The following is a 57,671-nucleotide window of genomic DNA, read 5'->3' as shown; positions in this document are numbered from 1 at the left end:
TTGCGCAGTGGCCTCATCCACCAGCCGTCCCGGCGGTAACGAGCCGCCGACGTCGTTGCTGTTGCAGGCAGGCAGAGAATACGCTTGCGCCCGATCCGCCGCACAATATCGACATCCTCCATGAGCGGATAGGAACTGAAGCCTCCCAGGTTCCGGTAAAACGCCTTGTGGATGAGGAGGCCCTGATCGCCATAAGGAAGTCCCAAAACACGGTTTCGCCATCGGGTTATCCGCTCAACCCGGCGCGCGCGCGGATCAGGATCATCGAGCGCAAACTGGAAGACTGCGGCCCGTTTCTGATTGGCAGGCTCTTGAATGAAAGCCGTGACCACCTGTTCCCAGGCATCTTCCAACAGAGTGTCTGCATGCAGAAACAACAGCCATTCACCACGTGCTTGCTCGCCACCAATCGCCAGCTGCCCGCCGCGGCTGGCAGGCGCCTCCAGAACGCGAGCGTTCAACGATGCCGCCACAGCCGTTGTCGCATCATTAGAGCCGCCGTCGACAACGATGACCTCCAGCGCGAGCGAACCTTCACCCGGCGTGTTGAGCGCCGCGATTGTCCGCCGAAGTGCGTCACCCGAGTTCAAGGTCGGGATCACAACTGAGAGAGGCGCCGTCATTCCGCTTATGCCACATAGTCATTGCGTCCTTCCGGCTTTATCCTGCGCAACACCTTTTGTCCACTCTCCGGACCTTGCTTCCTGTCACATCACCGTTAGTTTGTTCGCGATCAACCATCCTGGAAAAACATGACCGTCACAGCCCACCTTCCCGCCCTCCTCGCCAAACTCCAGGAAGTCGACGGCTTTTCAACAACGAACCTGCAGTCGCTGCGGCCACTCGAAGTTAAGGGCCTTGCCCATGATCACGTCGAGGTTGCGGACCATGGCGTTCTGCTGCGAGTCCCCAAGCAGAGCCAATTCGCGATGGCCGCATCCGACAATCTGTCATATCAGGCCGCCTGCTTTCGAAGGGTGAGCGAGTCAGGACATGCCCCGAAACTCGAGGCCGTTATCGAACCCTGTGAGAGCGTTCCCATGGGCGCGCTGCTGGTCGAAATGATCGACGGGCGACCACCGTCACTGCCGAAAGACCTGGGCGCAATGGCGGAATGCATGGCCAAGGTGCACGCCCTCGAATTGCCCGATTCTGAAAATCGGCCACCACTCGCCAATCACCGCGATCCAGTCGCCGGCGCCATGGCGGAAATCGGACAGCAGGCTGAATTCCTGGACAGTGCCGAGCTGTCGGACAAAGCCCGCCGGGAGATCGAGGAAGAACTGGCCTGGGCTCGTGATTTTGCCAGCGACTGCCGGGATCGCCTCCAGCCGCAGACCTTGGTTCTAACCGATACCCATCCCGGTAATTTTCTGATCGATAAAGAAGGCCGCGCCATCATCGTCGATCTCGAAAAAGCGCTGTACGGATCACCGGGGACCGATCTCGCCCACGCCACGATCTATTCCTCGACCACCTGGGACACGGACGTCTGGGCCGATCTCTCAATCGATGAGGTCGCCGGCTATTACCAGCGTTACCTGGAGACCATACCTGACGGGCTCGCAGAATCGCTGCGGCCCTGGATGGTCCCGTTGCGGCGGATCACCATGCTGCGCGCTATCACCTGGTGCGCCAAATGGCGGGTCCTGCAAAACCGCAGCCGGACCCACGACAAGCACAAGGCAGCTTCAACCGAAGACTGGTCGGCAGAAAACAACACAGCAGAGCTGATCGCACACGTCGCTGGACGCGTCGACGAGTATCTGCAGGCCGAAACCCTGCAGCGCATGCGTGCCGAATGGTTAGGAACACCGTCTCTTTACGATTTTCTGTAGCCCTGGCACCAAACTTCGTACAGAGTTCGCGCTCCAAAAATCAACTTCGGCCTATGGGTGGAAGTCGAACGAGAATCGGCATTAATCACAAAGAGACCGCAAAGCATGGCAACACTTCTTGCACGCAATGCGGCCCTCCTGGCCACTTTCGGTCCCGAAAACACCGAAATAAACAACGGCGGGCTTTTCATTCGAGATGGCGTCATTGAGGCGCTCGGGCCAACGGAAGATTTGCCGGAAACGGCCGACAGGGTGATCAATTTAAGCGGTCACGTCGTACTTCCGGGACTGATCAACACCCACCATCATCTATATCAGACCCTCACACGCGTAATTCCCGCTGCGCAGGATGCTTTGCTGTTCGACTGGCTCAAGGCTCTCTATCCGCTTTGGGGACGCTTGACCCCCTCCGCTGTAAAGACTGCGACGCAAACGGGAATCGCCGAGCTATTGCTGTCCGGCTGCACTGCGACCAGCGACCATCTTTACCTATTCCCCAACGGTGTACGTCTCGACGATACGATCGAGGCGGCATTGGAAACCGGTATCCGCTTTCACGCCACCCGCGGCAGTATGAGCATTGGAGAATCCAAAGGCGGCTTGCCACCGGACTTCCTGGTCGAAGAGGAAACCGACATCCTGCGTGACTGTCAGCGTGTCGTGGAGAGTTTTCACGATGCCTCCGACTACGCGCATATCCAGGTTGCGCTTGCCCCCTGCTCACCCTTTTCGGTCAGCCGGGATCTGATGCGCGAAACCGCCGTGATGGCACGCAGTTACGGTGTCAGACTACACACGCATTTGGCGGAGAACGCACAGGATATCATCTATTCCGAGGAAAATTTCGGCCAGCGACCAGGAGACTATGCCGAAGCCTTGGGCTGGGTCGGTGACGACGTCTGGCATGCCCACTGCGTTCAACTGGATGAGAGCGAAATCCAGCTCTTTGCGCGGACCGGTACGGCCATTGCGCACTGCCCCTGTTCGAACATGCGCCTCGGATCGGGAATTGCTCCGCTCCGCCGCATGCTGGATGCCGGTGTGCCGGTCGGATTAGGAGTGGACGGATCCGCCTCTAACGACGGCGCTGATCTGCTCGGTGAGGCGCGCCAGGCGATGCTTTTGCAGCGGGTACGCGAAGGGGCAGCAGGTCTAAGCGCCCGCGAGGCGCTCAAAGTCGCGACCGCGGGCGGCGCCCGTGCCCTGGGTCGTCGAGACCTGGGATATCTGGCCCCCGGCATGGCCGGTGACTTCGCGGCTTTTTCGACTGAAAGCACTGCAATGGCGGGGGCAGGCAGCGATCCACTGGCTGCGCTGGTCTTCTGCGGGCCGCATCGGGCCAGCTACACAGTGATTGGCGGTCGTGTCGTCGTCGATCAGGGTGAGATAACATCACTTCACCTGCCCAACCTGCTTCAAAAGCACCGGGCAGCCGCAGCAGATCTCCTGCGGGACGAAGCTCGTTAGGAGACGGGCTCCAGGCGCAGGACGGAACCTTCTGAATCGTCGATCAGCAAATAGAGGAAACCGTCCGGGCCCTGCCGTACATCGCGCACCCGCTCGTCTAAATCGACCAGCAGGCGTTCCTGATGCACGACCCGCGTGCCCACCAGTTCCATGCGAACCAACGCGCGGGCCGAGAGGCCGCCCGCGAAGAGATTTCCGCTCCATTTTGGGAAGGCGTCGCCATTGTAGAAGGACAAACCTGAGGGCGATATCGAGGGGACCCAATAGGTGGCAGGCTGGGTCATGCCGGCTTTTTCAGTTCCTTCGCCAATCGAAAATCCGGCATAGCTGCGGCCGTAGGTAATCACCGGCCAACCATAGTTGGCTCCCGCTTCGATCACGTTCAGTTCGTCGCCGCCGCGCGGTCCGTGCTCGACGGCCCAGATTCGGCCTGTATCCGGCTGTAAAGCCAGACCCTGTGGGTTTCGATGGCCCCAAGAATAGATCTCCGGTCTGGCCGATGCGTTACCAGTAAAAGGATTGTTTTCAGGCACTCTGCCTTCAGGCGTCACACGGATCACCTTGCCGGCGTGGTCGTTCAGGTCCTGAGCCCGGTCGGGGTCACCTCGCTCACCGGACGTGATATAGAGCAGTCCGTCGGCACCGAACAACAAGCGGGATCCAAAATGCCGCCCACCGCCTGACTTGCGCGCAACTGCGAAGATCTTTTCGACATCGACCAGCCGTTCGTTTTCCAGACGTCCGCGTACGACTACCGTGCCGGCACCACCGTCGCCCTCTCCCGAGTACGAAAGGTAAATTAGACGGTTCTCTTGGAACGCGGGATGCAGCGCAACGTCCAGTAGACCGCCTTGCCCGTCTTCGACCACATCAGGCACTCCGGGAATCACGCTCGGTGCTTCGCCCTCCTTAATAATATTCAGGCGTCCAGGCCGCTCTGTCACCAGCATCGAACCGTCAGGCAGAAAAGCCAGACCCCAAGGGTGTTCAAGTTCTTCAGCCAGCGTAACGATTCGAAAGTCGTGCTTCTCGCTTTCGATAGTGTCCGCGGCGACCGGACCATAAAAAATCGTCGCAGCCACGATGATGCCAACTGAGGCAGACGTAACAGACAGCCGTTTGGTCCCGCGCCCACCCAAAAAACCCGCTCGCATGTTCAAAAGCCCTCCAAGCATCACCTGTTTAAGCAAAACAGCAGAACTTTCGATATAGTATCAAACTGTGGAATGACCAGAGAGCCGGCTCTTTGCGGCGGATCGCATTCCGCTCAGGAAAATGCTGCGAAATTATTCCTCTGGAATGCCATCCAGACGAAACTGCCACCAGCTCAGAAGACAATCGCCATAGTCCGGGCTTACGATCCCGTCCAGAAGGAAACGCGCCTTGATCCGCGACTGAACGACGAGCAGGGGCTGATCAGAAGCCTCTACCATGTCGGCTTCAATCCAATCGCATGGGCTGAAACTCTCGTAGCGGAAAAAAGTGGCTGCCGCCGCAATCGCGAGCAGCCCAACAACAACTACGAGATACTTCATTCCCTATTGATCCCAATTCCGTTAGGCGAAACAGCGTACTTAACAGATCTACCGTTAAGAGTCTGGTCCTGAATTGAAATCCGCTGTCTACAGCAAAACCTCCATCCAGCTGTACTGCCCTTCGAAGCTTGCGATCAGGGTTGAACCCTGTTGCCTTACGGCGCTGTCAGCCTGCAAAGAACCAGATTTCATCAATCCGAGGGTTTGAAATCATAAGCAATTAGCGACTGCCATTTAATCAAGGCAGAGGCCAAACCCATATTGCGCATCTAGAACGGGAACGGTCAGTGACAGGAATTCCACATCATCATCAAACTTTTGCAACAATGCCGAGAAGCAAAACTATATCGAATGCCTGTGAACAGTAATTTTTTTGAGCAACGATTTCCTTACGCTTCCTTAGTTTCGCGAAGTACAAATTATCAACTATAAGTAAATAATAATTAATGCTGCTTTGTAGAATGTGTGCATTTTGTTATGATCGGTCCACTATTCTTTGCCATCGAGGAGATTTCCTCGCCGGGGACGATTGAGATCATGAACCTGCCAATGACTAGCTTCGACCAAGCTGAGTTACTTGCGGTTGCAAATAAAGTCCCCGCACCAATTGCCAGTCCTACTGCACACCTATGTTGCCGCATCGACACCGGGCAGCCACGCGGCTCGGTGATGCACTGGGCATCTATGCTCTGACGGGCAACATCGATGAACACAAGTGAACGGCATAACGGAGGGCGCACGAAGTCGAGCGACGAACTGCCCTCGAATCGTCCAATTACTCAATGACCGCTAACATTATGACAGTGGTTTGTGTCACGACCCCACGCGGCTGAAAAAAGTCGTTCTGCGAAAAACACATGACTCCGAATATGTGCGAAGCATTGACGCGGAAGATACAAAGTGGCGAGGAATCCGGGAGTGGAGAAGGATGACGCAACAGCGATTACTTGTCGTCGATGACGACCCGGACTTCTGCGAATACGTACGTACGGTGGCTGAGCAGAAAAACTACACTGTAGAGACGATCCAAAATCCTCTCGATTTTAAGGAACTGTTTCAATCCTTCAATCCGGCCGTGATTGTTCTGGACCTTGTGATGCCCGAAATGGACGGAATCGAGATTATTCGCTGGCTCGCATCCAAGGATCGCCCGGTCCATGTCGTGCTGGTGACCGGTTACGACCCGCGTTACGTTTTGATGGCCGACAAGCTCGCTATGGACCGTTCGGAAAACCTGAAAATAAGTCCGATCGAGAAGCCGCTCCATGTCAACACTTTAGTCCGCATTCTGCAACAGCCGAACAATTGAACACACTAAAGCATATAGGGCAGCTATGGCACTAATTCTAAAGCTGCTCCGCATGCAGGGTCTTGCTCCAAATGTAATCCTGGTTGAGCCCGGTCAGGAGCTAAAATATTCGCTGATCCGGCTTCGGCCGATGTGACATCTGTGTCATGAGCGAAGATGCTCGTCCTCACAAACTTTGGCAGGGACATATTATAAATGTCGCGAGAGCCGCCGATGGAGAACCACCCTATGTCGTCCGGTAGTATGCCCGAACTTCCACCTGCAATGCTCGAGCCTCAAACGGGTCCCGCTTGGAACCAGGGCATCTCATTTAAACTGGCACGAACGTCAATAATCATCGCATTTATGCTGGGACTTGTTCTGAGCTCGGTTCAAGTTGCACACGATTATTACAATCAAATCGGCGACCTTAACATTGTGGTTCAACGCATTCTGCGTGTAGCCAAGGCACCGGCTCGGAGGGCTGCTTACGAACTGAACGGTCGTTTAGCTCAAGAGGTGGTGGACGGCTTGCTCGAGTACGACTTTGTAGTGAACGCGGCAATCGTCGAAGTCTCGTCCGGGGTTATGGCAGAAAAGTCGCGCCCGAAAACCGAAAACGATTCGGGCTGGATGCTGTCCACTCTATTTCACGGTACTTTGGAATACTCCGAAGCATTGCTCGATGCACCTCTGCTTCAGGATAACGAGCCCACACCCATCGGCCATTTAGAATTGACCGTTGATCGATTAGTTGCGCTGGATCCGTTTTTTCATCGATCAACTCTGGTCATCATTTCTGGTGTCGTTCGCAGCATGATATTGGCGGGTCTTCTGTGGGCAGTATTCTACTTCCTGATCAGTCGGTCGCTGGTCGAACTCGTAACCAACATGAGACGCATCGACCCAGAGGCACCGAAGGAAATCAATCTTTCAACTTACACAGCGCACAAGGGAGACGAAATTGCCCTCCTGACCGAATCTTTCAATGCTTTGTTGAACATGATCGACATGCACCTGCAAAAGGTAAATATGTCGGAACGAGCACTTAAGGAAAGCGAATCGCGTTTTAGAGATGTCGCCGAAGCCGCTTCGGACTGGTTTTGGGAGACCGATCGCGATGGACGGTTTTCTTATGTATCCGACCGTTTTTTTTCGATTGTGGGAATAGAGCAGGAAGACTTTATTGGAAGGTCGCCGGCGGTACTAGAGAACCCCGAGACATCAGAGACCGGCTGGCTTGAATTCAGCCACATCGTCGTCCGGAATTGGCCGTTCCGTGATCACCGATGTCGTAAAATGGGTTCCAAAGGTCAGTCGCACTGGTTCACGATCAGTGGAAAACCGACCTTTGATGAGACCGGTGCGCTCAGCGGTTATCGGGGTACAGGCAGCGACATTACCAACGAAACCAATTCTGAAAATCGCATGCGCCAAGCACAAAAGATGGAAGCAGTCGGGCAACTCACGGGAGGAATAGCCCACGATTTTAACAATTTACTCGCCGTGATCTTGGGCAATTTGGAACTGCTGTTGGAGCAATGGCAAGGCAAGGATTCACGTCGTGACCTGATCACGCGTGCGCTTGGCGCTGTTGAACGGGGTGCGAGTTTGACTCAACGCCTCCTCGCATTCTCGAGAAAGCAGCCTCTCGATCCAAGTCCAGTCAATGCGAACAGCCTCGTTGCTGGAATGGACGACTTAATTCGGCGGACACTCGGCGAGCACATTGAGATTGAACTGGTTACTGCAGGAGGACTATGGCTTTGTGACGTCGATGGTTCTCAACTTGAGAATGCTCTGCTCAATCTGGCCATCAATGCTAGGGACGCGATGCCCGACGGAGGTAAGCTGACCATCGAGACAGGAAATGCCCGACTTGACGATGATTATGCGGATCAGGCAGTCGACCTACAGCCCGGCCAATATGTGTTGGTAGCAGTGACTGATACAGGCTGCGGGATGCCTCAAGACATTCTGGATCATATTTTCGAGCCCTTCTTCACGACAAAGGAAATTGGCAAAGGAAGCGGTCTAGGATTGAGCATGGTTTATGGCTTTGCCAAACAATCTGGAGGGCATCTCACGACCTATAGCGAGGTAGGTGAAGGCACAACATTCAAGCTCTACCTGCCACGATCTCAAGCCTCCAAAACGTTAGACCTGCGAGATGCTGCTGAAGACTTTGCCTCCTTGGTCGGTAACGAAAGAGTCCTTGTCGTCGAAGACGACGTCGAAGTTCGCCGGCTAACCACAACAATCCTGTCAAATTCAGGTTATCGAGTGACCGCGGCTTCAAATGGTCAGGAAGCGCTCAACTTGCTTGACTCGGGATTCACTCCTGAACTTCTGCTGACCGATGCCGTGCTTCCGGGTGGAATGAGCGGCGGTGAACTTGCCGGTGAAATGAAGCAGCGGATCCCCACGCTACGGATATTGTTCATGTCCGGCTATACAGAGAACTCCATCGTCCATCGCGGGCGTTTGGATCCCAATACAAATTTGCTGCAGAAACCTTTTCGAAAACGCGACCTTTTAAGAAAAATCCGGAGCGCGTTGGAACACTCAATCTAGACAATAATCATCATCTCTAAGCAAGCTAACCAAGTATGCTACGATAGCATAAACAACAAAGGTAACATCAGTGTAGCTCGCTCAATTTAAGGCGCGAGCCAGACACATTCGCAGAGCCCCTCACTCGTCAACGAACAGGGGCAGAATATAGCGAGATTGCCAGTAAAGGTGCCGCCCACATAAAGGAAAAACACAAATGATCTGGTCTTCAAGAAAGGCATTGTGGTGTGTTTGTGTGTTACTAATGTCCACGACAGCGCACGCTGAACAGTTGACGTTCACCACCGGTGACTGGCGACCCTATATTTTTGAGGAAAACGGAACCGTAGATCCGAAGATGTCGGGTTTCAGCGTCGAAATCGTCAACTCTGTCTTCGCTAATTTAGGTCACCAAGTTATCTATAAGACCGCTCCCTTTCTTCGCCAGATCCAAGAGGTCGAAAGGGGTAAATTTACGGCGTTGGTCGGTGTGTATCAGGAGGAAGCCCCCAATCTTGTTTTTCCTAAAGAACCGATTGGAATGACCCGTAATTGCTTCTACACAAAACCCGAACAAACTTGGCAATACGAAAACCTGAAAAGCCTTCCCTCTGTCAGATTCGCGACAATTAGCGGATACGTATATGGAGAAATTGACGACTACGTAGAAGCCAACGATGAAAGAGTAATCAAACTCACCGGCCGCGAATCGGAGATGATGATGCGGTTAACCGAATTGGTGGATATCGACCGAGTGGCGGCGTTTGTACAGGATGTCGCAGTGGCAGAATATTTTTTCAAGATCAAAGGATTGGAGGGCCGCTATAAAAAGGCGGGGTGCTTGCCGTTCATTGAAACCATGATTGGATTTTCTCCTAAAGATCCTCGCACTGCAGACTTTGTTCCGGAATTTGATATTCAGGTGGCAAAGCTGCGCGACTCTGGAGAAATGGAAAGGATCCTGAACAAATATGGCGTTACCGATTGGAAGTAAGGATTATTGGCTCATAAACCGGTGGGCTGACATCGCCCGCTGTCAGCCAAAAGGATAAGGAAATCTGTGGGATTGTACCCTCAGATGGCTGACGACTGACATTCGGCCAGGAAAGTTACCGGCCTTAAAAGAAGACCTTGTCGCAAACCAAAAGGCGTTGAAGGACACCCGCGGACGACGCCTCGTCCCCAATAAGTTACTTTTTCATCAGGCAAGATTAGAACCAGTAGTCTCAACTGCTCACATTATTCGCGCCTGATATCATCCACAGCCGTTATCTTTTTGTGCTTCAAGCCTATTGAGCCATCAAATTGATTCCAAATGAAAAGATCATGATCTAGACTCACCCAATGCAGGATCACGTCGGCGACATCACCGGAATAGCAATCGTTGCCGTCGCGGCACTCGCTTTTGGAATTGGTATGCGGCGGCTCGGTCAGCCGGCGGTTCTTGGTTACATCCTTGCCGGAGCCATCTTGGGACCATCAGCCGTTGGGGTCGTTGAAAACCGCGACGCAATCCGAACGCTTGCGGAGCTTGGTGTTCTGACCCTGCTTTTTGCCATTGGCATGGAGCTTTCGCTCCGCGGTATTCGCGAAGTCTGGAAAGTCGCGCTGATTACCACGCTTCTGCAGATTACCGTGGGATTGGGCGGGATGTTCGCGCTGGGCGCTTTCCTGGGGTGGTCCTACGAGTTAAGCGTCGTTATCGGCTTTGTGGTCGCCCTGTCGAGCACTGCGGTCGCGGTCAAAATGCTTGAGGAAATCGGCGAGCTGCGAACGCGTGTCGGCCAGGTCACCATAGGAATTCTGGTCGCACAGGACCTTGCGGTGGTGCCCATGATGTTGATCGTCGGATCCTTCGGCGGCGACACGGGGCTAGGGCTCGACGCCATCATCAAGGTTGTTCTGTCAATCGCGTTCCTGGCACTCCTGATCGTTTATCTCAGTCGCCGGCAGAGAATCCGCCTTCCTTTCGTCAAATCGATTGGCGGTGACGTCGACTTGACCCCTCTGGCCAGTCTGGCATTTTGTTTTGGCGCAGCCGCACTCTCGGGTCTGATGGGTCTTTCGCCGGCGTATGGCGCTTTTCTGGCTGGACTGGTGATCGGCAATTCGACCAGCCGCCGAGTCCTGCACCGCCACACTGCACCGATCCAAAGCATCCTGCTGATGGTGTTTTTTCTCTCGATAGGATTGCTGATCGACTTCAATTACTTGATCGATAACATCGGGACGGTGCTGCTGATCGTCACGTTCGTTGCGATCTTCAAGACTGCGCTAAATATCATTTTAATAGGTGTTTTGGGCGAAAACTGGCCGCGCGCATTTCTTTCAGGGGCGTTGCTGGCCCAGCTTGGAGAATTTTCCTTCATTCTGGCGGCGCTTGGCCTTCGGTCCGGCGCCTTGACCGATGAAGATCACCGCCTCATTGTCGCGGTCACGGTGGTGTCGCTGCTGGGCAGCCCTTTCTGGCTCGAATCAGCCCGCCGGCTGCATCGGATCACCCTTCTGGGGATTACCTCCGGACGCGAAACCGTGCGTCTGACCTATGGCAAGGAGCTCTTGGCCCTGTTCAAATCGACCCGCCGGGCCGAGCATGCGATGATCAATATGGCCAGCGGCGCGACTCGTTGGGTCGGCGACATCACACCACGCAGGGAACGTCCCAGGGGGGTGCGGGGCTCGGAAGACCAGGATCGGCCACCGAGAGATTGAGATCGGGACAGCAGTGAAAAGCCCGCCCCATTGACTCCAACGATCCAAAGCGAAGATTTCAACAGCGGAACAAGCCTGTGGCCGAGAACAGCATCCGGCAAGACCAACTCAATGCAGCCAAGTCATCGCATCGCAGCGGCGACCTGAAAGCTGCGCTTGCGGGTTATCGCAGTTGCTTGAAGGCGGCGCCGCAACAGCTGGAAATCTGTAACCTTGCCGCAGAAGCCGCATTCGGCTTGAAGGACTTCGAAACGGCCGCCGAATTGCTAGGACGAGTTGCCAGGGCGCAGCCGAAAAACGCCCAAGCCCAGTTCAACCACGGCATCGCCTGTAAGGAACTTGGAGACCTCACGGCGGCGATGGCGGCGCTCCAGCATGCAGTCCGGATCAAATCCGACTATGCAGCGGCGCAATTCCAACTTGGCGTAGTCAGAACCAGCCTGGGTTACCGTGATCAGGCGGTCGAAGCCTATCGCCGAGCCATTGATCTGGAACCCGGCAATGTTGAAGCCCTCTCAAACTGTGCCGTCGTCCTGAAGGACCTGCGCCGCTTCAACGATTCTCTCGCGCTGTACCGCCGTGCGATCGCACTCCAGCCCAAGCACGCCGGTCTCAATTACAACTTCGGCCTCGCGCTCGAGATGACCGATCGTATCGAGCACGCTGCGGCAGCCTTTCGAACGGCCATCGAGATCAATCCGAACCTCACTCTCGCTCACTCAAGCCTGGCACGCTGTTTGGGTCGACTGGGCCAGCATGACGACTCGATCAGAAGCTACCGCATTGCACTCGCTCAGAAGCCCACCTCGGCCGATCTGGAATCGAAACTCGGCCTGGCTCTTCAGGCGACTGCTGCTTTCGAGGAGGGCGTTGCGGCCCACCAGCGTGCGATCACACTAGCGCCGGACTCAGAAGTCTGTTTCTGCGCGCTTGGCGAGACCCTGACTGCCGCCGGACGTTACGAAGAAGCCCTCGAGGCCTTTGATCGCGCAATCACATTGAAGCCCGATTATCACGAAGCTATTTCGAAGAAAGGGCTCGCACTCGAAGAACTTGGCCGTGCTTCTGAGATCGTCGACGATCTGAAGCTGGCTTTGGAGAAGCAGCCAGATGCCGCCGATCTTGCCATGAGTCTGGCGCGTGGTCTTTTGCAAAGCGGGAATGCATCTGGCGCGATCGATGTCTGTGATCGCTGTCTGGAACACCATCCCGGATTAACGACAGCACTGGCTTATCGAGCCTTGGCGCTACACGAGGCAGGACGAGTGGAGGATAGCCGCGCTCTCGTCGATCTCGAAGGCCTCATTCTGCCGCTGGTCATTCCCAAACCGGCAGGCTTCCCAAGCATGAATGCGTTCAACACCGCCTTGACTGAACACATCCTTGCCCATCCCACATTAATGCGCGATCCACCGGGACACGCCACAAAGGCCGGCCGACACACCGGGGAGCTCTTGATTGAACCCAAAGGCCCGGTTGCCGAGTTGGAGAAGGCGATCAACAGCGCCGCGCGGCTCTATATGCAGCAGCATCCCAAGATCATCGGCCACCCGTTTCTCGAGCGCCAACCCAAACGCTGGACTCTGAATGTCTGGTCAGTCGTGCTGGAGGCACAGGGCCATCAGATCCCCCATATTCATCCCGCTGCCTGGCTCAGTGGCGTGTACTACGCCAAAATTCCCGAGATCGTGACGCGCTCGGGCAATAACCACGCCGGCTGGATCGAATTTGGCGAACCGGCCGCGAACTTAAACTGTAAAGCCCAACCCGAATTGCGTGACGTGCAGCCCGAGGAGGGTCTGATGGTGCTGTTTCCAGCCTACTTCTATCACCGGACCCTGCCATTCGAGACCGAAGGAACCCGGATCAGCATCGCCTTCGATATTCTGCCCTTCAGCGAGAGCTGAACCGCAATGCCTGATTTTTCGTTTGAACAGGAATTGGTCCGAGAACTCGGGAACAACAATGCCAAGCTACGGATCATCGGTGTAGATGAAGTCGGGCGCGGCCCCTGGGCCGGACCCGTGGTCGCTGCGGCGGCTTGGCTGGATCAGGAGACCCTGCCCCAGGACCTTGCCAACCGTCTCGATGATTCAAAGAAGCTATCCAAGCGGGCGCGCGAAGAGATCTTTGACAGAATCCACGAACTTGCGTCCTCGGGAAAGGCGATAGTCGCGCTGGGGCGGGCGGAGGTCGAAGAGATCGACAGTCTCAATATTCTCGGAGCGAGTCTTCTGGCCATGTCCCGGGCTGTCGAACAACTCCCCTTTGTCCCGCACGGCGCTTTGGTCGATGGCAACAAACTGCCCGATCTACCCTGTCCCGCACGCAGCGTGATTAAGGGTGACGGCCGCAGCTTGAGCATCGCCGCTGCCTCGATTGTCGCAAAGGTTACCCGCGATCGTCACATGGCCGAGCTTGCCCTCAACCATCCGGGATATGGCTGGGAACGCAATCAGGGTTATGGCACCGCGGAGCATCGCGCAGGTATCGCACGTCTTGGAATCACAGCTGCTCACAGACGTTCTTTTAGACCAATCCGTGAAGCAGAGTAATTAACCATTTGAGACTCAAGACTCTTGACGCCGAGTCTCTGGTGACTCAGGATGCGGTTTTTCGGACGGAGTATTGGTCGGGTGGAACTGGACGTCGTAAAAGTCGGTGACTGCGTAAAGCTCATGAATGACTTGCCGGAAGGTTCGGTCGACATGATTTTCGCAGACCCCCCCTACAACCTTCAGCTCGCTGGCGATCTGGTGCGTCCTGACAATTCGAAGGTCGATGCGGTCGACGACGACTGGGACAAGTTCGACAGCTTCAAGATCTACGACCGCTTTACCCGTGACTGGCTGCGAGCGGCGCGCCGGATCCTAAAGGATAACGGGACGCTCTGGGTGATCGGCAGCTATCACAACATCTTCCGTGTCGGCGCCAGCCTGCAGGATCTGGACTACTGGATCCTGAACGACGTCATCTGGCGCAAGTCCAACCCTATGCCGAATTTCCGCGGTCGCCGTTTCACCAACGCCCACGAGACCATGATCTGGGCCGTAAAGGACAAGGACGCTCGCTACACCTTCAACTACGAAGCCATGAAAGCCCTGAACGATGATTTGCAGATGCGCAGCGATTGGCTGATTCCGATCTGCACGGGGCATGAGCGGCTAAGGGACGAAGCCGGCGAGAAAGCCCATCCGACCCAGAAACCTGAGGCACTCCTGCACAGGGTGATCCTGTCATCGACCAAACCGGGCGAGATCATTCTGGACCCCTTTTTCGGCAGCGGGACCACCGGCGCGGTCGCGCGGCGCCTGGGCCGGCGCTTCATCGGGCTGGACCGGGACGAAAACTACGCACGGCTGGCCCGCAAGCGCGTTTCACAAGTTAAACCGGTCGACGACGTTAATCTGGTGGACACCCCCTCAAAGCGCGAACAGCCCCGCATCCCATTCGGTTGGCTGGTCGAGCGCGGTCTCCTGGAACCGGGCACTATGCTTTACGGGCCCGGCAAGCGTTTCAATGCGAAAGTGCGAGCCGACGGCACTCTGATCACCCGCGACTTCAAGGGTTCTATCCATCAGGTGGGCGCACACGTTCAAGGCGCGCCCGCGTGCAACGGCTGGCAATTTTGGAACATCAATGTCGAGGGCAAGCTCTTGCCGATCGACGTGTTGCGGCAGAAACTGCGTTCGGAGATGAACTGACCGGCGCTGGGCCGGGGCCCGGGATCGGGGCAGGACCGGGGCATGAGCCCACCCGGAAATGCAGGCCGCACCAAAGGGAAAAGCGATGCTTCAGGACAGTTCCAAAGCTGAACGAATGGAGGCTATCGCCCTTGTCACCCTGCGGCTGGGGCTAGCGTGGTTCCTCTTTGTCTGGGCAGTCAACAAGCTCCTGGCACCGGTTCAGTATCAAAAGATCTGGGGATATTTCCACGGCATCGAGATCGGCGCCACGCTGCCATACATTATGGGCACGGCCCAGATCATCATCTGTCTTGCAATCGCCATCGGCCTCTGGAGAAAGTACAGCTACGCGCTCGGCTTTGTCATGCACGCCGTCACTGTGGCCGTCATTTTGCCGGGACTGCTCGCGCCCTTCGTGATCGAGAACGGTTTTCCGACCAATCGCAACCAATCGATTGCCGTCGCCGCGCTCGCCGGCTTTGCGGCGCTTTGGTTGCTGCGCCATCGGGATCACTGGTCGCTGGATGTCTGGCTGGCTAAAAAAAACGAACATGACATCAGCCTCTCATGATAGGAACGAGAGGCTGATGATTGCGTCAAACTGGTTCAGTGAAAGATGACCTTGCTTCAGATCAGTGTTCGACGACCTTGCGGTAGAGATGCCAGGTCGAGTGCCCCAACACCGGCATGACCACGGCGAGCCCGACAAAGAACGGAATGGACCCGACAACCAATGATCCCGCAACGATCATTCCCCATACCGCCATGGTTACGGGGTTAACGGTCACCGCCTTGATCGAAGTTTGAATCGCCACGACCGCACCGACATCTCTGTCGAGCAGCATCGGGAACGAGACAACACTGATAGCCAGAACTGCGACGGCAAAGCAGAATCCCACACCGCAACCGACGACGATCAGTGTCCATCCAGCTGATGTCGTAAGCACCTGACTGATGAACTGACCCACGGACTCCGGAGCGACACCGCCAAAAGCCAGCTCATATATCGCCAACGCTGTGGCCAGCCACACAAGGAAGATAACCATCAGGAGGGCGCCGAGCGCGATGATTGATCCAATTGACGGCGAGTGGCGAATATCGAATGCATTTTTCCAGGCGACTTCAAGTCCCTTCTCCCGGCGACGGCTCAGTTCATACAAACCGATCGCTGCCAGCGGTCCAATCAAGGCAAAACCCGAAATAAGCGGGAAGACGAGAGGTAAAATATCGTAGCCGGCCGCGAGGCGGGCCGACAGGACACCAACAATAGGATAAATGAGAACGAGAAGAACAATGTGGCTAGGCTTCTCTTTGAAATCACTGAGACCTTTTGCCAAGACTTCCTTGAGATCAACCACCTGGATATTACGGACAACCGGATGGTCTGCGGCGGCCTCCCGGTCAGCAAGCGCCCCTGTTTTAGCCATATTCATCCCTCCTGAACCTTAGAGCGCGAACCTTCTTGATTAACTCAATCACGGACAGGATTCGCCCTCTAACTCATTGAACGAGAGGCTGATTCGCGTTTTTTGGTTCAAAAAACGATCAGACTCTAGGCTCAAGCGGAAGCGGCACTTGATGGAATACACGGCGCGGCCAGTTCGACCGCCGATCAGAGAGGAGCACCCAGTTAAGATGCTGATCAGAGAGGGGCGGTCAGTCCGGCCAAAGTCGAGGGCCGCTATCCGCTTATCTAAACCAACTCTATGCTGAATATTCGAATTTGTCACCTCACCTCTGATTTATCGATCACTTCAGACTATTGCGCGCAGACAGCTTGATTGCTTTGACAAATCTTAAATCCCGCGGTCCAACTCTATGATCTGGAATCTGATCGTTTTCAGAGACTTTGACGAAAAATTTCAGACTCTAGAAATTCAATGCACCATCGATTATCGCGGCAACGAGCAGCAGTCCGAGTTGTACAAAGGACGCACGAAAGTTCGCCCTGGCGGCTTTCGGACCTGGCTCACGCACCAGTTCGACGCTTTTGATGATGAAATAGCTGCCACCCGCCACAGCACCGGCGAGATACACATACCCCATCCCAAAAAACACCGGCAGCAGGGAGAATCCGGCGAGTGCGACCGTATGCGCCAGGATGATCCACGCGGCGGTCGCATCACCGACGACAACCGGCAACATCGGAACGCCGGCGCGTGCGTAGTCCTCGCGAAGCACGGTTGCCAAGCTCCAGAAGTGCGGCGGCGTCCAAAGGAATAGAACAAGAGCGAGAATAATCGAACTCGCCGCAAGATGCGGTGTCACCGCAGCCGCGCCTGCCAGAACAGCAAAGCTACCCGCCAGGCCGCCGATCACAATGTTCCAGACGCTACGTTGTTTGAGCCAGATCGTGTAAACTACTCCATAAAAAAATGCGCCCAGAAAAACATAGAGCGCGACATGAGCGTTTAGGACCCAAGCGGCAAGAGCGACCGAGAAGACTAAAATCCCAACAATGCAGGAAAGCCAAGCCCAGCCGGTCTTGAATACCCCGGTTACGAAAGGCCGATTGCGCGTCCGATGCATGCGTGCATCAAGATCACGCTCAGCATATTGATTGAAAGCGCCCGCGCTTGCCGACGAAAGAAAGACCGCGAAGGCTAGGACCGCAATCTCCTCCGGCGACAACGAAGTGCCCGGAGTCGCCGCCATACCCGCAATCGCACAGAGGGTAATAGCTACGCCGATGCGCAGCTTGAAGACATTTGAAATCCGCCTCAGCGCTGTGACCATCAGATCGACCACCACTCACCGTTCGGACCTGAATTGGCTTGATATTCCCGCCAATCGCTGTCCGTCTTTTCGTTGCATGGTAACACAAAGCGAGCGAAGGATCGACAGGACGGCGCAACGAGCGAGTCCAAACAATGATCAGCGCCCAAGATTCGAAATAACGAATTGTCTTTATTGCAAAAAAACTAATGTTCGAGTTCATCTGGACTTGATCGAATTTTGAGTGGCATGCGACCGGACAGGATCTGTGCGCCTATCCTTTGTGCTCAAAATACCTGCAAAATACTCAAAGGAATCGCACTCTGTATTTTGGAGTCGAATGATCAAATTCGTAGACTTCTATTTATCCAAAAAGTCATCAAAGATCATGATCACAATCAACCTAGAAAAATCGACTCGAAACTCAGCGCCTAGACCAATTTGAATATTTGCCCTACTATAGGACCCAGAGCCTAAAATTCAGTTCGTTGGTATTCGTGTCTTGTAACGTTGGGCGTGGGGACTTGTGCGAATGGTTGTGGCAGTCATACTGATTCTGATCGTTGTCGGTTCAGTCGTATTTCATTTCATGAGTCCCTGGTGGTGGACGCCAATTGCGTCCAACTGGGGTTACATAGACGACACGATCATCATTACCTTTTGGATTACCGGCACCGTTTTTGTCGCCGTCATCCTCTTCATGGCTTACTGTGTGCTCAAGTTCCAGCACAAGGAAGGCCGCCGTGCGACCTACGAACCGGAAAACAAGAAGCTGGAATGGTGGCTGACCGGGCTCACCGCAATTGGTGTCGCTGGCATGCTGGCCCCGGGCCTCTTCGTGTGGAATCAGTATGTTTCGGTTCCCGAAGACGCAGACGTCGTCGAAGTTTTGGGGCAGCAGTGGCAGTGGAGCTATCGCTATCCTGGAGAAGACGGCGTACTGGGCACGTCTGACGCCCGCTTGATCGATTCAGATAATCCTTTCGGCGTAAATCCGAACGACCCCAACGGCCAAGACGATATCCTTGTGGAAGGTGACGATCTGCATCTGCCGATCGACCGCCCAGTGAAGATGCTGCTCCGTTCGATCGACGTCCTGCATGATTTTTACGTGCCGCAGTTCCGCGCCAAGATGGATCTTGTGCCCGGCGCGGTAACATTTTTCTGGCTGACTCCGACACGCACCGGCGCATTCGATATCCTCTGCGCAGAACTCTGCGGGACCGGCCACCACATCATGCGTGGCACAGTCATAGTCGACAACGCGGCCGAATACGACGAATGGATGTCCGAGCAAGAAACCTTTGCTGAGCTGGCGGCTCGCGCGAAGGCTGAAGAAAAACAGCAAGCCGGACTCGGCACGCCAACCGGGGATGGCTTTGAGAAAAAGGTTAGTTTGGTTGTGAACGAGGATACCGCGAAACCCATCCAGTAAAGCCTAACAAAAACAAGCGAAGAGGGTGTTTTGATGGCCAATATCGCACCTACCGATGCTGGTTACGTGCCGCCTGCTGAAGTCGAAGATACCGAACTTCACGATCCGCAGAGCTTCATTACCAAGTACATTTGGAGCCAGGATCACAAGGTCATAGCGATCCAGTATTCTATGACGGCGCTCGCTGTCGGAATGGTGGCGCTGGTGTTGTCCTGGCTGATGCGCTTGCAGCTGGGTTTCCCGGAAACCTTTTCCTTCATCGATGAGGCAGATTACTACCAGTTCATCACCATGCATGGGATGATCATGGTGATTTACCTGCTGACCGCGCTCTTCCTCGGCGGATTCGGCAACTACCTCATACCGCTGATGGTCGGCGCGCGGGACATGGTTTTCCCCTATCTCAATATGTTGAGTTTCTGGGTCTACCTGCTGGCCGTTCTGGTGTTGATGGCGAGCTTCTTCGTGCCGGGAGGACCCACCGGTGCCGGGTGGACCCTCTATCCACCCCAAGCCATTCTCTCGGGTACGCCTGGCCAAGAATACGGCATCGTCCTGATGCTGGCATCGCTGGTGATCTTCATCGTCGCCTTCACAATGGGCGGGCTGAATTACGTAACCACCGCACTGCAGGGTCGGACACGTGGCATGACCCTGATGCGCCTGCCTTTAACGGTCTGGGGTATCGTTACTGCATCAATCCTCGGTCTACTGGCTTTTCCCGCCCTCTTCGTCGGCGGCGTCATGATGCTGCTCGACAAGGTACTGGGCACAAGCTTTTTCATGCCGACCATTGTCGAGCTGGGTGAGCAACTCGAATACGGCGGCGGAAGCCCGCTGCTGTTTCAGCACCTTTTCTGGTTCTTTGGTCACCCGGAAGTCTACATCGTTGCCCTGCCGGCTTTCGGGATTGTCTCCGATCTGCTCGCGACCCATGCCAGGAAAAGCATCTTCGGGTACCGCATGATGGTCTGGGCGATACTCGCGATCGGCGGACTGAGCTTCGTCGTCTGGGCTCACCACATGTTCGTCAGCGGTATGAACCCTTACTTTGGATTCTTCTTTGCCACGACGACGCTGATCATCGCGGTGCCCACGGCCATCAAAGTCTACAACTGGGTACTCACGCTGTGGCAAGCCGACATACATTTGACACTGCCGATGCTGTTTTCGATCGGCTTTATCGTCACCTTCGTGAATGGCGGTATCACCGGATTGTTCCTGGGTAATGTCGTTGTCGATGTTCCGCTATCGGATACCATGTTCGTCGTCGCGCACTTTCACATGGTGATGGGCGTGGCCCCGATCCTAGTGATCTTCGGTGCGATTTATCATTGGTATCCGCTGATGACCGGGCGCATGCTGAACGAGGGGATGGGCCAGTTCCATTTCTGGGTGACCTTCCTGGGCGCCTATCTCATCTATTTTCCGATGCACTATCTGGGTTTCATCGGTGTTCCGCGCCGATACTACGAACTCGGCGACACCACCTTCATTCCAGAATCGGCAGAAACCCTGAACGCCTTTATCACCGTGGCCGCATTGGTTGTTGGCTTCGCACAACTGGTATTTCTGTACAACATGATTCACAGCTTCATGAAAGGCAGGAAATCGTCACAGAACCCGTGGAGTTCGGCCAGCCTGGAATGGCAGACACCTCAAAAACCGCCCGTGCACGGCAACTGGGGGCCAAGTCTTCCAATCGTCTACCGCTGGGCCTACGACTACAGTGTGCCGGGTGCCGGGCGTGATTACGTGCCGCAAAACCTGCCACCTGACCAGGTCGGCGACACCGACGATCCACAGCCTATCGGCGGAGGGCCCGTCCCAGCCGGACAGGCAGCTGGCGTGATGGAAGCGAACAAGTGACGATCTTTCACCAGATTGTTGACAAACCCTGGCTCCCGCTATCGGATCAGGTTGAGCAACTTCACAGCGGCAGATCCTTTCATCTGCCGCAGAAGAAGCTTGCTCTCCGGTTCTTCTTTGCGGTCGGCACGGTCATATTCTCGCTGCTGACGGTGTCTTATGCCGAGCGCATGGCTTACGAGGTCTGGCGGCCGCTGCCCGAGACCTGGTTGCTGTGGTCAAACGCGGCGGTCCTGCTGTTCAGTTCAGTCGCCTTTCAAAGGGCGACCGTTTGTGCGCGGCGCGGCGAGACACCCAGCGTTCAAAAAGCGCTCTACGCCGGTGGGTTTTTCACCCTTCTGTTTCTTGCCGGCCAACTGCTGTCCTGGCACCAGCTGCAGACGGGAAATGCGCTCGACCCAAGAAACCCGGCCAACGAATTTTTCATTCTGATCACCGGTCTGCACGGACTTCATCTACTGGGCGGGCTTGTGGTCTGGGGCCGGACCGTCCTCAAGCTGCGGCGTGGATCCAATCCGGCCGTCATCTGCCGAAGTGTAGAGCTCTGCACCGCGTACTGGCATTTTCTGTTCATTATCTGGCTGGCTCTGTTCGGCCTGTTGTTTTTCCCGGGGGGATCTTTACCGATCATTTGCCGGGCATTTTAAGCCTAACCCGCTGTCGCTGGTCTAAAGAGGATTAGAGCATATGGCACAGTCTGCGTCATCGAACACCGGAGCCGGCCTCACGCTTGAGGAAGGCTGGCAGGGCGCGGTCTCCGATTGGTCTTCGGATCAACGCGCCTTTAAGAAAGTTCCATGGGGCAAGGCGCTGATGTGGATCTTCCTGCTCAGCGACACCTTCGTCTTCAGTTGCTTCCTTATCGGCTATATGACCGTGCGCAATTCGACGACGGTGGCCTGGCCCAACCCGAGCGAGGTTTTTGCCCTTCACGTCGGCGGCGTCGAGGTTCCCCTGCTTCTGATCGCGATCATGACCTTCATCCTGATCAGCAGCAGCGGCACCATGGCCATGGCGGTGAATTTCGGTTATCGCCAAAATCGCAAGGTAACCTTTTACCTAATGTTCGCGACCGCATTGTTGGGATTGTCCTTCGTCGGTATGCAGGCTTTTGAGTGGACCAAGCTGATTGTCGAGGAAGGTGTGCGGCCCTGGGGCAATCCCTTCGGCGCCGCCCAATTCGGCTCAACCTTCTTCATGATCACGGGCTTTCACGGCCTGCATGTTTCGGGCGGCGTGATCTACCTGTTTTACATAGCCTTCAAGGTCCTGCGGGGCGACTGCGACAGGAAAGGCAACTACGAGATCGTCGAGATTGCCGGACTCTACTGGCACTTCGTAGACCTGGTCTGGGTCTTCATCTTCGCATTCTTCTATCTTTGGTAGGAAAGACACGTCATGGCCCACGCAGATGCTAAGCCGCAGGGAACGGCAACGACGGAAGGCCAACAGCATCCGATCGGCATATACTTCAAGATCTGGGGATTGTTGTTCGTCCTGAGCGCCTTGTCCTACATGGTCGATTACATGCAGTTCGAAGGCTATCTTAGGTGGTTCCTCATCCTCGTCTTCATGCTGCTGAAGGCCGGACTCATAATTGCCGTCTTTATGCATATGATTTGGGAACGTTTGGCGATCGTCTATGCGATCCTGGTGCCGCCTTCGGTCTTGCTTGTGTTCGTTGCGCTTATGACATTGGAATCCGACCATACCTGGTTTACGCGGATCACCTTCTTTGCACAGGGATCATAGCGAAGCACCGGTTACGCCGTCTGCTTCAAGGCCAGCTTGATGATCTTGCGCATGACGCTGGGCAGTGCCTCGTTTGCCAAACCTTCGAGCGGCACCCATTTGCTTTCGGGCAATGCCTCGGTATCACGGGCAACCTGACCGGCCCAGACGTCGATCTCGAAATGGAAATGTGTGAAGGTGTGCCGCACCATACCAGGCAGTTCGCGCCATTCTGCGGCGTAGGGTGAGTGACTCATGGCCTCGCCCTCGCTCCAGGTGTCTTCCCTCCAGGGAGTCGAGGGGATCTCCATCATTCCACCCAGCAATCCTTCGGGTGCACGACGCCGCAGAAGGATACTCCCGTCCGGCCGCTGAGCCCAGAAAGCCACAGCCCGACGGGTTGGGCGTTCGGGCTTTGGCGCCTTGCGCGGCAAGGTCTCTGCAATTCCTTCGGTCCGCGCCTGACAAGGCTCGGATAGCGGACAGAGCATGCACTTCGGCGATCTGGGCACACAGATCGTCGCGCCGAGATCCATCATAGCCTGGGCAAAATCACCCGGCCGTTCCTGCGGTGTCAGCGATGCCGCGCGACGCTTCATCTCCGGCTTTACGGCAGGCAATGGGTCGGCCAGAGCAAAGAGCCGCGAAATGACGCGCTCCACATTGCCGTCTACGACCGTGGCAGGCCGGTCAAACGCGATCGCCGCAATTGCCGCGGCCGTGTAGGGTCCGACACCAGGCAGCTTGAGCAGCCCGTCCTCGGTATCCGGGAAGCGTCCACCCAAGTCGTTCCTGATAAATCGGGCACACTTATGGAGATTACGAGCTCTGGCGTAGTAGCCGAGGCCGGCCCAGGCAGTCAAAACATCGTCGAGCGACGCAACCGCCAAATCCTCCACCCTAGGCCAACGCTCGGTGAAATTCCTGAAATAGGGCTCGACCGCAGCAACCGTGGTCTGCTGAAGCATAATTTCGCTGAGCCAGACTTTATAAGGGTCGGCCAGCTGGTTGTTCTGGCCGGGTTCGCCTTTGCGGGTGCCGGCGGCCTTACAGGGTGGAATGCGCCAAGGCAGCTCCCGTGCGTGAACGTCGTACCACCGCAAAAGCTTCGGCGCGAACATGGCGCCGTCTTGCCCTGCAGTCTTACGGAGCTTAATGGGCGTGGGTCCGGAATTGCTATCGCGTGTGGTGTTTGTCATACCCGGCACTATACTAACAAGAGACTTGTAGAAAACAGCCGTGCTGACCGCGCCACCTGCAACCGCTTAACTCAAAGAATCCTTACCCAAGAAAAGCCAAATGAACAGCAATCACAAGCAGGAAAGCGGCAAGGCAGGCGCGAAGCGGGCTGTTATGAAGGCCAAACGTCGTGGCGGCGCCCCCAAAGCCCTCGCTCAAGCTCTTCCCGCAATAACAAAAAAGATCCTCGGTAAGCGCGGGTTTGCTGAAGGCAGCCTTATCAATGATTGGAGCTCGATCGTCGGTGAGGATATCGCCCGCCGCTGCATTCCTAAGCATCTAGCCTTCAAGCGCAGCAGTGAGCGGCGCGAGGGAACGCTGACCTTACGGGTGGAAAGCGGCTTCGCAACCGAACTGGTTTACCTCGAACAGCAGCTCCTGGAGCGTATCAACGCGCATTTTGGCTATCGGGCTGTCGCCAGGTTCAAGTTGCAGCAAGGCCCCGTGCTCGACGGTGGGAAACAGCCCGGCCAAAGGGCCAAAATCCTGAGCGATACGGACAAATCTGCGCTGGAGGTGAAAGTCTCGGACATTGAGGACGAGGATCTGCGCAAGGCTCTTGCTGACCTCGGTGCAGCCGTTTTCGGCCGACCCCAAAAGTAACTTGAAGCCTCTAAATTTCATCGCCAAGACCATCGCGATCTAAGAGTCTTCAAACTTGGCAATTCGGACCCATTTCCAATTAAGTGACGCGGACTCGCAGATCTCTGCTGGACAGATGGCATGTGAACGCCCAAATACCGCCATATTGTCACGTTCGACTACGGCGGGGATCGTCCAAAACAGGACGCTTGTCGAATCGGATTGGCGTCACTAGCATACACAACATATGGTGGGTGGATGATGAATAGACGGAAGATACTGACGACGACGGCGGCCGTTTCTGCGCTTGCGGTGGGGAGTTCCTTTGGATTGCGGGTCTCTTCTGCCCGTGCAGAGGATGTTACGCTTTACGAAGACGACCGCATTATCGGCCAGGCGGATGCGCCGATTACGATCGTCGAATATGCATCTCTGACCTGCCCGCATTGTGCAGCCTTTCACGCCAACACCTATCCGGAGATCAAGAAGCAGTGGATTGACACCGGCAAAGCCAAGTTGGTGTTCCGCCACTTCCCACTCGACGGCCTTGGTTTGCGTGCCGCCGCCGTCAGTAACTGCCTCGAAGGCGACCGTCATTTCGGCTTTATCGAAATCCTGATGAAGTCCATGCAGCAATGGGCGCGATCTTCGGATCCGGTCAAGGCATTGGCGCAGATCTCGGCGCTTGCGGGCATCAATCAGGAACAGTTCGATAAGTGTTTCAACGATGAAGCTGAAATGAACAAGATTCTCGAGCGCCGGCAGGACGCAGCCAACACTTATAACGTCAATTCCACACCAAGTTTCTTGATCAATGGCCAACTCCAGAGCGGCGCGTTGGACTACAAGCGTTTTGACGAGCTTTTACAGAACGAGGCCTGATACTTAGGGTCTGAAAGGGTGCGGGCGGACAAACCGGTCCGCTTCGCACCAGCGAGTTCGGGGGAATAATCCGGGCGTGGTGCAATTTAAGAAGCTCCACCTGAGCGGTTTTAAATCGTTTGTCGATCCGACCGATCTGTTGATCGAGCGCGGAATGACGGGAGTCGTGGGCCCGAACGGCTGCGGCAAGTCGAATCTTGTCGAAGCCTTGCGCTGGGTCATGGGCGAGACCTCAGCCAAGAAAATGCGCGGCAGCGAGATGGACGATGTCATCTTTGCCGGCTCTGCAACACGCCCTGCCCGCAATGTCGCCGAAGTTTGTCTGTCGCTGAACAACCAGGACCGTAAAGCTCCAGCGATGTTCAATGACTCCGACGAATTGGAAGTCATCCGGCGCATCACCCGAGGTGGCGGCTCAAACTACAAAGTTAACGGCAAAGACGTTCGCGCCCGTGACGTCCAATTGCTCTTTGCCGATGCCGCCAGCGGCGCACACTCTACGGCGCTGGTCAGTCAGGGCCGGGTTGGCGAGATCATCAATGCCAAGCCAACCAACCGCCGGGCAATCCTGGAGGAAGCTGCAGGCATTACCGGGCTGCACTCGCGGCGGCACGAAGCGGAATTGCGCCTAAAGGCCGCTGAAACCAATCTCGAACGCCTTGACGATGTCATCGTTACGCTGGAAGCCCAGCTTGCCAGCCTAAAAAAGCAAGCGCGCCAAGCCTCACGTTATCGCAACATTGCCGATCACATAAGGCGGAACGAAGCGATTCTCTTCCATCTGGATGCAAAGTCCGCACGCCAGGAAGTCGAAGATAGTAAAACCAAACTTCGAGCCTGCGAGCTTGCGGTCGGCCATGCCACCCAAAAAACAGCAGCCCTTTCAAGTGCTCAGGTCGATGTCGTTGCCGCAATGCCAAAATTGCGCCAGGATGAAGCAGAGGCCGCGGCCGCTCTCCAACGTCTCCTGGTCGATCGTGAGAATCTTGACCGCGAGGTGAACCAGGCGAAGAACGCCAAGGCCGAAGCCGAACAACGGCTACAGCAACTGGAAGCGGACCGGGAGCGGGCAGCGTCCCTGGATCGCGATGCCGCCGCCGCACAAGATCGTCTGGAGCAGGAGCGCAGTGAACTGCTTGCTGCCGCCGAAGGCGAGAAAGACGCGCACAAGAACGCCGAGAAACAGCGCAATGCGACCGCTGAACAGGTAGCGGCAAGCGAACAGGTCCTGGGTGACCTTTCTCAACGGGTCGCCGGCGACGAGGCCAACGCGACGGCGCTAAAGCGGACCATCGCCGATCTGACCAGCCGCTACGAACGCGTTAAACAGCAGGCCGAAAGCATCGCAAAGCAACGCGATAGCCTGCAGGTGGCTCGTGAAGCCGATAATGAACTCAGTATCGCCGAAGCAACCCTGGCTGAAGCTGAAGAGCTGATGAAAAGTTGCCGCGCCGATGCTGAGGCGTGCGAACAGCGGCTCGCAGCAGCCAGATCTGCCGAATCGACGGCGCGGGAAGCCTACCAAGGCAAAGAAAATCTGCGCACCAAGCTGGATGCCGAGATGGCAGCCCTGTCGGCCGTGCTTTCGGTCGATGGCGACGAAGGCCGCGTGCCTGTCGTCGACAAAATTTCAGTGGCAACAGGTTACGAGAAGGCTTTTGGCGCCTCTTTGGGCGATGACCTATCCGCCTCGACCGATCAGGATGCGGCCGTGCATTGGGCTGAGCTGCCGCCTCTGAGCGAGCCCCCCAAACTGCCTCAAGGCGTCGAACCTCTGCTCTCCAAAGTTACCAATCCTGGGCCCCTGGCGCGCCGTCTCACCCAAATTGGCGTGGTCGAAAATGCCGCGGACGGCGAAAAACGTCAGCGGAACCTTGCCGTGGGCCAACGCCTGGTCACCGCTGAAGGCGATCTCTGGCGCTGGGATGGCCTGATCATCAAAGCGGACGCCCCAAGCGCAGCTGCGATCCGTCTGGAACAGCGTAACCGGCTCAAGGTACTCAAGTCCGGCTATGACGAAGCGGTGCAGGCCAGCGAAGCAGCAAAGCTCCAACACCGTGATACCCGTGAGGTCCTGGAGCGAGAACAGACAGGCGAGCGCGAGGCCCGCAAGGCGTTAAACGCCTCCTTCAACAGCGTCAATCTTGCCCGGACCCGCCAGGCGGATCTGGCTAAGAAATCGGCGACGGTTACTTCGCGGCTTGCAGCGTTGGATGAGTCGGCTGGCCGTATAGAGGGCGACCTTAAGGACGCCACTGATGCTCTCGCGTCCGCACAAAGCGACCAGAAAGCCCTGCCGGACCTCGAAACCGAGCGCTCAAAACTGTCGGAACTGCGTGCGGATCTGGCGGAAAAGCGCGCGCGCCTGGCCGAGCAGCATTCCCTGGTCGAGCGCTTACTGCGTGAGGCGGAAGCCCGCGCCCAGCGGCTGCTTTCAATCGAGAACGAGAAGAAAACCTGGATTCGCAGGGCTGAAGAATCAGGTGTGCATATCGCCGACCTCGCACAACGACACCAGCGCGCGCAGCAGGAGATCGAAGTCTGGGCGGCCAAGCCGGTTGAGCTTGAAGGCAAGCGCGACGCCCTAGTCAACTTGATCGAAAAGGCGGAGGAAAAACGCAAAGCGGCGGCGGACATCCTCGCCAAAGGCGAAACCCGTCAGGCAGAGGCTGACAGGATCCTTAAAGAAGCTGAGCAGTCCCTGGCCGGCGCCAGAGAGGACCGGGTACGGGCCGAATCGGCAGTCGCGCAAGCCAATCTCGGGTTGGAAACAATCATCGAACGGACCCGCGAACGCCTTGGCTGCGGTCTGGATGAAGTTCTGGAGATTGCGGAACTCGATCCCAGCCAGGACCTGCCGGCACGTGACGACATCGAAAACAAGCTGAGCCGTTTGAGCCGGGAACGCGAAAACATAGGTCCAGTGAACCTGCGCGCCGAAGCAGAAGCCCGTGAATTGGACGAGCAGATCGTTGGGATGCAGAACGAGCGCAACGATCTGATTGCCGCCATTGCGCGCCTGCGACAGGGCATCGCGAGCCTCAACAAAGAAGGCCGCGAACGCCTTCTGGCGGCCTTTGAGGTCGTCGACGCCCACTTTTCCGAACTCTTCGTACGCCTGTTCGGCGGTGGCCGGGCACATCTGAAGCTGACCGAAGCCGATGACCCGCTTCAGGCCGGCCTCGAGATCATGGCCAGCCCGCCCGGCAAGCGTCTTCAGATCATGTCTCTGCTTTCCGGCGGGGAACAGGCATTGACCGCATTATCTCTTCTTTTTGCGGTCTTTTTGACGAATCCCGCCCCAATCTGTGTCCTCGATGAGGTCGATGCCCCGCTGGACGATGCCAACGTCGACCGCTTTTGTTCGCTGGTTGAGGAACTTACCCAGAACTCCTCTACACGTTTCCTGGTCATTTCCCACCACCGGATGACCATGGCCCGAGTCGACCGTCTATTCGGCGTTACGATGAGTGAGCGTGGAATCAGTCAACTGGTTTCCGTCGATCTCGAAGCCGCCGAAGGCTTTCGAGAGACTGCTTAATCAGCCCCACACAGGCCAACAATATCATTATAATTCAACATGTTATCCCCTCAGGGATTCATCCTTGACAGCCCCCAAGAGCAAACCGTATGTTTCGCGCGCCTTTCGGGGTGCAGCACAGGCTGGCGATGGCGGTTTACAAGGCGCCTGCGAATGACAGAGCCCGACGATCGATCGTCATTGAAGCAACTGGATGAGCGACTCAAGGCCGCGCGTTCACGTCACGACCGGAGCCGGGGAAACGATAGTACCGGCAAGGGCGCGACGAGCAACATAGGCGTTGGTTTCAGGATCGCGGTCGAGTTGATTGCAGCCCTGGCAGTTGGTGTCGGAATCGGGATCGCTCTCGATAGCTGGCTGGGTACGAAACCTTGGATGTTGATCACCTTCTTCATCCTGGGTTGTGGCGCGGGTTTTACGAATTTGATTCGTGTCGCGCGGGAACTTGATAGGAAAACGCGTCTTGCCAAACAGTCCAAGGACCTCGGCAAGGGGCATGAGGGGTAGAGGGGAGCAGTCGTGGCGGCAGGCGAAAAGCACAGCCCGGTCGATCAGTTTAAAGTCACGTCGCTGAGCGGAGAACCGACCAGCTTCGGTGGCATTGACGTTTCTTTCACAAACTCTTCCGCAGCAATGCTGGTCACAGTATTGACCATCACTTTGTTCCTGGTCTTCTCCATGCGCGGCCGCGCGCTGATCCCAGGTCGCTGGCAGAGCTGCGCCGAAATCTGCTACGAAATTGTCGCCAATATGCTGCGCGACAACGTTGGATCCGAAGGACGGAAGTACTTCCCCTTCGTGTTCACAATTTTCATGTTCGTCCTGTTCGGCAACTTTATCGGTCTGATTCCAGGATCCTTCACCTTCACCAGCCATATCATTGTGACCTTCATCATGGCGGCGGTGATTTTCGTTGGAGTTACCGTCATCGGCTTTGCGCGCCACGGACTCGGCTACTTCCGGATGTTCTTTCCGCATGGCGCACCGGCCTGGACGGCTGTTATTTTGGTGCCGATCGAGCTGGTTTCCTATCTTTCGCGCCCGGTCAGCCTGTCTGTCCGGTTGTTCGCGAACATGGTTGTCGGCCATGTGCTCTTAAAGGTTATCGCCGGTTTCGTTATCGCGCTCGGTTTCTTCGGCATCGTGCCGCTGGCTTTCCTGGTCGGCATCACTGCTCTGGAGTTCCTGGTGGCTGCGCTGCAAGCCTATATCTTCACTATCCTCACCTGTATCTACCTGCACGACGCCATTCATATGCACTAGGCGCGGCTGGTAGATCTCACAAGTCGTCACGGTTAATTCAAACCAATTTAATCCAACCTCATTCAGCGTTTAAGGGAGCTGGAACATGGAAGCGGAAGCTGCAAAACTAATCGGTGCCGGTCTGGCCACCATGGGTATGATCGGTGCCGGTGTCGGTGTCGGTAACGTCTGGGCCAACTACTTCTCGGCCATTGCCCGTAACCCAGCCGCCAAGGACGAAATCGGCGCCAGCATCTGGATCGGCTTTGCCGTGACAGAAGCTATCGCTCTGTTCTCGCTTCTTGTCGCACTTATGGTGCTGTTCGGTTAAGGCGAATTGGGGCTCGTCGGACGCTTCCTCCGGGAAGCTTCCAACGCCCCTGGCGCCCGTAACTTGAGGCGCATTCGTTTTATCCATCACCAGGTAGTCAGGGCGCGTTGATCCATGCCCCAATTTGATCCGTCTTCATTTTCAAGCCAGGCTTTCTGGCTGATTGTGATGTTCGTCGTTCTTTACCTGCTTATGTCCAAAATCGCCTTACCGCGTATCGCTGAGGTGTTGGAGGAACGGCAGGACAAGATCGACGACGACTTGGCCAAAGCCGAAAAGCTCAAAACCGAAGCGGAGCAGGTTCTGGCCGAGTACGAGAAGGCAATCGCCGATGCGCGGTCTTCTGCTACCGCTGCTTTGAAGGAAGCCGCCGCTGAAATGGCGGCCGAAGCTGCTAAGCGGGAAGAGGCTTTCGGTGTCGAACTTGCCGGCAAAATCTCCGAAGCTGAGGGGCGTATCGCCACGGCGCGTAATGAGGCCTTGCAGAATTTGACTGTAGTCGCCACCGAGGTGACGGCAGCTGCAACGGACCGCTTAATCGGCGCCAAGCTGGATGATGCGACCGTGCGCAAAGCTGTCGACGACGCCATGGGAGATCCCAGCTGATGTTCGAAAGCGAAGTCTTTTGGGTAGCGGTTGCGACCGTTATCTTCCTAGCACTGGCCTACAAGATGGGCTGGAAATCGGCAATGGACGGCCTGGATGCCCGCGGAAACAAGATCCGCAAGGACATCGAAGACGCCCAGACACTGCGCGAGGAAGCTCAAAAAACCCTGGCCGAGTACAAGCGCAAACAGCGCGATGCCCTAGCCGAAGCTGAAGAGATCATCGAGCACGCCAAAACGGAATCCCTGCGTCTCCGGGTACAGGCTCAGGCCGACCTTGAAGCGTCTCTGGTCCGCCGCGAGCAGCTTGCCATGGAAAAGATCGCGCAAGCTGAGGCTTCAGCCATGGCTGAAGTTCGCGACAAGGCAGTCGACGTTGCCGTTGCGGCAACCGAGCAGTTGTTGCGGTCCAATCTCGATGCTGCACAGTCCGGGGCGATTATGGATCGTGCAATCGGTGAGCTTTCGGAAAAGCTGCACTGAACAAACCAACGTCGATCTAGTTATTAAAAAGCCCCCGGCCGATCGGTCGGGGGCTTTTTCTTTTTAAGCGGAATTCTGGCGATCCGAGCCTTTGCCCTGTTGGTTTACCGCGCGTTTCTTTCAACCTTACGAAAATTTAATCTACACGACAGGCGATGGTAACGCCGCCTGCCTACTTGCTGAACATAAGACAATTCGAGGCGCTTCATCCCCTGACAGTGCGCGATCGGCCTTGACGGAAACAGTCAAGAACGTGAATCGCCCTCTGTCAAATTGAGAAAGAGCCTGCAGCAAGAAGGGAAACCAGATGATCTATAGTGCGAAAACGAGGCTGAATAACCACTACTCAATTCCTCCCACCCGGTACAGTCATGCTCGGAAAGCTATCACTGCTGGCGCCGTGACGGCTGTTCTAATGACATCCGCAAGCATTGCATATGCGCGCCCCGCGCCGGAAAGCTTCGCCGATCTCGTCGAAGAGGTTTCACCGGCCGTCGTCAACATTGCAACCATAACTGAACGCGACACCGGCACGAAGGGGTCTTCACCGGAGGGGCGTAACTTCCAGTCTCCCTTTCCGGAAGGCCATCCCTTCAACGACTTCTTCGAAAAGTTTACGGAACCGCGCCAATTCGGGAACCGGTCAGGCCCAAATCATCCCCAAGCACCAAGCCGGAAGGTATCAGGTGCCGGATCCGGATTCATCATCGACGCCGAAGGTTACGTGGTCACGAACAGCCATGTCGTGAACGAAGCCGACAAGATCAAAATAACACTGCGCGATGGGCAGAGTTATGACGCCGAACTGATCGGCGAGGACCCAACGACGGATTTGGCATTGCTGAAAATCGAGACCGACACCGCCCTGCCCTTCGTAGAATTTGGAAATTCGGATACGGCAAGAGTCGGTGATTGGGTCTTGACTGTCGGCAATCCCTTTGGCCTCGGAGGTTCGGTGACAGCCGGGATCATCTCTGCGCGTGGTCGTGACCTGCCGGGCGGGACATTGATCGACTTTCTCCAGCTCGACGCACCGATCAATCCCGGCAATTCAGGGGGGCCGGCCTTTAATTCCAACTCCAAGGTTATCGGGGTGAATACGGCAATCTTTTCGCCCAACGGCGGTAATGTGGGGATTGGTTTTGCCATTCCCGCCAAACTTGCGGCAGCGGTCATCGATGATCTGCGCGACGACGGTAAGGTCGATCGAAGCTGGCTTGGGGTTCGCATCCAGGGTGTAACCGAAGATATCGCGAAAGGTTTCGGGCTCGAAAACAGCAGCGGCGCACTGGTCGCGGCAGTGGAAGATGGCAGCCCGGCAGCGTCAGCCGACTTGCAGCGTGGCGACATCATCCTGCAATGGGGCGATACGACAATCGGCTCGGTGAACGACCTGCCCCGCGCCGTCGCCTTCACGCCGGTTGGAAAGACTCTTGAAATCAAGGTTTGGCGCGAGAAGGAAATCGAAATTCTGTCCGTCACGACGGCAGCACCGGCCGAGCGTGAGGCACTCGCTTCAGCTGAAAAGACGAAACCTGAAAACAGGCAGCATAAGTTCGAGGACACCGGCATTACGCTGAGCGACCTGACGCCTGATCTGCGGACCCGTTTTCATGTGGATGAAGAAGCCGCAGGTGTTCTGGTCATCGAAGTCGAAGCAGGAAGCGAAGCCGAGGAGAAAGGTGTCCAGCCTGGAGACGTGATCCTCAGTGTCGGATTGGATCCTGTTGCATCTGTGGAAGAACTGGCTTCCGAAATTCAGAGTCTTCAAGACGAAAAGGTCACGGTCGTTACTCTCGGTGTGCAGCGAAACGATCAGGAAAGTTTCGTGGCCTTGAAGCTCAGCGCTGCCTAAAACACGCCATTCTCGAAGATACCCCACCCCGGCAAACGTGAATACCCCGCCCCCGCCGGGGTGAGGTCGGCGGGTCCGATACGACATCCCCTCCGAATCGGACCCGCCTCCTTTTTTTGCCTCGCTTGGGCAGCCGGTGTGAAGCCCGCCTCCAACATGCAAGACTTGTTATCCAGGGTTAATGTACAAAGCTATAAAGAGCGACCGTGGCACCAGGCTTTCTATCGAAGACCAGAAAACGTGAAGAACCATGCGCATTTTGATAATTGAAGATGATGGCCAGACCTCCGCTTACGTCTCCAAGGGATTGACGGAGTGCGGTTATCTCGTCGATATCGCAAGCAACGGCAAAGAAGGGCTGGTCCGCGCGGTCAGCGAAGACTATGACCTGGCCATCATCGACCGCATGTTGCCGGAATTGGATGGCCTCTCAATCGTCGAAACACTGCGCCGGGCGAACAAGGACACGCCAATCATCTTTCTTAGTGCCCTGGGCGGCGTGAGCGACCGGGTGAAGGGACTGCGCAGCGGCGGTGACGATTATCTCGTAAAACCCTTTGCTTTCTCGGAACTACTCGCGCGGGTCGAAGCTCTTCTCCGGCGTCCGGCCAGCCGGGCTGTCGAGACGAACCTGCGTGTCGCCGATCTAGAGATGAACCTACTGGCCCGCCAGATCACCCGCTGCGGGCAAACGATCGAGCTCCAACCCCGTGAATTCAGGCTGCTCGAATATCTGATGCGTCACGCCGGACAGGTTGTGACCAGGACTATGTTGCTCGAGAACGTGTGGGATTATCTTTTCGACCCGCAAACCAATGTCATCGATGTGCACATAAGCCGCCTGCGGCAAAAGATCGACAAAAATTTCGAACCGGCTTTGCTGCATACCGTGCGCGGCGCCGGCTACTCACTGCGCGGGCCGGATTGACGGCCGTGGCCAATACCCGCCCGACGGCAAGCTCTCATAACCGTAGGCTGTTTCACTCGCGGATCTTCCGCCTCGCCCTGATCTACCTCTGCCTCTTTACTGCGTCGGTGCTTGGCCTCCTGGGTTTCATCTATTGGTCGGCGACCGAATCTGTCACACGCCAGATCGACAGCACTATTGACGCTGAAATCACTGGTCTGGCAGAGCAGTACAATCAGCGTGGCCTAGTCGGTTTGATCCAGGCAATCGAACGCCGTGCCGGCAAAGCCGGCGAAACACGCGGACTCTACATCCTTGCCGACAAGGCTTTCGAGCCACTAGCCGGCAATCTTTCCCGCTGGCCCGACGAACTGCCGGATCAGGAAGGCTGGGTAACCTTTCGGCTCGAATATCCCGACGATGATGGCGGCAGCGCAAATTTCGGTCGGGCCAGAGTCTTCGACCTGGGCAAGGGAATTCACTTGTTGGTCGGTCACGATATTCAGGAGCGAAGCCGTATCGCGTCCTCAATTCGTGGCACACTGATCTGGAGCGTCGTTGTCACAATCGGAGTATCGCTTGTCGGCGGAATTCTGATGAGCCGCTCGCTCCTGCGGCAGATCGATACCATCAACGAGACCAGCCGCGAAATCATGGCCGGCGACATGAGCCGGCGTATTCCAATCGGTAAGCGGGGCGACGAAATCGACGAAGTTGCGGGCAATCTGAACGCTATGCTGGATCAGATTGAGCGCCTGTTGGCAGGTATGAGTGAGATCTCCGACAACATTGCCCACGATCTTCGCACACCCATTTCCCGGCTGCGGACAGGCCTTGAATCCGCCTTGATCGGCCAGCCTGATCCGGAAGGTTACCGTGAAGCCGTGCGCAAAGCGATCGAGGAAGCGGACAACATCTTAAAGACTTTCAATGCCCTACTGAGTATCGCACAGGCCGAGGCAGGAGCGACCGAGGCGCAGTTTGAAAGTGTCGATCTCGACGCCCTGTTGCAGGATGTCAGCGAACTTTACGAACCGCTGGCCGAGGAACAGGATATCAAACTCAAACTGGATCTCGCACAGAGCGCCAGGCTCGACGGCGACCGAAATCTGTTGTTCCAGGCAGTCGCGAACCTGGTCGACAATGCCTTGAAGTTCTCGCCGAAAAACAGCGTCGTAACCATTTCCCTGCTGGGCGGATTGGAGGACAATCAAAAACCGGATATTAGCAAGATCGTCGTTGCCGATCAGGGTCCAGGCATTCCCGATCAATCCGACCGCAAACGGGTGCTGGAGCGCTTTCACCGCCTTGAGGCCAGCCGCAGTACGCCCGGGAACGGTCTCGGCCTGAGTTTGGTTGCAGCGGTTGCCAAGCTCCACGGTGGGACATTGGAGTTGGACGATAACGCACCGGGGCTGCGGGCCACCCTCTCCTTACCTCAATCCTGAGGGCGCAGTGGAACCAGCTGTGTCGCGGGACGATGTAGTATCTGGCTTTGGCATCACGCTCACGTCGTCCGGAGCGATCGCTCCTTACCCGCCGGGCCAGACGTGGCGCAGGGCCAGGCGCGTCATGATATCTAACGCCGGCGAATGCCGCCGTCCGGCGACAGTGACCAGCGATATGGTCCGCGAAACCGACGGCTCACTGACCGGACGCATGGCAATACCCGGCATGGTCGGCAGGAATTCGGGCATGACGCAGCAGCCGAGCCGGGCCAACACCATTGCCTGAATCCAATCTTCACGCTCGGAGGAATAGCGCACGTTGACCTCGTGCTCTCGCTTTTCGTCAAGGGCGTTGAAGTGGTCCGAAAACTCGCAATGGACGCGCACCAGATAGTCTTCCTGATCCAGCTCCCTGAGCGGGATACTGTCCATCTGCTCAAAGCGGTGACCTTTGCCGAAGGCGATGGTGTAGCGTTCGGAATAGAGCGGCATGACACGCAGCCGGTCAGGAAGATCCGGCAGGCCGATCAGGCCGATGTCCAGGTCACCCTCCAAGAGCGATTCGACGAGCTGACGGCCCGCCGCTTCCCGGATATTGAGATCTAATGAAGGTACTTCGGCGCGCAGCTGGCTTATAAAACCGACCATTTGCGAGGGGCCGATGGTGGACATCACGCCGAGATTGACCGTGGTCCTCTCGCTCAACTTATAATCCCCGGCATCGGCCTTAGCGGCCTCCGTTGCCGTATAGATGGTCTCCAAATGCGGTTTCATCAGCTGCCCCAGATCCGTCAGCTGAGTCTGATTGCGTTCGCGGCGAAAGAGCTCACCGCCCAGTTCGTCCTCCAGTTTCTTAATTGCTTTGGTCAGTGACGGCTGGGCAACGCTGCAGGCTTCCGCGGCGCGCGTGAAGTTCTGTGCCTCGCAAATCGCGAGAAAATAGCGCACCTGATGCATTTCCATAGCCAATGCCTCACGAAAATAGGCCGAGTCCTCACAGGATCGTGAAAATTTGTGCAATTTCAAGACGTTTTATAGCCGCCAGCTATGAATCATATAGCTGATCGATATTTCAAACAGCGGCCACAGCCCCTTATCTCAATCCTGTCACTGAAAGACAGTGTGAAAAACGAACGGCGCTCATCGCGCAGAATTTTGGAGACTTGAAGCATGTCCAAGAGCTTTTTCGCAGGTTCCCTTCTCGCCGCCGGCATGATGGCCACCGCCGCCATAGCGCCCTCCCAGGCCGCCGGCGATGCGCAGATTATCGAGTTGACGCAGACCGCTTGCCAATTCGTAGAGGTCGAAGGCAAGGATCACGGCTACAGCTCCAACAGCAAAGCGGATTGCAACGAAATCAACGACAGGACCGGAGATGCGCGTCTGGCAAACTCCGAGATCCTGAAACTCAAGCCCGGAAAATATATCTTCCGCGTCAAGAACGAGAACGTCCCCTATGCGCTCGGCTTCTGGGTGCGCGGTGACGGCCTTCTCAATCGCGCCACACTGCCAAGCGTTTCGGGTGGCGGGCTGACAACTGGTACGACCAAGGATTACGAAATCACGCTGAAGGCCGGCGAGTACGTCTTCTCCTGCCCTCTGAATCCGACCCCCGATTACAAACTGGTCGTCGAAGGTTAAGCGCGCGCGACCAACGCTGACGCGAGAACAACGCATCGATTAGGAGACGTTGAAATGTCCAAGAAACAGGTAATCAAAGCCGATATCGCAATCATCGGTGCAGGCTCCGGCGGGCTGAGCGTCGCGGCAGGCGCCACACAGATGGGCGCGAAGGTCGTGTTGATCGAAAAAGGCAAGATGGGTGGTGATTGCCTGAACTACGGCTGCGTTCCGTCCAAGGCAATGATCGCCGCCGGAGAAGCTGCCGAGACGGTACGAACATCCGGAAAGTTCGGCGTCAACGGGCATGAGCCGGAGATCGATTTCGCAAAGGTCACGGCCCACGTTCACGATGTCATCGGCGGCATCGCCCCCCATGATTCGGTCGAGCGCTTTGAGGGCTTGGGCGTCAAGGTTATTCAGGCGGCCGGCCGCTTCATCAGTAAGAACGAGATCGAAGCAGGCGATTACGTCATCAAGGCACGGCGCTTCGTCGTCTCCACTGGGTCGTCGGCCTTCGTACCGCCAATCCCTGGCATTAACGATGTTCCCTTTCTCACCAATGAGACGGTCTTCAATCTCACGGATCGTCCGGAACACCTGATCGTCGTTGGAGGTGGTCCGATCGGTATCGAAATGGCCCAGGCTCATCGCCGGCTCGGCGCCAAGGTCACCGTTGTCGAAGGTCTTTCCATCATGGGCAACGACGATCCTGAGGCCGTTGAGGTCGTGCGCGAACGCCTGATCGCGGAGGGAATAGAGCTTCGCGAACAAGCGAAGGTGGAAAGCGTAATCAGCGAAGGCAATGGCGTCTCCGTTCTGGTCAGCCACGAAGGCAAGAGCCAGCGTGTCGACGGATCGCACCTTCTGCTCGCCGTCGGGCGCCGTCCCAATGTCGCCAACCTCGGGCTGGAAGAAGCGGATATCGATTATTCGCCACGCGGCATTGAGGTCGACAAGCGGTTACGGACATCCAATAAACGCGTTTTCGCAATCGGCGACGTCGCAGGCAGCTACCAGTTCACTCATATGGCCGGATATCACGCCGGTATCGTCATCCGAAATGCCATGTTCAACTTACCGTCCAAGGTGGACGAAAAGGCTGTGCCCTGGGTGACCTACACCGACCCGGAGCTGGCACATGTCGGTCTGAGCGAAGCCGCTGCGATGGAACAGGGCGTTGAGTTCAAGGCCGTCAAATTCGGTTTCGACGAAAACGACCGGGCACGGGCCGAACGCGCGACAGAAGGTTTCATCAAGGCCGTCATCGGCAAGAAAGGCAAAATCCTGGGTGCCACCATCGTGGGACGGCACGCTGGTGAATTGATCCTGCCTTGGGTGCTTGCGGTCCAAAAAGGCCTGAAGGCTTCCGACATGGCCGGGATCATCGCACCCTACCCGACTCTCGGCGAAGTCTCCAAACGCGTAGCTGGCGCCTACTACACGCCCGCTTTGTTCTCCGACCGCACCAAGACGGTAGTCGGCCTGATTCAACGGTTACCGTGATCGCCTGAAACACAGACGACGACACATAGCCAAACAAAGACAACAAGGAACAAAAAATGAGTAGCACGACGGTCAACGATCCACGCCGCGGTTTTGTGCAAAAGGCGCGCCGCTTAGCGCCGATTGCCGTAATCCTCGCTGCCATCTTCGGGGCCTTTGCACTGGGTCTCGACGACTACCTCAGCTTCGAGGCGCTTCGTGACAATCGCGAAATCTTGATGGCCTTTACCGCAGACAACGTGATCGCCGCCGTCGCCATCTTCATCGGCATCTACGCTGTGTCGACGGCGCTGTCTCTGCCGGGCGGTGCGGTTCTAAGCATCGCCGGTGGTTTCCTTTTCGGCAGTTTTCTGGGCACGCTTTGGGTCGTACTCGGCGCAACGATCGGTGCGGTCGGAATCTTTCTCGCGGCGCGAACCGCGCTGGGCGATATTTTAAAAGCCAAGGCCGGACCCTGGCTGATGAAAATGGAGGCCGGTTTCCAGGAAAACGCTCTCAGTTATCTGCTGGTTCTTCGCCTTGTGCCCTTATTTCCCTTCGTCGTGGTGAACCTCGTGCCGGCCTTTTTGGGCGTTAGTCTTCGGACCTTTACCCTCGCAACCTTCATCGGGATTATTCCAGGTTCCTTCGTCTTTGCTTCGATCGGCGCCGGTCTGGGCAGCGTTTTCGATCGAGGCGACAGTTTTTCACCAACCGGCATCCTGACACCGGAGGTCATCGTGGCCCTCTTGGGACTGTCGGTTCTGTCACTGGTCCCCGTGGTCTACAAAAGAATCAAAACCAGCCGGAAAGCGTCTTAGAAGCAAAGCCTTCTCTAGGTCCTTTTCACAGATTACCCCTTGGTTTTGATGGGCCCCGCCATAGTTTCTCTGGCGGGGCCCTTAATTCATCCAAAGGGTCCGCAACGTCACGGCGGAACATGATCAGTATTCAATCTTTCGATGGCCCTTTGAACGTTGCAGTTATCGGCGCTTCAGGTGGTATCGGCAGCGCGGTCGTCTCGGCCCTGGAAGACGCGACAAATGTCGCGCGCATCTTCGCGTTTTCCCGGCAGATTCGGAACTACGGTAACGCGTCGAAAGTCACAGCGGGTCAGCTTGACCTTCTTCGCGAAGAAAGTATCTCGAACGCAGCCAAAAGCCTTAAGAGTTCCGCGCCGTTGCATTTGGTTTTCCTTGCGAGCGGACTGCTTCATCAAAGCACAGAGATGCAACCTGAGAAGACGTGGAACAACCTTGATCCCACAGCAATGGAGCACGCTTTCAAAATCAACAGCATCGGTCCCGCGCTCGTGGCAAAACACTTCCTGCCTTTGCTCGCGAAGAACCAAAAATCGGTCTTCGCAGCACTCTCGGCGCGGGTGGGAAGTATCTCGGATAATGGACTGGGAGGCTGGTACAGCTACCGCGCATCAAAATCAGCCCTCAATATGCTCCTAAAGACCTTCGCTATCGAGCTGGCCCGCCAGAATGCCTCGGCTCTCTGTGTCGGCCTGCACCCTGGAACCGTCGATACGCGACTTTCAAAACCCTTTCAGCGCGGCGTGCCTCCGGGAAAGCTCTTCACGCCTGCCGAATCCGCCGCATACTTACTCAGCGTCATTGGTGAACTTGGACCAGAGGATAGCGGTAAAGTGTTCGCCTGGGATGGTTCTGAAGTTCCAGCGTAAAGATCGATTTCGAATTACGATTCATTCGAAATAATTCAATAAATTCAATTACTTTAACTGGTATTTCCTAATTTCGCAGGCACTGCTTCCCTTCCGCTCTGCAGAATTGTATTGAATTTCATTTTATTTATAAGTATACGTATGATTAACTTCTCGGTGATAGCCCGAACGTAATTGAGAGTCAGGCAGACGCTCTGGTTTGGAGCAATGGGAACATCCGGCGTTGAAGCGAACGCGGATTAGATGCTCTCGTTTTCTTAAAGCAAGTCAGGTTGCCTGCGACTCATTTTTCGACGTAGTGCAGCTTGATCCATAGCGTAGCCACAGGTCATTTCAATTCTCGGATATGACAAGGTGATCGCAACAAACCCATTCGAAATGACAGGCAGTCGCTGCGTTTTACACATAGTCGGCGTGCAACGTTCGTTATTCGATCATCAATCGGTTTCGACGAAGAAATCGTGATCCTTCATCCGGATTACGCACGACTTCGCAACGGCTCTGCTTTGCCCCGAAACCCTGATTCAAGGAGTGCAATCATGCCAGAAGATACCGTCTTGGAAGACGTCGTCCAGACCTCCGCCGCCCTCGAAAAGATCGCAGAAGACGAGGTCGCCTTTCAACTCCTCGTCCAATCCTTCCGTGCGCAAGATCACGAGGGTTTCAGAAAGCTGCTGGACCGCTTCGGAATCCTCGACCGCTGCAGCCTGGTCTGCAAGTGGCTTTGTTCCAAGCACTGCGCGCTCATCTGTCTCGAGCTCTGCGGGCCTCCGCCCAAAGAGCCGCCACAGCTGGATCTGCGCGAATTCGGTGAAATCATCACAAAGATCACATCCGACAAAGACGTTCTGGAACGCCTTGCCGGCGCCGTGATCGAGCGCGACGAAATTTCCTTCCGCAAGCTTATCGAAAAGCTGGGTTACGAACGCTATTGCTATTACATCTGTCACTGGATCTGCTCGGTCCGCTGCGACCTGGTATGCCGGATCCTCTGCAATCCGGATCGGCCCATCTACATCATCGGCTGTATGCATCTCGTACCGGCCCTGCAACAGGCCGGACGGGCGATCGCGCGCCTGATCGCCAACCGCGAAGCCGTGGCGGCTGTAGAAAAGGCCGTTCTCGCCCGCGACTGCGACAGCGTCCGCATCATTCTGGAGCGTGCCGGTCTTCAGGGTGTGTGTCACTGGATCTGCCTTTGGATCTGCACCTGGCGTTGCGTCCGCATCTGTTTCCGCTTCTGTCGGCCTTTCCCGCATGTTGAGATCAAGGATGTGAACCCTGAGATCCACGCTTTTGCACAGGCGGTCGTAAAACTGCGCAGCCGGCCGAAACTGCTGGCCAGCTTGGTTGCCGCCGTCGAAAAGGAAGACGAGGAGAGTTACGCTAAGCTCGTAAAGCAGCTTGGCCTTGAGATCTTCTGCCATCAGCTTTGCTACTGGCTCTGTGCCCTGGTCTGCCGGCGTTTCTGTCTCTGCGTCTGCCCGCCACCCCTGCCGCGGCCATGGTTCACCCACGTTGGGCACTTCCATATCTACGGTGACATCGATGCCGGCAACGGCCTCACTAACAAGGCGGTGCTCGGCCACGGTGGCCCGGACTACGGTTTTCACAATTGCCTCGAGCTGCGTGGTTTCTGTCCTGCGGAATCACCAACGGCACCTGGTGTCCAGATGCGTTACCGCTTCCTTTACGAGCGCAACGGCACCCGTACACCGCTGGTCGGCAGTTTGTTGTGTTCGGTGATCGTCGGCAGCCGGACAATTTTCTGGGACGTCAACGGCACCGGGTTGGAAGAGACCTTCCAGACCGTGATGATTTCGGGATCCGGTGCGACCGTAGATCCGACCCCGCCACCGGCCGTACCGCCGGGCACACCTTGGGGACCACCGCCGACTCACGTTGTCGTACCTGACGCGGACGGCTGGATCGAAGTCGACCCGGCAGCTCTCGGAGATGGATTTAACGGGGCCCTGATCGGTTTCCGGACCAACACGGCCTTCCCTGACGGTAACCCGGTACCGGGCGTTGCGGCTGGTACTCAGGTTCCCGCTGCAAATCTCAAGAACGGTGTCGATGTGGCAATCGTCTTCGAGGCAACACGCGTCGGCGGACCGATATCACCGCCGGATTACAGCAACGAGCTCAGCCGTATCCACATCAACAATTGGAACGAGGTAACGCTGCTCGACCTGTTGCAGTTCCATAGCGGCGGTGGCGATGCCTGCTCACCGCTGTTCAGCGATCTGGACATCGAGTACACCACGGACCACGAAATGATGGCTGCCTGGAGCTTAGGTATCACCACGGCAGCACCCGTGGTCATCCCGCCACTTCCGAGCGGCACGGATACAAGGGGCGGCGGTGTTAACACGGCCTTCGGTACCCATCACGAGGATATCTCGAGTTGGCCGAGCTGTTCCTACACGGTGACACTCTCGACGCGGCGTGCTTTGACGACCGGGTTGACTGACGACGACACCGATACGATCAGAAAGACCTTCTGCATAGGCGCCAGAGGCTGATAAAGCTTCAGTGCAACGAAAGGGCCCGCCGGATCTGATCCGGCGGGCCCTAGTTTTTTCTTGTCGCTCGTTTTTTGAAGCCTATTCGGCAGCGTCGCGGTAACTCTCGATCGACGGACAGGCGCAGGCAAGGTTACGGTCGCCATAGACGTTGTCGACCCGGCCCACCGGCGGCCAATACTTGGTGGTACGAAGCGACTCGACCGGGTAGACCGCCGTTTCACGGCTGTAAGCCCGGTTCCATTCGCCTGATACAAGATCTTCGGCCGTATGAGGGGCGTGCGCCAGCGCACTGTCCTCATGAGCCACTTTACCGCTTTCGATCTCGGCAATCTCTGCACGGATTGCCAGCATCGCGTCGCAGAATCGATCGACCTCATGCTTCGATTCCGATTCCGTCGGCTCGATCATGAGCGTCCCCGCAACCGGGAACGACATTGTCGGTGCATGGAAGCCGTAATCGATCAGGCGCTTGGCCACGTCGTCGACGGTGACTCCGGTCTGATCCTTGATGGGGCGCAGATCGACGATGCACTCATGAGCAACCATGCCGTTGGCACCCTTGTAGAGAACCGGGAAATGTTCACCCAGGCGTTTCGCCATGTAGTTCGCACTGAGAATAGCGGCTTCAGTGGCTTTGCGAAGACCGTTGGCGCCCATCAGCGCAATGTAGGCCCAGGAAATCGGCAAGATCCCGGCCGAGCCCCAAGGCGCCGCAGAGACCGCGCCAACACCTTCGGCCGGCCCTGCTTCCGCCACCAGCGAATGGTTCGGCAAGAATGGCGCAAGATGCGCACCGACACCGATCGGGCCGACACCCGGACCGCCACCGCCATGCGGGATACAGAAGGTCTTGTGAAGATTGAGATGGGAAACATCGGATCCGAACTTACCCGGCTTCGCGACACCCACCATGGCGTTGAGATTGGCGCCGTCCAGGTAAACCTGTCCACCGTTGTCATGAATGATCTCGCAGATCTCGGTGATACGAGCTTCGAACACGCCATGGGTCGAAGGATAAGTCACCATCAATGCTGCAAGGCGCTCTGAATGCTCCTCGGCCCGGGCTCTCAGATCCTCGACATCGACATTGCCGTCACTGTCGCAGTTGGTGACAATCACCTTCATGCCTGCCATGGCCGCGCTAGCCGGATTGGTGCCGTGGGCCGACGACGGGATCAGGCAGATGTCACGCTGGGGATCGCCACGGCTTTCGTGGTACTTTTTGATCGCCAGAAGACCCGAGTATTCACCCTGGGAGCCTGCGTTCGGTTGCAGAGAAACCGCATCGTAACCAGTGATTTCAGCGAGCATATCCTCGAGCTCTTTAATCAGCTCGAGATACCCGGTCGCCTGATCCATCGGCACGAACGGATGGATGGCTCCAAACTCCGGCCAGGTGATGGGGATCATCTCGGTGGTGGCGTTGAGCTTCATGGTGCAGGAGCCAAGCGGGATCATGGCGCGGTCAAGCGCAATGTCCTTGTCCGCCAACAGCCGCAGATATCGCAGCATCTCGGTTTCGGCTTGATAGCGGTTGAACACCTCATGGGTCAGGATCGCTGAAGTGCGCCGAAGTTCGGCTGGCAGGGCATCCGGGGTCCCGCCGTCGAGACTGGCAACGCTCGGCCCATCCTCTCCTGCGCCGAAAACCCGCCAGAGAGTCGCCACGTCGACGGCAGACGTGGTCTCATCCAACGAGATGCCAAGCGTGTCGCCATCGACTTCACGCAGATTGATTGCATTCTGACGGGCCTGCGCCGCAATCTCTGCAGCACGCCCTGGAACCTTCAGGGTGATCGTGTCAAAGAAGTGCTTCGTCACCACTTCAACACCGATCTGACCAAGACCTGCGGCCAGAATCGCGGTCAAGCGATGGACGCGCTTTGCAATCGTCTTCAGGCCTTCCGGGCCATGATAGACCGCGTACATGCCGGCAATTACCGCAAGCAGCACCTGCGCAGTGCAGATGTTACTCGTCGCCTTTTCACGGCGGATATGCTGTTCACGGGTCTGCAGTGCGAGCCGAAGTGCCGGCCGGCCACTCGAATCGACTGAAACACCGACAAGGCGACCCGGCACTGAGCGTTTGTGTTTGTCACGCACCGCCATGTAACCGGCGTGCGGTCCGCCGAAACCAAGCGGTACGCCGAAGCGCTGCGAGGTTCCGACCACGACGTCGGCACCCAATTCGCCGGGTGGTGTCAGCAAGGTCAGGCTGAGCAGGTCCGCAGAGACGGCAACCATCGCGCCGCGCGACTGAAAATCGGCGATGATGGAGCGATCGTCATGAACCTCGCCGGAACTTCCCGGATACTGCAATAGCACTGCGAAAACGTCGGCATCGCGATCAGCACCACGCGGATCGCCGACTACAACCTCAATCTCCAAAGCCGAAGAACGGGTTCGGATGACATCGATTGTCTGCGGATGACAGTCGGAGTCGACCAGGAAGCGCTTGCTTTTACTCTTCCCAACCCGTTGGCAGAAGGTCATGGCCTCTGCTGCGGCCGTCGCCTCATCGAGCAATGAAGAATTTGCAAGCTCCATGCCCGTCAGATCCGCGATCATGGTCTGAAAGTTTAGAATGGCCTCCAGCCTGCCCTGCGAAATCTCTGCCTGGTAGGGCGTATAGGCGGTGTACCAGGCCGGATTTTCCAGAACGTTGCGCAAAATCACCGTTGGCGTGTGGCAATTGTGATAACCCATTCCGATCAAGGACTTATAGACCTTGTTCTTATCGGCGATCTCCCGAATGCGCGCGAGCACTGCGGTTTCCGTCTGACTTTGGCTCAAAGCCAGCGGCGCGTCGCTCCTAATCGTATCGGGAGCCGCCTGCCGGATCAGGTCGTCCAGTGATTCGATACCCAAATAAGTCAGCATCTCAGCGATCTGGGCGTCGTCAGGCCCGATATGCCGTCGAAGGAAGTCGTCCTGCTGCTCTAATTCGCCGAGCGAAGTTACCGCATCAGCCATGTGCTTATATCCTCTATCGTCTTGTTAACGACATGCCACCGATCAGCCGATCTGGCCGGACCTCCCAAGGTCAACGGCGCCGATGCGATCGGGATGGAACCCGCCGGGTGACGGCCGGTCAATCGGCCGCGCTCCCGGTTGTCTGTTCAGTTTTTACGACTATTGCTACGACTGGGATTCAACGAAAGCCTTGTAGGCTGCTTCGTCCATCAGTTCGTCCAGCTGCCCCGCATTGGTGATCTTCATCTTGAAGAACCAGCCTTCGCCCTCTGGATCGCTGTTGACCGCCGCCGGATCATCGGCCAGTCCGCCATTGCTTTCGACAACCTCACCATCGATCGGAGCATACAATTCGCTCGCTGCCTTGACCGATTCGACGACAGCCACTTCGCCACCCTTTTCGACGGCGGTGCCAGCCTCCGGCACCTCGACATAGACAACATCACCGAGCTGCTGTTGGGCAAAGGTGGTAATGCCAACTGTTGCGACGTCCCCCTCGATACGTACCCATTCGTGGTCGTCGCTGAACTTAACTTCACTCATTGATCTATTCCCCTTTTTAAAACGATCCGCAAAACTATCCGCGGTAAAAGCTGTGCGCCACAATCGGCATTTTCACGACTTCGCACGGTCGCGGTTTACCCCGCACCATGGCTTGGACAACTGTTCCAGCCGGTGCAAAGGCGGTCTCCAGGTAACCCATGGCCACTGGTCCTCCTGCGGTCGGACCAAAGCCTCCTGAAGTAATTTTTCCGATAACACGACCGCTGTCATCGGTCAGTTCCGTCCCCTCCCGGCAAGGCGCACGCCCTTCCGGCAATATGCCTACGCGTTTGCGGGACACACCGTCGGCAAGTTGGCCATGAATGACTTCGGCGCCCGGGAAACCGCCTTCGGCTCGCCTGCGCTTTTGGATCGCCCAGGTCAGGCCGGCTTCAATGGGGCTCGTCGTCGCGTCGATATCGTTACCGTAGAGACAAAGACCGGCCTCCAGGCGCAACGAATCGCGGGCGCCCAGGCCGGAAACCGAAACGGCGTCGTGTTCCAGCAACTTTCTGGCAAAGGCCTCCGCCTGATCAGATGCCATGGCGATTTCGTAACCGTCTTCACCACTGTAACCCGAACGGCTGACCCGGCAGTCCACGCCGGCAAGCGTCATGTCAATTGTCGACATAAAGGACATGGTGGTTGCCTCAGATGCCCATTGACCGAGCACCTCCGCGGATTTCGGCCCCTGTAGAGCCAGCAGGGAGAGGCCGTCCAGGATCTCGAGCTTAACGTCGCCTTTCAAGCCGGCGCGAAGATGCGCAATATCTGCGTCCTTACAGGCGGCATTGATAACCAGGATCAGGCAATCCTCGGCCTGTGTAATCATCAGGTCGTCTAAAATGCCGCCGGTTTCGTTGGTGAAAAAGCTGTAGCGCGTGTTGCCGACGGCGAGATTCGTAATGTCGGTCGGTACCAGCGCCTCAAGCGCAGCTATGCGGTCAGCACCGGTCAAGCGGACCTGGCCCATATGTGAAACATCGAACAAGGCCGCAGACTCTCGAGCCTGCTGATGCTCAACGATGATGCCGCGGTTTTCATACTGCACAGGCAAGGCATAGCCGGCGAAAGGCACCATCTTTCCGCCAAGCTCAACATGAAGCGCATAAAGCGCGGTTTTCTTAATTTCGGAGTCTTGATCTGTCACGGATCGGTCCTTCAACATGGGGCCACAGTCCATATCCGCCAATAACCGGCAGCTATGGCCCCCTCTGTCTTAGAACCTGAGAGATTCACCACGTCATAGGTCGCAATCATTGGACACTATGTCGTAGTTTACTCCTTCGGTGCAGCACGGTCGTCGGAACGACAGACTGCTTTCCAGAGTTACCTTCCCTTAGCGGTCCGCTGTGCCTGAGAGTTTCCGGGGCGGTTGCTCCTTCGGCGTCGATACCATCATCTGGGACGGTTCGAACTCTCCCGCTAGGGATAATCGGTCAATGCTTTGTCCGGCATAGCACCGGTCATTACCTCACCTTCAACCTAGCGGCTTTATTCGGAATGTCAACTCAGCGCGAAACACTAAGCCGTGACTAATTGGAAGCTGCATCTACGCTCGCCTTCAACCACTTTAAAACAAAGGAGAATTAGCGTTGTCAAGCGCGGCGCGCTTGCCGGTCGCAGCAGCTCTTCGCCAAACCTGTCCAATCGGTTTTAACGATTTTGCCGATTGTATTGCAGCTCTTCCGGAGTCAGCCGAATGCCGATATAGACGAGATAGTCTTCTCCGTCGCGGCCGGGCCGCAATGGAATATTGGGGAAAACCTCTTCAAGGGCGGCCACCCGGGTCCGGTTTCCTTCGAAAGGAATCGTCAGTTCGAACTCCTCCCGCGCCAAAATTTCGCGGTCGCGCGTCGCAACGGCGACGAAGTAGCGAAAGGATGCCGCCCGTTCCCGGTCCGCCGGGCCGCGCGCGACGATGAAACGGATCCCGAGCGCACTCTCGATCAGATCGTCATCATACTCACAGACAAGCTGGGCCTCATCGACATCGAGCTCGAAGAGAACGTCGGTCAAATCACGGCCGTTGCCCTGGAACTTGACCAACCGGTCGGCGTCCTTGAGCACCACAGCCGCAGGACAGACCGGCGGCAATTCATCATCAGTCGCGCAGGCTGCAAGCAGAAACGGCAACAGCGCCAAGGCCGAAATCCGAAGCAAACCCGCAACACGCAGGGCCGAAAAATTCAAATGCATGGAGTCAATCAGACCAGCTGGATCAAAGATCGTTGTGAGTGCCGTCGCAAAACGGCTTGCCATCCGTTGCCTTGCAGCCACAGAAGAACACGTTGTCCGCCTTTTCCGCCTTAAACTTAACGGGTGTGATATCGGTTCCGGAATGCGAACCATCACAAAAGGGCTGTTTTTTGCTCAATCCGCAAGCGCACCAAAAATATGTACGGCCGGCCTCTACGGTGACTTCGTAGGGCGCTTTTTGTGCGGGAACGGGGTCAGTCATGAAATTTCCTCTCGGATAGTCACTTCGCGAAACAGCATTCGTCGGAATCCGGACAGTTTTCGGGGAGTCCACCTGAAATCTTTCTGGACTTTAGGGAACCGCTGGGACAAGTACAAGGGTATGGGCGATGTTCTACCTGTACTCCCCGTCCGGTGAGTTTGCGGGACAAGGAACCGGCCCGGCCCGACGAATGTGTAGATCAAAAATGACGAAGCGAGCGGCACTCGATATCCTATTGGCCAACCCCCGCGGTTTTTGCGCCGGAGTGGACCGTGCGATCGACATCGTCGAGCGCGCCATCGAGAAGTACGGCGCGCCGGTTTACGTGCGACATGAAATCGTTCACAACCGCTATGTCGTTGAAACACTTGAGTCTCAAGGCGCCGTTTTCGTGGAAGAACTTGACGAAGTCCCAGAGGACGTCCCCGTCATCTTCTCCGCCCACGGCGTCCCCAAGGAGGTCCCGGCGGAAGCACAGCGACGCAACATGATCTACGTTGACGCCACCTGCCCGCTGGTCAGTAAAGTACACCGCGAGGCCGAGACACATCAAAGGGCCGGGCGACAGATTATCCTGATCGGGCATGCAGGGCACCCCGAGGTGATCGGGACCATGGGGCAGCTCCCCGAAGGGTCGATGCTGCTGGTTGAAAGGCTCGAGGACGTAGCTGCACTTGAGGTTCAAGATCCCGAGAACCTGGCCTACATCACGCAGACCACGCTTTCCGTCGACGATACAGCAGAAATCGTGACCTCGCTGCGGCAGCATTTTCCTAAGATCGAGGGTCCCCGGAAAGAGGATATCTGCTACGCCACCACCAACCGGCAGCAGGCCGTCAAGGCAATCGCTCAAAGCTGCGACGCTCTTCTGGTCGTCGGTGCGCCGAACTCGTCGAATTCGCGCCGCCTTGTCGAAGTCGCCTTCAATCATGGCTGCGAACGGGCTGCGCTGGTCCAACGCGCCGAAGACATCGACTGGGCGCAGTTAAGCGATGTGAAACGCCTGGGAATTACAGCCGGAGCGTCGGCACCGGAAGTCCTGGTTGATGAAGTCATTCAGGCCATCGAGGCGCGTTTCGAAGTCTCGATCGAAGAGGTTTCTGTGACCGAGGAAGATGTTATCTTCAAGGTCCCCAGATCACTTCTCGATCCCGCCGAAACAGTCTGATCCGGATCCTCAATGGCTGTTTACACCGAAGTTTCGGACGAAGACCTGGAAGCTTTTCTTGCGGAGTACGATCTCGGCGAAATGCTCTCGCTGAAAGGCATCGCGGAAGGCGTCGAGAATTCCAATTTCCTGCTGCACACAACAACCGGCAGCTACATTCTGACGCTCTATGAGAAACGTGTTGATCCAAAAGATCTCCCCTACTTCATTGGCTTGATGGAGCATCTCTGCGAACAGGGCGTCGACTGTCCCCTCCCCATTCATGGCAAGGACGGAGAGAGTCTGCGCAGGCTATGCGACCGGCCGGCAGCTATCATTTCCTTTCTCGAAGGCATGTCGCCACGCCGGATTCAGCCCTATCATTGCCGTGCACTCGGGGGTGGTCTGGCACGCATGCATCTGGCAAGTGCCAGCTTCGAAATGGCACGCCCGAACACCTTGTCGGTTTCATCCTGGCGCCCCCTTTTCGATCTGAGCAAGGAGCGCGCGCACGAAGTTCATCCGGGTCTCGCCGAAGAACTGGAACGGGAGCTGGAACACCTGGAGGCGAACTGGCCCGGCGATCTTCCGGCCGGAGTTATCCATGCCGACCTTTTCACCGATAATGTCTTTTTTCTGGGTGAAGATCTCTCGGGTGTCATTGACTTCTATTTCGCCTGTAACGATGCCTTTGCCTATGACCTGGCCATCTGCCTAAATGCCTGGTGCTTCGAGCCTGATACTAGTTTCAACATCACCAAAGCCCAGTTGATGCTAAAGAGCTATCGCGAACTTCGGCCCTGCACCAAGGCTGAGGTAGACGCTCTGCCGATCCTTGCGCGCGGCAGTGCCATGCGGTTTTTGCTCACCCGCCTCTACGACTGGCTAAACCATCCGGAAGGCGCGTTCGTTAAGCCGAAGGATCCAATGGAATACTGGAAAAAGCTTCAGTTTCACCAACGGGTCAACGGTCCGGGCGCCTACGGTATCGACCTGTAACCCAAACCCAAGGTTTGAAACATCAGATGGATAGAGTGGAGATATTCACCGACGGCGCCTGCTCGGGCAATCCTGGTCCCGGCGGCTGGGGTGCCATCCTGCGCTACAAGGGAACCGAAAAGGAAATCTTCGGCGGCGAGGGAGACACGACCAACAACCGCATGGAAATGATGGCCGCCATATCGGCATTGGAAGCATTGACGCGTCCATCGAAAGTCGATCTGACAACCGACAGCAGCTACGTGAAAGATGGCATCACCAAGTGGATTCACGGCTGGAAGAAGCGCGGCTGGAAAACCGCCGACAAGAAGCCGGTGAAAAACATGGATCTCTGGCAGCGTCTGGAAGAAGCTCTGGCCCGTCACGACGTCGAATGGCATTGGGTCAAGGGGCATGCCGGGCACGCAGAAAACGAGCGCGCCGATGAACTTGCACGACAAGGTGTAGAACAATACCGCTGAACAGTTATCGTCGTCTTTGGGTTTAGGAAAAACGATAAGACTCTAAGGCACTCAATCCTCAGACGATTTTTCTCTTTGGGTAGCTTTTTCGTCGAAGTTCGTCGTCAAGACATCTTCCAAAAAAGTGGCCGACAACTCTGACCTGCCGCTTACCTTGGCCTTGCCGTAGATGCTTGTCGCCTGATGACGCACAGTCTTTTCCTTTACATCGCGCAGAGCACCAATCTCCGCGAAAGAAAAACCCTTAAGAAGAAGCCAAGCGACGTCAAACTCCGCAGGCGTAAGCTGCCACGACCGAAAACACTGCTCAACATGCTTGCTGAGTTCGCCTGAAAGCCGCTCAACCTGCTCTCGCTCGCGGCGCAAAGCCTGACGCAGCTCTACCCCGGCTTGAATTTCCAACCAGAGGAGCCAGACCAAGCCTAAAGTTGCGGCAAATTCGAAGATGTGGTGAATCTCGAACTGGCCGGGAAAATTTGTGAACTCTTCATAGAGGTCAGCCGAGAATGCGATGATGGCAACAGCCAAAACAGCAGTGCGCATTTGGTTGTTGCTCAGGGGCAAATCGCAATTCCTCCAGCCCGCTCTCGTTTGTGTCCAACGCTAAAAAGCGACGCAGTAATGGCCGCCTTTGACCCAACACCGGTAGAAGCGCGCGACAAGCGATGTAGCACCAAAAGACCCGCCTTTCCGGGCACACCCAACCTCTACATATCGGTGCCGGGCAACATCCGCAAGCGCTAGAAGCCAACGGCTTTCTCATTGCTAACGAGCCGATGCATGCGTGGTGGCACGAATGTGGCAATTCGAGATGTAATTCAGAGCATCGATCCCTCAAATTCTATCGGACAAACCTCTCATTCCAGCCAATCAAACCTCCTAAACACCTGAATTAGGCGCTTTGTCCCCTCGGCTGACACCTCTGCAAGGGTTTATTGCTCGTTGTGGCGCAGCGCAGGAATTTGAGGAGACAGCTTGATGGCACGTCCGAACAACGCAATACCGCAGAAAATTGACGCCCCGACCTTTCTATTGCATTGGTTACTGGTGCTGACTCTGTTGGTCAGTCTGGCGACTGGGCTTCGCATTGCCGCCGATACCGAGCAATCCAGCTGGGCTCAGGCGATTTCAGGGTTGTTGCCTCAAGGCGAGATCATCGGTTGGCATATCTGAGCAGCATTCGCGCTATTGGCTCTCTCTGCCAGCTATATCCTGTTTCTCCTTCAGGCCCGCCTCACCCAACGCGTGATCCTAAGTGAAACCTGGGTGCACAGCTTGCGGCAAGGTAATTGGCGGCAACGCTGGTCGGCGATCAACACCGCCCTCTATTGGATCGCATTTGCGAGCATTTTTTTCGCAGGCCTAACGGGTATTCTGCTGTATCTGGCGCCGGGTCTATTTCCCTACCAGACAGTGACAAGCGTTCATCAGGGCGCTGCTTGGACACTTCTCGCCTACTCCTTCGTCCACTTTGTCGCGCAGTTTCTTATGGGCGGGCTGCATCAACTTCTGAAGATTTTCTCCCCGCGCCGCGCTTATGGTGCCGCAGCAGTGACCGCTCTATTCGCGGCCGCTGGCACTGCCGCCGCCTTCTACGGCCTGGAACTCAGTACTGCACAAAGCCTCAAGGTCGTTAAGACCAACACACCACCAAAGCTCGACGGCATTCCGGACGATCCAGTGTGGGAACAAGCCGGCAGAGTCGAGATCATGACAGTGCGGGGAGCGAACCTGCCTGGTGGCGAGACCCCAGTGACGATCAGCGCTGCACACGACGGGAGCGACTTCTTCGCTCTCTTCGAATGGCGCGACAGCACACGCAGCCACAAACACCTGCCTCTCGTGAAGACCCAGGCAGGCTGGACGGTCCTGCAGCGGGAATTTGGAATCCAGGATGAAGATGACTACTACGAGGATAAGTTCGGGGTCATGTTGGCCTATAGCTCCCAATTGGCCGGTGCAGGTACGGCCCATTTGGGCGATCGTCCCCTACCCGGAAAACCCGGACCAGCCGGCGGACGCGGCCTCCACTACACAACCGACGGCTCTATCGTCGATGTCTGGCATTGGAAGTCCGTGCGCTCGGGATCGAGCGTTATGAATCAAATCGACGACAATCATTTCGGCCCACCGCTGGAGCCCAACCCAAAGAAACGCCGCTACACTGGCGGCTATACCCAGGATCCAAAGTCGGCTGGCGGGTTTAAGATGAACTGGGAATCTTTCAAAGAGGGAGTGATCCAACCCCTGCGCCTGCCAAAAGACCCGGGCTATCTCAAACGTTTCGCAGGCGTGGATCGAAACCCCGATGCCGGCGATGACGTGTCACTCTTCCTCCCGCTGGATCAAACGGTACCCTATGACGAAGCCCAGGATATTTATCCTGTCGGTACCATCATGCCGTCGGTTTTGGTCGCTGGGCCGTTCGAAGGAGACCGCGGCGACGTCCAGGCAGTTGCACGCTGGCAGGACGGCTGGTGGCGCATGGAGGTTCGGCGCAAGTTGGACACCGGTTCGAAGTATGACGTGGCATTGGTTGCGCAACAGCCGGTTTACCTCTGGGTAGCAACCTTCGATCACTCTCAGACCCGTCATTCACAACATCTCCACCCTGTTGAACTTGTCCTGGAGTAAGGCGGATGCTTGTGGTGCACATTCGCGACTGGCCGACACCGGTCCAATTTCGCCGAGGGACAATTCTTGATGCAGCCTTGAGCGGTGGCGTACCGGTCCCCTATCAATGCCGCAGTGGGCAGTGCGGCAGCTGCAAATGCCAACTGCTCGAGGGTGAGATTGAGCATGACGCCTATCTGCCTGAGGCGCTAAGTGAACGCGAGAGATCGAACGGCTGGGTACTTGCCTGCCGCGCCCGGCCGAAAACCGATATAAAAATCGATTGCAAAGGTAGGTTGGAACGTGAAGAACCGGTGCCGATCCGAGTGCGGGCAAGGGTCGAACGGCGCGAACGGCTGACAAACGACATCATCCGCCTCGTACTCGCACAGGAGGACTCGTCGTTGCTTTTTAAAGCGGGCCAGTTCGTAAAGCTCCGATTCGCCGGCTTGCCGCCCCGGAGCTATTCCATGGCCAGCTTGTCGGGACACAATCATCTTGAGTTCTACATACGGGAGATTGCTGACGGCAGAGTCAGTACGCACGTGGCCCGGCATCTTTCAATTGGCGATCCTGTCGCCATCGAAGGCCCCTACGGTGCAGCCTATCTGCGGTCTTCCTGCACGAAGGTGATCATTGCAGCCGCAGGGGGTAGCGGTCTCGCCCCGATCCTGGCGATTGCGCGCGAAGCAACACGAAACCTGATGCCCTGCCCGCTCCATCTATATTTTGGAGTCAGGCGTGAGTCCGACCTGTTCGCACTTTCTGCTCTGGCCGAACTGGCTGAACGAAATTCTCGCTTGTCGCTTCATATCGTTTTATCGGACCAGGCTGATGGCAATACCGCGTTTCGAACGGGTTTCCCAAACGAAGCAATCTCACTCGACTTTACCGATTTATCTCAAGCGCAGGTCTACTCTGCCGGCCCGCCTCCAATGGTTTCCGCGGTTGCACGAACCGCTCTGGCCTTGGGTGCCCAGACCGAACACATCTACAGCGACCCTTTCACGAACGATCAGGCAGCGATCGAACCTCCCGCGACAAGCATGATTACACGCGGGCTGAAGCTGCTGAGCCGAACACTCGGTCGTTGAGCGGCTGGGCAAAGAAAAACGACGGCTCCCTATGGAACCGCCGTTCATCAGCAGTCAGACCAGAAAGCCTGACAACATCAAAGCAAGTCGGCTTAGAGAGCTGCCATAACTGCTTCTGCGCTTGAGACTTCGAAGGCACCGGGCTGCTCAACGTTCAGGGTCGTGACTTTGCCGTCTTCGACAATCATGGCATAGCGCTGCGAACGCGTGCCCATACCGAACCCGCTGGCATCGAAATCAAGACCGATCGCCTTGGAGAATTCGGCATTGCCGTCGGCCAGCATAAGCACCGAACCATCAGCACCATGTTCCTTACCCCAGGACCCCATGACAAAGGCATCATTCACGGACAGGCAGGCGATGGTATCGACACCCTTTGCCTTGATCGCATCTGCATTGGAAACGAAGCCCGGCAGGTGCGATGCCGAACAGGTCGGCGTGTAAGCGCCGGGAAGAGCAAAAAGGACAACCTTCTTGCCAGCGGCGAACAACTCGTCCGTCGACATATCGTCGAGGCCGCTGTCGGTCTTATGTTTGAGCGTTACGCTCGGAATGCTATCGCCCACCTGAATAGCCATGTTGTTCTTCCCTTCTCTGGAATGTCACTTGCAACTGCACACAGATTGAACCCATGTGCGCGAATATCGGTTGGAAAGCAAAGATAAAGCCGCAGGCGGCCTTTTCCAAGCAGGTCGTTATGACAATTTCACTATGTGGGAGAACGAATTTTGTGTCCTGGCACCAGGTTGGAAATCAGGTCTCGCTGCTCTCCTGATAAAGACGGGCAACAGCAGAAAAATCTTCGGCGCCGAAACCCTTCGCCTGACCTTCTTTGAAACGATCGATCACCTGGTCGAGAAGCGGCGTGCTCATACCGATATCCGCAGCAAGATCTTGTGCCAACCCGGCATCCTTGGTCATAAGGTCGAGCATGAAGAGGGGCGAAAAATCACCTTCACGCATGCGCGGCACTCGTTTCTCGAAGTATTTCGAATAGGCAAATCCACCTGCGTTGCAAACCACGTCGTAAAAGCAATCCAAGTCGGTATCGGTTGCCCTGCAAAGCGCAACGGCTTCCGCAACGGCAACGGCGTTGGCGGCCACGAGTGTTTGATGTATCAGCTTGATTCGATTGGCCGAACCGGCAGGACCGGCATACTTTGTAAAGCGACCGAGCAGATCGAGTAGAGGTTGGATCCGCTCCAGCCCCTCAGATTCGCCACCAACAACGAAACCGATCTCACCGCTTTCCGCCTGAGGGATCGAGCCGAGCATCGAGGCATCCATATGGTGGGCTTCGCGTTTCAGTGCCGCGGCAGCAATTTTGCTGGTAACGAAGGAGCTCACCGTCGAACAATCCACCGTCACCTGGCCGGCTGACAGCGCATCGACGATACCACCGTCCTCTAGGTAGACAGCCTCGACAATCTGATTGTTCGGAAGACAGGTAAAAACGACCTTGGCCGATGCGACAACATCCGAAACGCTATCAACAGCCGTCACGCCTTCCAGTTCAGCGGCTCGCCGGGACTGATCGGGATTTACATCCCAGACCGTCATGGGCACGCCGTGTTTCGCCAGTACAGCTGTCATGGGAAACCCCATGGCGCCGACTCCGATGAAGCCTGATTCGATCACGATGGAGCGCCCCCTTTTTTCCCGCAACGAGACCAGAGCCTGATTCACGCTCTTGATTGTTTCTCCAAGAGCGATCGACCTCTAGTGAATTCCGTCGATTGCAATTAGATGACAATCAATGAATCCGATAATGCATACATTATACTGGGGTTTTGGGAAAATAACTAGAACAGGATTCGCGCATTCTGCTGATCCGGTAAAATCAAGCGACCTTTGGAATCAACTGGTGTTACCATATCGCAGAAAGCGAGACCGTTACCTCGACTGGTCTACTGCGATACCTCTCCCGAGGCCAACTTTGAACTTTCACCCGATGCCTTTTCAATGGCTTCGCGTACAGCCTCAATTGTCAGAAGTTCTGGAAGAGCAACACCTTCGGGCGCGCCCGGACCATAGATCGCGTTGAAGGGGATGCCGTAGCGGCCGAAGCTGGCGAGGTAAGCGGTTATCGACTCGTCGGGCAGGGTCCAGTCGC

The 57,671-nt window shown here is 56.4% G+C and carries 53 protein-coding genes and 2 riboswitches (2 of these 55 only partly in view); of the genes, 37 read left to right on the top strand and 16 right to left on the bottom strand.

The features are described 5' to 3' along the window. Positions 1–623, bottom strand: the 5' portion of a protein-coding gene (locus QMZ18_RS17430) for a TIGR04283 family arsenosugar biosynthesis glycosyltransferase (protein ID WP_282607604.1). It extends 64 nt beyond the left edge of the window; the window shows 623 of its 687 coding nt (coding positions 1–623); its start codon is at positions 621–623; its stop codon lies beyond the left edge, outside the window. A 129-nt stretch (positions 624–752) separates the two neighbouring features. Between QMZ18_RS17430 and QMZ18_RS17425 the strand changes: the two genes are divergently transcribed. Both QMZ18_RS17425 and QMZ18_RS17420 read left to right on the top strand, forming a co-directional pair. Then, on the top strand, positions 753–1,838 hold the full coding sequence (locus tag QMZ18_RS17425; protein ID WP_282607603.1) for an aminoglycoside phosphotransferase family protein: 1,086 nt from the start codon (positions 753–755) through the stop codon (positions 1,836–1,838). Between the two features lie 105 nt (positions 1,839–1,943). Then, on the top strand, positions 1,944–3,305 hold the full coding sequence (locus tag QMZ18_RS17420) for an 8-oxoguanine deaminase (protein ID WP_282607602.1): 1,362 nt from the start codon (positions 1,944–1,946) through the stop codon (positions 3,303–3,305). Here the strand turns inward: QMZ18_RS17420 and QMZ18_RS17415 are convergent. Continuing rightward, positions 3,302–4,459, bottom strand: a complete 1,158-nt coding sequence (locus tag QMZ18_RS17415) for a PQQ-dependent sugar dehydrogenase (protein ID WP_282607601.1) — start codon at positions 4,457–4,459, stop codon at positions 3,302–3,304. The two genes, QMZ18_RS17420 and QMZ18_RS17415, sit on opposite strands and share 4 nt — an antisense overlap. Before the next feature lie 132 nt (positions 4,460–4,591). Then, entirely contained in the window at positions 4,592–4,840 is a 249-nt protein-coding gene (locus tag QMZ18_RS17410) for a hypothetical protein (RefSeq protein ID WP_282607600.1), read from the bottom strand. 928 nt (positions 4,841–5,768) lie between these two features. Between QMZ18_RS17410 and QMZ18_RS17405 the strand changes: the two genes are divergently transcribed. The 8 genes from QMZ18_RS17405 (at position 5,769) to QMZ18_RS17370 (ending at position 15,650) form a co-directional block, all read left to right on the top strand. Further along, complete coding sequence (locus QMZ18_RS17405; RefSeq protein ID WP_282607599.1) at positions 5,769–6,149, top strand: response regulator; 381 nt, start codon at positions 5,769–5,771, stop codon at positions 6,147–6,149. Between the two features lie 228 nt (positions 6,150–6,377). Then, positions 6,378–8,702, top strand: coding sequence for an ATP-binding protein (locus QMZ18_RS17400; protein ID WP_282607598.1), 2,325 nt, complete (start codon positions 6,378–6,380; stop codon positions 8,700–8,702). A gap of 196 nt (positions 8,703–8,898) precedes the next feature. Next, entirely contained in the window at positions 8,899–9,675 is a 777-nt protein-coding gene (locus tag QMZ18_RS17395) for an ABC transporter substrate-binding protein (protein ID WP_282607597.1), read from the top strand. Positions 9,676–10,025: 350 nt separating this feature from the next. After that, a complete protein-coding gene (locus QMZ18_RS17390) occupies positions 10,026–11,393 on the top strand; it encodes a cation:proton antiporter (RefSeq protein ID WP_282607596.1) in 1,368 nt (455 codons plus the stop codon). Between the two features lie 77 nt (positions 11,394–11,470). Further along, positions 11,471–13,300: a tetratricopeptide repeat protein gene (locus QMZ18_RS17385; protein WP_282607595.1), complete on the top strand. Its 1,830-nt coding sequence runs from the start codon at positions 11,471–11,473 to the stop codon at positions 13,298–13,300. A gap of 6 nt (positions 13,301–13,306) precedes the next feature. After that, entirely contained in the window at positions 13,307–13,948 is a 642-nt protein-coding gene (locus QMZ18_RS17380; protein ID WP_282607594.1) for a ribonuclease HII, read from the top strand. A 51-nt stretch (positions 13,949–13,999) separates the two neighbouring features. Then, positions 14,000–15,097 carry a site-specific DNA-methyltransferase gene (locus tag QMZ18_RS17375; RefSeq protein ID WP_282607593.1) on the top strand — a complete coding sequence of 366 codons (1,098 nt, stop codon included), beginning with the start codon at positions 14,000–14,002 and terminating at the stop codon, positions 15,095–15,097. Between the two features lie 85 nt (positions 15,098–15,182). Continuing rightward, the gene (locus QMZ18_RS17370; RefSeq protein WP_282607592.1) at positions 15,183–15,650 is read left to right on the top strand and encodes a DoxX family membrane protein; all 468 of its coding nucleotides are present in this window, start codon (positions 15,183–15,185) and stop codon (positions 15,648–15,650) included. A 61-nt stretch (positions 15,651–15,711) separates the two neighbouring features. Here QMZ18_RS17370 and QMZ18_RS17365 read toward each other — a convergent pair whose 3' ends face one another. Both QMZ18_RS17365 and cyoE read right to left on the bottom strand, forming a co-directional pair. After that, positions 15,712–16,512 (bottom strand): DUF2189 domain-containing protein, encoded by an 801-nt coding sequence (locus tag QMZ18_RS17365; protein WP_322097226.1) that lies wholly within the window; start codon positions 16,510–16,512, stop codon positions 15,712–15,714. Between the two features lie 436 nt (positions 16,513–16,948). Further along, positions 16,949–17,815: a heme o synthase gene (gene cyoE, locus QMZ18_RS17360; protein WP_282607591.1), complete on the bottom strand. Its 867-nt coding sequence runs from the start codon at positions 17,813–17,815 to the stop codon at positions 16,949–16,951. 511 nt (positions 17,816–18,326) lie between these two features. On the opposite strand from cyoE, the gene QMZ18_RS17355 reads away from it, so the two are divergent. From QMZ18_RS17355 to QMZ18_RS17335, 5 genes are read left to right on the top strand one after another with little or no spacing between them, the layout of a single operon-like run. Next, entirely contained in the window at positions 18,327–19,229 is a 903-nt protein-coding gene (locus QMZ18_RS17355) for a cytochrome c oxidase subunit II (RefSeq protein WP_282607590.1), read from the top strand. Positions 19,230–19,262: 33 nt separating this feature from the next. Then, positions 19,263–21,098: a cbb3-type cytochrome c oxidase subunit I gene (locus QMZ18_RS17350; RefSeq protein WP_282607589.1), complete on the top strand. Its 1,836-nt coding sequence runs from the start codon at positions 19,263–19,265 to the stop codon at positions 21,096–21,098. Then, positions 21,095–21,745, top strand: a complete 651-nt coding sequence (locus tag QMZ18_RS17345) for a cytochrome c oxidase subunit 3 (protein ID WP_282607588.1) — start codon at positions 21,095–21,097, stop codon at positions 21,743–21,745. The genes QMZ18_RS17350 and QMZ18_RS17345 overlap by 4 nt, the downstream gene beginning before the upstream one ends. 40 nt (positions 21,746–21,785) lie before the next feature. Then, entirely contained in the window at positions 21,786–22,484 is a 699-nt protein-coding gene (locus QMZ18_RS17340; RefSeq protein ID WP_282607587.1) for a heme-copper oxidase subunit III family protein, read from the top strand. 12 nt (positions 22,485–22,496) lie between these two features. Beyond that, positions 22,497–22,850, top strand: a complete 354-nt coding sequence (locus QMZ18_RS17335; RefSeq protein ID WP_282607586.1) for a cytochrome C oxidase subunit IV family protein — start codon at positions 22,497–22,499, stop codon at positions 22,848–22,850. Positions 22,851–22,861: 11 nt separating this feature from the next. Here the strand turns inward: QMZ18_RS17335 and mutY are convergent, their stop codons facing one another. After that, on the bottom strand, positions 22,862–23,950 hold the full coding sequence (gene mutY / locus QMZ18_RS17330) for an A/G-specific adenine glycosylase (protein ID WP_282607906.1): 1,089 nt from the start codon (positions 23,948–23,950) through the stop codon (positions 22,862–22,864). Positions 23,951–24,128: 178 nt separating this feature from the next. Here mutY and QMZ18_RS17325 point away from each other — a divergent pair, with 178 nt between their 5' ends. The 11 genes from QMZ18_RS17325 (at position 24,129) to QMZ18_RS17275 (ending at position 35,944) form a co-directional block, all read left to right on the top strand. Then, positions 24,129–24,671: a DUF721 domain-containing protein gene (locus tag QMZ18_RS17325; RefSeq protein ID WP_282607585.1), complete on the top strand. Its 543-nt coding sequence runs from the start codon at positions 24,129–24,131 to the stop codon at positions 24,669–24,671. Between the two features lie 237 nt (positions 24,672–24,908). Beyond that, positions 24,909–25,532 (top strand): DsbA family protein, encoded by a 624-nt coding sequence (locus QMZ18_RS17320; protein ID WP_282607584.1) that lies wholly within the window; start codon positions 24,909–24,911, stop codon positions 25,530–25,532. Between the two features lie 76 nt (positions 25,533–25,608). Further along, positions 25,609–29,073 (top strand): chromosome segregation protein SMC, encoded by a 3,465-nt coding sequence (gene smc, locus QMZ18_RS17315; protein WP_282607583.1) that lies wholly within the window; start codon positions 25,609–25,611, stop codon positions 29,071–29,073. A gap of 153 nt (positions 29,074–29,226) precedes the next feature. Next, positions 29,227–29,580, top strand: coding sequence for an AtpZ/AtpI family protein (locus tag QMZ18_RS17310; RefSeq protein ID WP_282607582.1), 354 nt, complete (start codon positions 29,227–29,229; stop codon positions 29,578–29,580). 12 nt (positions 29,581–29,592) lie between these two features. Then, entirely contained in the window at positions 29,593–30,336 is a 744-nt protein-coding gene (locus tag QMZ18_RS17305) for a F0F1 ATP synthase subunit A (protein ID WP_282607581.1), read from the top strand. 85 nt (positions 30,337–30,421) lie between these two features. Further along, positions 30,422–30,646 carry a F0F1 ATP synthase subunit C gene (locus QMZ18_RS17300; RefSeq protein WP_282607580.1) on the top strand — a complete coding sequence of 75 codons (225 nt, stop codon included), beginning with the start codon at positions 30,422–30,424 and terminating at the stop codon, positions 30,644–30,646. A gap of 114 nt (positions 30,647–30,760) precedes the next feature. After that, positions 30,761–31,252, top strand: coding sequence for a F0F1 ATP synthase subunit B' (locus QMZ18_RS17295; RefSeq protein ID WP_282607579.1), 492 nt, complete (start codon positions 30,761–30,763; stop codon positions 31,250–31,252). Further along, the gene (locus QMZ18_RS17290) at positions 31,252–31,734 is read left to right on the top strand and encodes an ATP F0F1 synthase subunit B (protein WP_282607578.1); all 483 of its coding nucleotides are present in this window, start codon (positions 31,252–31,254) and stop codon (positions 31,732–31,734) included. Before QMZ18_RS17295 ends, QMZ18_RS17290 begins: the two co-directional genes overlap by 1 nt. Before the next feature lie 415 nt (positions 31,735–32,149). After that, entirely contained in the window at positions 32,150–33,589 is a 1,440-nt protein-coding gene (locus QMZ18_RS17285; protein ID WP_282607577.1) for a Do family serine endopeptidase, read from the top strand. Between the two features lie 250 nt (positions 33,590–33,839). Further along, on the top strand, positions 33,840–34,517 hold the full coding sequence (locus tag QMZ18_RS17280) for a winged helix-turn-helix domain-containing protein (protein WP_282607576.1): 678 nt from the start codon (positions 33,840–33,842) through the stop codon (positions 34,515–34,517). A 5-nt stretch (positions 34,518–34,522) separates the two neighbouring features. Then, on the top strand, positions 34,523–35,944 hold the full coding sequence (locus QMZ18_RS17275) for a sensor histidine kinase KdpD (protein WP_282607575.1): 1,422 nt from the start codon (positions 34,523–34,525) through the stop codon (positions 35,942–35,944). A gap of 84 nt (positions 35,945–36,028) precedes the next feature. On the opposite strand, the gene QMZ18_RS17270 is transcribed toward QMZ18_RS17275, so the two are convergent. After that, positions 36,029–36,907, bottom strand: coding sequence for a LysR family transcriptional regulator (locus tag QMZ18_RS17270; protein ID WP_282607574.1), 879 nt, complete (start codon positions 36,905–36,907; stop codon positions 36,029–36,031). A gap of 207 nt (positions 36,908–37,114) precedes the next feature. On the opposite strand from QMZ18_RS17270, the gene QMZ18_RS17265 reads away from it, so the two are divergent. The 5 genes from QMZ18_RS17265 (at position 37,115) to QMZ18_RS17245 (ending at position 43,264) form a co-directional block, all read left to right on the top strand. Beyond that, positions 37,115–37,585: a hypothetical protein gene (locus QMZ18_RS17265; protein ID WP_282607573.1), complete on the top strand. Its 471-nt coding sequence runs from the start codon at positions 37,115–37,117 to the stop codon at positions 37,583–37,585. A gap of 54 nt (positions 37,586–37,639) precedes the next feature. After that, positions 37,640–39,070, top strand: a complete 1,431-nt coding sequence (locus QMZ18_RS17260) for an NAD(P)/FAD-dependent oxidoreductase (protein ID WP_282607572.1) — start codon at positions 37,640–37,642, stop codon at positions 39,068–39,070. Positions 39,071–39,126: 56 nt separating this feature from the next. Further along, positions 39,127–39,870, top strand: coding sequence for a TVP38/TMEM64 family protein (locus QMZ18_RS17255; protein ID WP_282607571.1), 744 nt, complete (start codon positions 39,127–39,129; stop codon positions 39,868–39,870). Between the two features lie 119 nt (positions 39,871–39,989). After that, complete coding sequence (locus QMZ18_RS17250; protein ID WP_282607570.1) at positions 39,990–40,739, top strand: SDR family NAD(P)-dependent oxidoreductase; 750 nt, start codon at positions 39,990–39,992, stop codon at positions 40,737–40,739. 539 nt (positions 40,740–41,278) lie between these two features. Continuing rightward, on the top strand, positions 41,279–43,264 hold the full coding sequence (locus tag QMZ18_RS17245) for a hypothetical protein (protein WP_282607569.1): 1,986 nt from the start codon (positions 41,279–41,281) through the stop codon (positions 43,262–43,264). Positions 43,265–43,345: 81 nt separating this feature from the next. Here QMZ18_RS17245 and gcvP read toward each other — a convergent pair whose 3' ends face one another. The 5 genes from gcvP to QMZ18_RS17220 form a co-directional block, all read right to left on the bottom strand. Next, positions 43,346–46,240 carry an aminomethyl-transferring glycine dehydrogenase gene (gene gcvP, locus QMZ18_RS17240; RefSeq protein ID WP_282607568.1) on the bottom strand — a complete coding sequence of 965 codons (2,895 nt, stop codon included), beginning with the start codon at positions 46,238–46,240 and terminating at the stop codon, positions 43,346–43,348. Positions 46,241–46,405: 165 nt separating this feature from the next. Further along, positions 46,406–46,783, bottom strand: coding sequence for a glycine cleavage system protein GcvH (gcvH, locus tag QMZ18_RS17235; protein ID WP_282607567.1), 378 nt, complete (start codon positions 46,781–46,783; stop codon positions 46,406–46,408). A 34-nt stretch (positions 46,784–46,817) separates the two neighbouring features. Beyond that, positions 46,818–47,933: a glycine cleavage system aminomethyltransferase GcvT gene (gene gcvT, locus QMZ18_RS17230; protein ID WP_282607566.1), complete on the bottom strand. Its 1,116-nt coding sequence runs from the start codon at positions 47,931–47,933 to the stop codon at positions 46,818–46,820. A 54-nt stretch (positions 47,934–47,987) separates the two neighbouring features. Continuing rightward, positions 47,988–48,116: riboswitch (glycine riboswitch) on the bottom strand. Further along, a riboswitch (glycine riboswitch) is annotated at positions 48,117–48,218 on the bottom strand. It lies immediately after the preceding riboswitch. Between the two features lie 221 nt (positions 48,219–48,439). Beyond that, positions 48,440–49,045: a hypothetical protein gene (locus tag QMZ18_RS17225; RefSeq protein WP_282607565.1), complete on the bottom strand. Its 606-nt coding sequence runs from the start codon at positions 49,043–49,045 to the stop codon at positions 48,440–48,442. Continuing rightward, a complete protein-coding gene (locus QMZ18_RS17220) occupies positions 49,005–49,244 on the bottom strand; it encodes a CDGSH iron-sulfur domain-containing protein (protein ID WP_282607564.1) in 240 nt (79 codons plus the stop codon). Before QMZ18_RS17220 ends, QMZ18_RS17225 begins: the two co-directional genes overlap by 41 nt. 205 nt (positions 49,245–49,449) lie before the next feature. On the opposite strand from QMZ18_RS17220, the gene ispH reads away from it, so the two are divergent. From ispH to rnhA, 3 genes are read left to right on the top strand one after another with little or no spacing between them, the layout of a single operon-like run. Next, complete coding sequence (ispH, locus tag QMZ18_RS17215) at positions 49,450–50,412, top strand: 4-hydroxy-3-methylbut-2-enyl diphosphate reductase (protein WP_282607563.1); 963 nt, start codon at positions 49,450–49,452, stop codon at positions 50,410–50,412. 12 nt (positions 50,413–50,424) lie between these two features. Further along, positions 50,425–51,390, top strand: a complete 966-nt coding sequence (locus QMZ18_RS17210; RefSeq protein ID WP_282607562.1) for a homoserine kinase — start codon at positions 50,425–50,427, stop codon at positions 51,388–51,390. Between the two features lie 26 nt (positions 51,391–51,416). Next, positions 51,417–51,851, top strand: coding sequence for a ribonuclease HI (rnhA, locus tag QMZ18_RS17205; RefSeq protein ID WP_282607561.1), 435 nt, complete (start codon positions 51,417–51,419; stop codon positions 51,849–51,851). Between the two features lie 51 nt (positions 51,852–51,902). Here rnhA and QMZ18_RS17200 read toward each other — a convergent pair whose 3' ends face one another. Continuing rightward, complete coding sequence (locus QMZ18_RS17200) at positions 51,903–52,394, bottom strand: LuxR C-terminal-related transcriptional regulator (RefSeq protein WP_282607560.1); 492 nt, start codon at positions 52,392–52,394, stop codon at positions 51,903–51,905. Between the two features lie 435 nt (positions 52,395–52,829). Here QMZ18_RS17200 and QMZ18_RS17195 point away from each other — a divergent pair, with 435 nt between their 5' ends. Genes QMZ18_RS17195 through QMZ18_RS17185 form a run of 3 tightly spaced genes read left to right on the top strand, consistent with a single transcriptional unit; the run spans position 52,830 to position 55,558 of the window. Then, positions 52,830–53,024 (top strand): hypothetical protein, encoded by a 195-nt coding sequence (locus QMZ18_RS17195; RefSeq protein WP_282607559.1) that lies wholly within the window; start codon positions 52,830–52,832, stop codon positions 53,022–53,024. A gap of 15 nt (positions 53,025–53,039) precedes the next feature. Continuing rightward, positions 53,040–54,485: an ethylbenzene dehydrogenase-related protein gene (locus QMZ18_RS17190; protein WP_282607558.1), complete on the top strand. Its 1,446-nt coding sequence runs from the start codon at positions 53,040–53,042 to the stop codon at positions 54,483–54,485. Positions 54,486–54,490: 5 nt separating this feature from the next. Further along, entirely contained in the window at positions 54,491–55,558 is a 1,068-nt protein-coding gene (locus tag QMZ18_RS17185; protein WP_282607557.1) for a 2Fe-2S iron-sulfur cluster-binding protein, read from the top strand. Positions 55,559–55,650: 92 nt separating this feature from the next. Here QMZ18_RS17185 and QMZ18_RS17180 read toward each other — a convergent pair whose 3' ends face one another. The 3 genes from QMZ18_RS17180 to QMZ18_RS17170 all read right to left on the bottom strand — a co-directional run. After that, positions 55,651–56,136 (bottom strand): peroxiredoxin, encoded by a 486-nt coding sequence (locus QMZ18_RS17180; protein ID WP_282607556.1) that lies wholly within the window; start codon positions 56,134–56,136, stop codon positions 55,651–55,653. Between the two features lie 175 nt (positions 56,137–56,311). Then, entirely contained in the window at positions 56,312–57,244 is a 933-nt protein-coding gene (locus QMZ18_RS17175; RefSeq protein WP_282607555.1) for an NAD(P)-dependent oxidoreductase, read from the bottom strand. 221 nt (positions 57,245–57,465) lie between these two features. Continuing rightward, positions 57,466–57,671: the 3' end of a protein-disulfide reductase DsbD gene (locus QMZ18_RS17170; protein ID WP_282607554.1), read on the bottom strand. Its footprint extends 1,969 nt past the window's final position; the window shows 206 of its 2,175 coding nt (coding positions 1,970–2,175); the start codon falls outside the window, past its right edge; it ends in the stop codon at positions 57,466–57,468.

The sequence above is a fragment of the Pelagibius sp. Alg239-R121 genome (assembly GCF_947331435.1).
Classification (GTDB): Bacteria; Pseudomonadota; Alphaproteobacteria; order Kiloniellales; family Kiloniellaceae; genus Denitrobaculum.
This window is presented reverse-complemented; position numbering and strand designations above follow the sequence as displayed.

Excerpts from the sequence above, each read along its gene's own strand:
- QMZ18_RS17425 (WP_282607603.1), top strand. The coding sequence starts at position 753 with ATGACCGTCACAGCCCACCTTCCCGCCCTCCTCGCCAAACTCCAGGAA.
- QMZ18_RS17420 (WP_282607602.1), top strand. The coding sequence starts at position 1,944 with ATGGCAACACTTCTTGCACGCAATGCGGCCCTCCTGGCCACTTTCGGT.
- QMZ18_RS17415 (WP_282607601.1), bottom strand. The coding sequence starts at position 4,459 with ATGCGAGCGGGTTTTTTGGGTGGGCGCGGGACCAAACGGCTGTCTGTT.
- QMZ18_RS17410 (WP_282607600.1), bottom strand. The coding sequence starts at position 4,840 with ATGAAGTATCTCGTAGTTGTTGTTGGGCTGCTCGCGATTGCGGCGGCA.
- QMZ18_RS17405 (WP_282607599.1), top strand. The coding sequence starts at position 5,769 with ATGACGCAACAGCGATTACTTGTCGTCGATGACGACCCGGACTTCTGC.
- QMZ18_RS17400 (WP_282607598.1), top strand. The coding sequence starts at position 6,378 with ATGTCGTCCGGTAGTATGCCCGAACTTCCACCTGCAATGCTCGAGCCT.
- QMZ18_RS17395 (WP_282607597.1), top strand. The coding sequence starts at position 8,899 with ATGATCTGGTCTTCAAGAAAGGCATTGTGGTGTGTTTGTGTGTTACTA.
- QMZ18_RS17390 (WP_282607596.1), top strand. The coding sequence starts at position 10,026 with ATGCAGGATCACGTCGGCGACATCACCGGAATAGCAATCGTTGCCGTC.
- QMZ18_RS17380 (WP_282607594.1), top strand. The coding sequence starts at position 13,307 with ATGCCTGATTTTTCGTTTGAACAGGAATTGGTCCGAGAACTCGGGAAC.
- QMZ18_RS17375 (WP_282607593.1), top strand. The coding sequence starts at position 14,000 with ATGCGGTTTTTCGGACGGAGTATTGGTCGGGTGGAACTGGACGTCGTA.
- QMZ18_RS17370 (WP_282607592.1), top strand. The coding sequence starts at position 15,183 with ATGCTTCAGGACAGTTCCAAAGCTGAACGAATGGAGGCTATCGCCCTT.
- QMZ18_RS17365 (WP_322097226.1), bottom strand. The coding sequence starts at position 16,512 with ATGAATATGGCTAAAACAGGGGCGCTTGCTGACCGGGAGGCCGCCGCA.
- cyoE (WP_282607591.1), bottom strand. The coding sequence starts at position 17,815 with ATGGTCACAGCGCTGAGGCGGATTTCAAATGTCTTCAAGCTGCGCATC.
- QMZ18_RS17355 (WP_282607590.1), top strand. The coding sequence starts at position 18,327 with ATGGTTGTGGCAGTCATACTGATTCTGATCGTTGTCGGTTCAGTCGTA.
- QMZ18_RS17350 (WP_282607589.1), top strand. The coding sequence starts at position 19,263 with ATGGCCAATATCGCACCTACCGATGCTGGTTACGTGCCGCCTGCTGAA.
- QMZ18_RS17340 (WP_282607587.1), top strand. The coding sequence starts at position 21,786 with ATGGCACAGTCTGCGTCATCGAACACCGGAGCCGGCCTCACGCTTGAG.
- QMZ18_RS17335 (WP_282607586.1), top strand. The coding sequence starts at position 22,497 with ATGGCCCACGCAGATGCTAAGCCGCAGGGAACGGCAACGACGGAAGGC.
- mutY (WP_282607906.1), bottom strand. The coding sequence starts at position 23,950 with ATGTTCGCGCCGAAGCTTTTGCGGTGGTACGACGTTCACGCACGGGAG.
- QMZ18_RS17325 (WP_282607585.1), top strand. The coding sequence starts at position 24,129 with ATGAACAGCAATCACAAGCAGGAAAGCGGCAAGGCAGGCGCGAAGCGG.
- QMZ18_RS17320 (WP_282607584.1), top strand. The coding sequence starts at position 24,909 with ATGATGAATAGACGGAAGATACTGACGACGACGGCGGCCGTTTCTGCG.
- QMZ18_RS17310 (WP_282607582.1), top strand. The coding sequence starts at position 29,227 with ATGACAGAGCCCGACGATCGATCGTCATTGAAGCAACTGGATGAGCGA.
- QMZ18_RS17300 (WP_282607580.1), top strand. The coding sequence starts at position 30,422 with ATGGAAGCGGAAGCTGCAAAACTAATCGGTGCCGGTCTGGCCACCATG.
- QMZ18_RS17295 (WP_282607579.1), top strand. The coding sequence starts at position 30,761 with ATGCCCCAATTTGATCCGTCTTCATTTTCAAGCCAGGCTTTCTGGCTG.
- QMZ18_RS17290 (WP_282607578.1), top strand. The coding sequence starts at position 31,252 with ATGTTCGAAAGCGAAGTCTTTTGGGTAGCGGTTGCGACCGTTATCTTC.
- QMZ18_RS17285 (WP_282607577.1), top strand. The coding sequence starts at position 32,150 with ATGACATCCGCAAGCATTGCATATGCGCGCCCCGCGCCGGAAAGCTTC.
- QMZ18_RS17280 (WP_282607576.1), top strand. The coding sequence starts at position 33,840 with ATGCGCATTTTGATAATTGAAGATGATGGCCAGACCTCCGCTTACGTC.
- QMZ18_RS17270 (WP_282607574.1), bottom strand. The coding sequence starts at position 36,907 with ATGGAAATGCATCAGGTGCGCTATTTTCTCGCGATTTGCGAGGCACAG.
- QMZ18_RS17265 (WP_282607573.1), top strand. The coding sequence starts at position 37,115 with ATGTCCAAGAGCTTTTTCGCAGGTTCCCTTCTCGCCGCCGGCATGATG.
- QMZ18_RS17260 (WP_282607572.1), top strand. The coding sequence starts at position 37,640 with ATGTCCAAGAAACAGGTAATCAAAGCCGATATCGCAATCATCGGTGCA.
- QMZ18_RS17255 (WP_282607571.1), top strand. The coding sequence starts at position 39,127 with ATGAGTAGCACGACGGTCAACGATCCACGCCGCGGTTTTGTGCAAAAG.
- QMZ18_RS17250 (WP_282607570.1), top strand. The coding sequence starts at position 39,990 with ATGATCAGTATTCAATCTTTCGATGGCCCTTTGAACGTTGCAGTTATC.
- QMZ18_RS17245 (WP_282607569.1), top strand. The coding sequence starts at position 41,279 with ATGCCAGAAGATACCGTCTTGGAAGACGTCGTCCAGACCTCCGCCGCC.
- gcvP (WP_282607568.1), bottom strand. The coding sequence starts at position 46,240 with ATGGCTGATGCGGTAACTTCGCTCGGCGAATTAGAGCAGCAGGACGAC.
- gcvH (WP_282607567.1), bottom strand. The coding sequence starts at position 46,783 with ATGAGTGAAGTTAAGTTCAGCGACGACCACGAATGGGTACGTATCGAG.
- QMZ18_RS17225 (WP_282607565.1), bottom strand. The coding sequence starts at position 49,045 with ATGGCAAGCCGTTTTGCGACGGCACTCACAACGATCTTTGATCCAGCT.
- QMZ18_RS17220 (WP_282607564.1), bottom strand. The coding sequence starts at position 49,244 with ATGACTGACCCCGTTCCCGCACAAAAAGCGCCCTACGAAGTCACCGTA.
- ispH (WP_282607563.1), top strand. The coding sequence starts at position 49,450 with ATGACGAAGCGAGCGGCACTCGATATCCTATTGGCCAACCCCCGCGGT.
- QMZ18_RS17210 (WP_282607562.1), top strand. The coding sequence starts at position 50,425 with ATGGCTGTTTACACCGAAGTTTCGGACGAAGACCTGGAAGCTTTTCTT.
- rnhA (WP_282607561.1), top strand. The coding sequence starts at position 51,417 with ATGGATAGAGTGGAGATATTCACCGACGGCGCCTGCTCGGGCAATCCT.
- QMZ18_RS17200 (WP_282607560.1), bottom strand. The coding sequence starts at position 52,394 with ATGCGCACTGCTGTTTTGGCTGTTGCCATCATCGCATTCTCGGCTGAC.
- QMZ18_RS17195 (WP_282607559.1), top strand. The coding sequence starts at position 52,830 with ATGGCACGTCCGAACAACGCAATACCGCAGAAAATTGACGCCCCGACC.
- QMZ18_RS17185 (WP_282607557.1), top strand. The coding sequence starts at position 54,491 with ATGCTTGTGGTGCACATTCGCGACTGGCCGACACCGGTCCAATTTCGC.
- QMZ18_RS17180 (WP_282607556.1), bottom strand. The coding sequence starts at position 56,136 with ATGGCTATTCAGGTGGGCGATAGCATTCCGAGCGTAACGCTCAAACAT.